General features: G+C 60.1%; 54 protein-coding genes (2 of these 54 cut by a window edge). 33 read left to right on the top strand and 21 right to left on the bottom strand.

Annotation, left to right across the window (positions count from 1 at the left end):
• The 7 genes from metX to IF654_RS01820 form a co-directional block, all read left to right on the top strand.
• Positions 1-442: the end of a homoserine O-succinyltransferase MetX gene (metX, locus tag IF654_RS01850; protein WP_047278370.1), read on the top strand. The gene continues 698 nt to the left of window position 1, outside the view; the window shows 442 of its 1,140 coding nt (coding positions 699-1,140); its start codon lies off the left edge, out of view; its stop codon occupies positions 440-442.
• Between the two features lie 7 nt (positions 443-449).
• The gene (metW, locus tag IF654_RS01845) at positions 450-1,070 is read left to right on the top strand and encodes a methionine biosynthesis protein MetW (RefSeq protein ID WP_047279459.1); all 621 of its coding nucleotides are present in this window, start codon (positions 450-452) and stop codon (positions 1,068-1,070) included.
• 25 nt (positions 1,071-1,095) lie between these two features.
• The gene (locus IF654_RS01840; RefSeq protein WP_169880112.1) at positions 1,096-1,533 is read left to right on the top strand and encodes a DUF4426 domain-containing protein; all 438 of its coding nucleotides are present in this window, start codon (positions 1,096-1,098) and stop codon (positions 1,531-1,533) included.
• A complete protein-coding gene (gene rdgB, locus IF654_RS01835; protein WP_047278379.1) occupies positions 1,530-2,126 on the top strand; it encodes an RdgB/HAM1 family non-canonical purine NTP pyrophosphatase in 597 nt (198 codons plus the stop codon). Before IF654_RS01840 ends, rdgB begins: the two co-directional genes overlap by 4 nt.
• Positions 2,123-3,337, top strand: coding sequence for a radical SAM family heme chaperone HemW (gene hemW, locus IF654_RS01830; protein WP_194862810.1), 1,215 nt, complete (start codon positions 2,123-2,125; stop codon positions 3,335-3,337). The genes rdgB and hemW overlap by 4 nt, the downstream gene beginning before the upstream one ends.
• 9 nt (positions 3,338-3,346) lie before the next feature.
• Positions 3,347-3,670 (top strand): DUF3392 domain-containing protein, encoded by a 324-nt coding sequence (locus IF654_RS01825; protein ID WP_047278383.1) that lies wholly within the window; start codon positions 3,347-3,349, stop codon positions 3,668-3,670.
• 98 nt (positions 3,671-3,768) lie between these two features.
• On the top strand, positions 3,769-4,740 hold the full coding sequence (locus IF654_RS01820) for an acyltransferase family protein (protein ID WP_047278384.1): 972 nt from the start codon (positions 3,769-3,771) through the stop codon (positions 4,738-4,740).
• A 66-nt stretch (positions 4,741-4,806) separates the two neighbouring features.
• Here IF654_RS01820 and trmB read toward each other — a convergent pair whose 3' ends face one another.
• From trmB to IF654_RS01800, 4 genes are all read right to left on the bottom strand, one after another.
• The gene (gene trmB / locus IF654_RS01815; RefSeq protein WP_047279463.1) at positions 4,807-5,529 is read right to left on the bottom strand and encodes a tRNA (guanosine(46)-N7)-methyltransferase TrmB; all 723 of its coding nucleotides are present in this window, start codon (positions 5,527-5,529) and stop codon (positions 4,807-4,809) included.
• Between the two features lie 9 nt (positions 5,530-5,538).
• On the bottom strand, positions 5,539-6,333 hold the full coding sequence (locus IF654_RS01810; protein WP_047278387.1) for a thiazole synthase: 795 nt from the start codon (positions 6,331-6,333) through the stop codon (positions 5,539-5,541).
• A 62-nt stretch (positions 6,334-6,395) separates the two neighbouring features.
• A complete protein-coding gene (gene thiS, locus IF654_RS01805) occupies positions 6,396-6,596 on the bottom strand; it encodes a sulfur carrier protein ThiS (RefSeq protein WP_047278389.1) in 201 nt (66 codons plus the stop codon).
• A gap of 81 nt (positions 6,597-6,677) precedes the next feature.
• Positions 6,678-7,049: a DUF423 domain-containing protein gene (locus IF654_RS01800; protein ID WP_047278391.1), complete on the bottom strand. Its 372-nt coding sequence runs from the start codon at positions 7,047-7,049 to the stop codon at positions 6,678-6,680.
• Between the two features lie 44 nt (positions 7,050-7,093).
• Between IF654_RS01800 and mtgA the strand changes: the two genes are divergently transcribed.
• The gene (gene mtgA / locus IF654_RS01795) at positions 7,094-7,849 is read left to right on the top strand and encodes a monofunctional biosynthetic peptidoglycan transglycosylase (RefSeq protein ID WP_094987271.1); all 756 of its coding nucleotides are present in this window, start codon (positions 7,094-7,096) and stop codon (positions 7,847-7,849) included.
• Between the two features lie 78 nt (positions 7,850-7,927).
• Here mtgA and rpoH read toward each other — a convergent pair whose 3' ends face one another.
• From rpoH to ftsY, 4 genes are all read right to left on the bottom strand, one after another.
• The gene (gene rpoH, locus IF654_RS01790; RefSeq protein WP_047279197.1) at positions 7,928-8,782 is read right to left on the bottom strand and encodes an RNA polymerase sigma factor RpoH; all 855 of its coding nucleotides are present in this window, start codon (positions 8,780-8,782) and stop codon (positions 7,928-7,930) included.
• Positions 8,783-8,894: 112 nt separating this feature from the next.
• Complete coding sequence (ftsX, locus tag IF654_RS01785) at positions 8,895-9,917, bottom strand: permease-like cell division protein FtsX (protein ID WP_047278399.1); 1,023 nt, start codon at positions 9,915-9,917, stop codon at positions 8,895-8,897.
• On the bottom strand, positions 9,914-10,585 hold the full coding sequence (ftsE, locus tag IF654_RS01780; protein WP_047278401.1) for a cell division ATP-binding protein FtsE: 672 nt from the start codon (positions 10,583-10,585) through the stop codon (positions 9,914-9,916). The genes ftsX and ftsE overlap by 4 nt, the downstream gene beginning before the upstream one ends.
• Positions 10,582-12,051: a signal recognition particle-docking protein FtsY gene (gene ftsY / locus IF654_RS01775; RefSeq protein WP_094987273.1), complete on the bottom strand. Its 1,470-nt coding sequence runs from the start codon at positions 12,049-12,051 to the stop codon at positions 10,582-10,584. The genes ftsE and ftsY overlap by 4 nt, the downstream gene beginning before the upstream one ends.
• Positions 12,052-12,406: 355 nt before the next feature.
• Between ftsY and IF654_RS01770 the strand changes: the two genes are divergently transcribed.
• The 10 genes from IF654_RS01770 (at position 12,407) to IF654_RS01725 (ending at position 25,012) form a co-directional block, all read left to right on the top strand.
• Entirely contained in the window at positions 12,407-13,762 is a 1,356-nt protein-coding gene (locus tag IF654_RS01770; RefSeq protein WP_047278405.1) for a M16 family metallopeptidase, read from the top strand.
• Positions 13,755-15,245: a M16 family metallopeptidase gene (locus IF654_RS01765; RefSeq protein ID WP_047279468.1), complete on the top strand. Its 1,491-nt coding sequence runs from the start codon at positions 13,755-13,757 to the stop codon at positions 15,243-15,245. The genes IF654_RS01770 and IF654_RS01765 overlap by 8 nt, the downstream gene beginning before the upstream one ends.
• Positions 15,245-15,853 (top strand): 16S rRNA (guanine(966)-N(2))-methyltransferase RsmD, encoded by a 609-nt coding sequence (gene rsmD, locus IF654_RS01760; RefSeq protein ID WP_047278409.1) that lies wholly within the window; start codon positions 15,245-15,247, stop codon positions 15,851-15,853. The genes IF654_RS01765 and rsmD overlap by 1 nt, the downstream gene beginning before the upstream one ends.
• Before the next feature lie 186 nt (positions 15,854-16,039).
• Positions 16,040-17,293: a M16 family metallopeptidase gene (locus IF654_RS01755; RefSeq protein ID WP_047283240.1), complete on the top strand. Its 1,254-nt coding sequence runs from the start codon at positions 16,040-16,042 to the stop codon at positions 17,291-17,293.
• 101 nt (positions 17,294-17,394) lie between these two features.
• Positions 17,395-18,741 carry a M16 family metallopeptidase gene (locus IF654_RS01750; protein WP_047283241.1) on the top strand — a complete coding sequence of 449 codons (1,347 nt, stop codon included), beginning with the start codon at positions 17,395-17,397 and terminating at the stop codon, positions 18,739-18,741.
• Positions 18,734-20,167 carry a M16 family metallopeptidase gene (locus IF654_RS01745; protein WP_047283242.1) on the top strand — a complete coding sequence of 478 codons (1,434 nt, stop codon included), beginning with the start codon at positions 18,734-18,736 and terminating at the stop codon, positions 20,165-20,167. The genes IF654_RS01750 and IF654_RS01745 overlap by 8 nt, the downstream gene beginning before the upstream one ends.
• A 94-nt stretch (positions 20,168-20,261) precedes the next feature.
• A complete protein-coding gene (locus IF654_RS01740; protein WP_194862811.1) occupies positions 20,262-21,608 on the top strand; it encodes a M16 family metallopeptidase in 1,347 nt (448 codons plus the stop codon).
• Positions 21,601-23,145 carry a M16 family metallopeptidase gene (locus IF654_RS01735; RefSeq protein ID WP_047278421.1) on the top strand — a complete coding sequence of 515 codons (1,545 nt, stop codon included), beginning with the start codon at positions 21,601-21,603 and terminating at the stop codon, positions 23,143-23,145. Before IF654_RS01740 ends, IF654_RS01735 begins: the two co-directional genes overlap by 8 nt.
• Before the next feature lie 8 nt (positions 23,146-23,153).
• The gene (locus IF654_RS01730; RefSeq protein ID WP_047278423.1) at positions 23,154-24,185 is read left to right on the top strand and encodes a hydrolase; all 1,032 of its coding nucleotides are present in this window, start codon (positions 23,154-23,156) and stop codon (positions 24,183-24,185) included.
• Positions 24,185-25,012 carry an AraC family transcriptional regulator gene (locus IF654_RS01725; protein WP_047281485.1) on the top strand — a complete coding sequence of 276 codons (828 nt, stop codon included), beginning with the start codon at positions 24,185-24,187 and terminating at the stop codon, positions 25,010-25,012. Before IF654_RS01730 ends, IF654_RS01725 begins: the two co-directional genes overlap by 1 nt.
• 48 nt (positions 25,013-25,060) lie before the next feature.
• Here IF654_RS01725 and IF654_RS01720 read toward each other — a convergent pair whose 3' ends face one another.
• Both IF654_RS01720 and IF654_RS01715 read right to left on the bottom strand, forming a co-directional pair.
• Positions 25,061-25,915 (bottom strand): sulfurtransferase, encoded by an 855-nt coding sequence (locus IF654_RS01720; protein ID WP_083333076.1) that lies wholly within the window; start codon positions 25,913-25,915, stop codon positions 25,061-25,063.
• Between the two features lie 29 nt (positions 25,916-25,944).
• Positions 25,945-26,613 carry a TetR/AcrR family transcriptional regulator gene (locus IF654_RS01715; RefSeq protein ID WP_047279477.1) on the bottom strand — a complete coding sequence of 223 codons (669 nt, stop codon included), beginning with the start codon at positions 26,611-26,613 and terminating at the stop codon, positions 25,945-25,947.
• 162 nt (positions 26,614-26,775) lie between these two features.
• Between IF654_RS01715 and IF654_RS01710 the strand changes: the two genes are divergently transcribed.
• The 5 genes from IF654_RS01710 to IF654_RS01690 all read left to right on the top strand — a co-directional run bounded on the left by IF654_RS01710 (position 26,776) and on the right by IF654_RS01690 (position 31,368).
• The gene (locus IF654_RS01710; protein WP_095009424.1) at positions 26,776-28,206 is read left to right on the top strand and encodes a coniferyl aldehyde dehydrogenase; all 1,431 of its coding nucleotides are present in this window, start codon (positions 26,776-26,778) and stop codon (positions 28,204-28,206) included.
• 16 nt (positions 28,207-28,222) lie between these two features.
• Positions 28,223-28,768 (top strand): twin-arginine translocation pathway signal protein, encoded by a 546-nt coding sequence (locus IF654_RS01705; protein ID WP_194862812.1) that lies wholly within the window; start codon positions 28,223-28,225, stop codon positions 28,766-28,768.
• Between the two features lie 42 nt (positions 28,769-28,810).
• Positions 28,811-30,409 (top strand): GMC family oxidoreductase, encoded by a 1,599-nt coding sequence (locus IF654_RS01700; RefSeq protein WP_194862813.1) that lies wholly within the window; start codon positions 28,811-28,813, stop codon positions 30,407-30,409.
• Between the two features lie 124 nt (positions 30,410-30,533).
• Positions 30,534-31,016 carry a pantetheine-phosphate adenylyltransferase gene (coaD, locus tag IF654_RS01695; RefSeq protein WP_047278434.1) on the top strand — a complete coding sequence of 161 codons (483 nt, stop codon included), beginning with the start codon at positions 30,534-30,536 and terminating at the stop codon, positions 31,014-31,016.
• 100 nt (positions 31,017-31,116) lie between these two features.
• Positions 31,117-31,368, top strand: a complete 252-nt coding sequence (locus IF654_RS01690) for a YfhL family 4Fe-4S dicluster ferredoxin (RefSeq protein ID WP_047278436.1) — start codon at positions 31,117-31,119, stop codon at positions 31,366-31,368.
• A 33-nt stretch (positions 31,369-31,401) separates the two neighbouring features.
• Here the strand turns inward: IF654_RS01690 and mutM are convergent, their stop codons facing one another.
• Both mutM and IF654_RS01680 read right to left on the bottom strand, forming a co-directional pair.
• Entirely contained in the window at positions 31,402-32,214 is an 813-nt protein-coding gene (gene mutM / locus IF654_RS01685) for a bifunctional DNA-formamidopyrimidine glycosylase/DNA-(apurinic or apyrimidinic site) lyase (protein ID WP_047278438.1), read from the bottom strand.
• A 23-nt stretch (positions 32,215-32,237) separates the two neighbouring features.
• Positions 32,238-33,050 (bottom strand): HDOD domain-containing protein, encoded by an 813-nt coding sequence (locus IF654_RS01680; RefSeq protein WP_169836151.1) that lies wholly within the window; start codon positions 33,048-33,050, stop codon positions 32,238-32,240.
• A 201-nt stretch (positions 33,051-33,251) separates the two neighbouring features.
• On the opposite strand from IF654_RS01680, the gene IF654_RS01675 reads away from it, so the two are divergent.
• A complete protein-coding gene (locus tag IF654_RS01675; RefSeq protein WP_047278442.1) occupies positions 33,252-34,448 on the top strand; it encodes a class I SAM-dependent rRNA methyltransferase in 1,197 nt (398 codons plus the stop codon).
• A gap of 50 nt (positions 34,449-34,498) precedes the next feature.
• Here IF654_RS01675 and IF654_RS01670 read toward each other — a convergent pair whose 3' ends face one another.
• Entirely contained in the window at positions 34,499-36,190 is a 1,692-nt protein-coding gene (locus IF654_RS01670) for a DUF4153 domain-containing protein (RefSeq protein ID WP_194862814.1), read from the bottom strand.
• 427 nt (positions 36,191-36,617) lie between these two features.
• Between IF654_RS01670 and IF654_RS01665 the strand changes: the two genes are divergently transcribed.
• From IF654_RS01665 to IF654_RS01640, 6 genes are all read left to right on the top strand, one after another.
• On the top strand, positions 36,618-37,703 hold the full coding sequence (locus IF654_RS01665) for a SagB/ThcOx family dehydrogenase (protein ID WP_194862815.1): 1,086 nt from the start codon (positions 36,618-36,620) through the stop codon (positions 37,701-37,703).
• Entirely contained in the window at positions 37,700-38,668 is a 969-nt protein-coding gene (locus IF654_RS01660; RefSeq protein ID WP_230683750.1) for a diiron oxygenase, read from the top strand. Before IF654_RS01665 ends, IF654_RS01660 begins: the two co-directional genes overlap by 4 nt.
• Positions 38,661-39,854, top strand: coding sequence for an MFS transporter (locus IF654_RS01655; RefSeq protein ID WP_194862817.1), 1,194 nt, complete (start codon positions 38,661-38,663; stop codon positions 39,852-39,854). Before IF654_RS01660 ends, IF654_RS01655 begins: the two co-directional genes overlap by 8 nt.
• Positions 39,855-40,088: 234 nt before the next feature.
• Positions 40,089-41,936 (top strand): dihydroxy-acid dehydratase, encoded by a 1,848-nt coding sequence (gene ilvD, locus IF654_RS01650; protein ID WP_047279486.1) that lies wholly within the window; start codon positions 40,089-40,091, stop codon positions 41,934-41,936.
• A 227-nt stretch (positions 41,937-42,163) separates the two neighbouring features.
• Complete coding sequence (locus IF654_RS01645) at positions 42,164-42,661, top strand: Hcp family type VI secretion system effector (RefSeq protein ID WP_047278453.1); 498 nt, start codon at positions 42,164-42,166, stop codon at positions 42,659-42,661.
• Positions 42,658-43,353: a DUF4225 domain-containing protein gene (locus IF654_RS01640; RefSeq protein ID WP_194862818.1), complete on the top strand. Its 696-nt coding sequence runs from the start codon at positions 42,658-42,660 to the stop codon at positions 43,351-43,353. Before IF654_RS01645 ends, IF654_RS01640 begins: the two co-directional genes overlap by 4 nt.
• Positions 43,354-43,365: 12 nt before the next feature.
• Here IF654_RS01640 and IF654_RS01635 read toward each other — a convergent pair whose 3' ends face one another.
• Positions 43,366-43,578: a hypothetical protein gene (locus tag IF654_RS01635; RefSeq protein WP_047281494.1), complete on the bottom strand. Its 213-nt coding sequence runs from the start codon at positions 43,576-43,578 to the stop codon at positions 43,366-43,368.
• Positions 43,579-44,036: 458 nt separating this feature from the next.
• On the opposite strand from IF654_RS01635, the gene IF654_RS01630 reads away from it, so the two are divergent.
• Entirely contained in the window at positions 44,037-45,428 is a 1,392-nt protein-coding gene (locus IF654_RS01630; protein WP_047278457.1) for an L-cystine transporter, read from the top strand.
• Positions 45,429-45,481: 53 nt separating this feature from the next.
• Here IF654_RS01630 and IF654_RS01625 read toward each other — a convergent pair whose 3' ends face one another.
• The gene (locus tag IF654_RS01625) at positions 45,482-45,994 is read right to left on the bottom strand and encodes a dihydrofolate reductase (RefSeq protein ID WP_047279489.1); all 513 of its coding nucleotides are present in this window, start codon (positions 45,992-45,994) and stop codon (positions 45,482-45,484) included.
• 91 nt (positions 45,995-46,085) lie between these two features.
• Between IF654_RS01625 and IF654_RS01620 the strand changes: the two genes are divergently transcribed.
• Positions 46,086-47,468 carry a DUF2868 domain-containing protein gene (locus IF654_RS01620; RefSeq protein WP_194862819.1) on the top strand — a complete coding sequence of 461 codons (1,383 nt, stop codon included), beginning with the start codon at positions 46,086-46,088 and terminating at the stop codon, positions 47,466-47,468.
• Complete coding sequence (locus tag IF654_RS01615) at positions 47,461-48,825, top strand: DUF3482 domain-containing protein (protein ID WP_194862820.1); 1,365 nt, start codon at positions 47,461-47,463, stop codon at positions 48,823-48,825. Before IF654_RS01620 ends, IF654_RS01615 begins: the two co-directional genes overlap by 8 nt.
• 26 nt (positions 48,826-48,851) lie before the next feature.
• Here IF654_RS01615 and IF654_RS01610 read toward each other — a convergent pair whose 3' ends face one another.
• The 6 genes from IF654_RS01610 to IF654_RS01585 all read right to left on the bottom strand — a co-directional run.
• Entirely contained in the window at positions 48,852-49,985 is a 1,134-nt protein-coding gene (locus IF654_RS01610; RefSeq protein WP_194862821.1) for a TIGR03364 family FAD-dependent oxidoreductase, read from the bottom strand.
• Between the two features lie 22 nt (positions 49,986-50,007).
• Entirely contained in the window at positions 50,008-51,030 is a 1,023-nt protein-coding gene (locus IF654_RS01605) for a putative 2-aminoethylphosphonate ABC transporter substrate-binding protein (RefSeq protein ID WP_047279493.1), read from the bottom strand.
• A 32-nt stretch (positions 51,031-51,062) separates the two neighbouring features.
• On the bottom strand, positions 51,063-52,787 hold the full coding sequence (locus tag IF654_RS01600; RefSeq protein WP_047281500.1) for a putative 2-aminoethylphosphonate ABC transporter permease subunit: 1,725 nt from the start codon (positions 52,785-52,787) through the stop codon (positions 51,063-51,065).
• 1 nt (position 52,788) lies between these two features.
• Positions 52,789-53,865, bottom strand: coding sequence for a putative 2-aminoethylphosphonate ABC transporter ATP-binding protein (locus IF654_RS01595; RefSeq protein WP_047278474.1), 1,077 nt, complete (start codon positions 53,863-53,865; stop codon positions 52,789-52,791).
• 114 nt (positions 53,866-53,979) lie between these two features.
• On the bottom strand, positions 53,980-54,843 hold the full coding sequence (locus IF654_RS01590; protein ID WP_095009412.1) for a LysR family transcriptional regulator: 864 nt from the start codon (positions 54,841-54,843) through the stop codon (positions 53,980-53,982).
• A gap of 16 nt (positions 54,844-54,859) precedes the next feature.
• Positions 54,860-56,723: the 3' portion of a heavy metal translocating P-type ATPase gene (locus tag IF654_RS01585; RefSeq protein WP_194862822.1), read on the bottom strand. The gene runs 422 nt beyond the window's last position; only the last 1,864 of its 2,286 coding nucleotides appear in the window; the start codon falls outside the window, past its right edge; it ends in the stop codon at positions 54,860-54,862.

The following is a 56,723-nucleotide window of genomic DNA, read 5'->3' as shown; positions in this document are numbered from 1 at the left end:
GTACCTGTCGGATGACTCGATGGGCGAAAAATTCGGCCGCGGGCTGAAGAACGAAAACCTTAACTACGACTTCCACAGCGTCGAGTTTCAGGTTGAGAGCTATTTGCGCTATCAGGGCGAAGAGTTCTCCGGGCGTTTCGATGCCAACACCTATTTGCTGATGACCAAGGCGCTGGACTACTTCGACCCGGCGGCGAACTTCGATGACGACCTGGCCAAGACCTTTGCGGGCGCCAAGGCACGCTTTTGCGTGATGTCGTTCACCACCGACTGGCGCTTCTCGCCCGCCCGCTCGCGGGAGCTGGTGGATGCGTTGATGGCCGCCAAAAAAGACGTGTGCTACCTGGAGATCGACGCGCCGCAGGGCCATGACGCCTTTCTGATTCCGATCCCGCGCTACCTGCAAGCCTTCAGCAACTACATGAACCGTATTGAACTGTGAGAACGCCATGAGAGCCGACCTGGAAATCATCCAAGACTGGATCCCCGCTGGCAGCCGCGTGCTCGACCTCGGTTGCGGTAATGGCGAACTGCTGAGCTGGCTGCGCGACAACAAGCAAGTCACCGGCTACGGGCTGGAAAACGACCCGGACAACATTGCCGAATGTGTTGCCAAAGGCATTAACGTCATTGAGCAGGATCTCGACAAAGGGCTGGGCAACTTTGCCAGCAACAGCTTCGACATCGTGGTCATGACCCAGGCATTGCAGGCCGTGCACTACCCCGACCGGATCCTCGACGAAATGCTGCGGGTCGGCCGTCAATGCATCATCACCTTCCCGAACTTCGGCCACTGGCGCTGCCGCTGGTACCTGGCCAGCAAAGGCCGCATGCCGGTGTCCGAGTTTTTGCCGTACACCTGGTACAACACGCCGAACATTCACTTCTGCACCTTTGAAGACTTCGAAGCGCTGTGCCGTGAGCGTGAAGCGCGTGTCATCAACCGCCTTGCCGTGGATCAACAACATCGACACGGGTGGGCCAGCAAGATATGGCCTAACCTGTTGGGCGAGATTGGCATTTACCGTGTCAGCAGTCCTGGCCTTCAGGACCATAACGTCGCGGTTTAACAGGTTCGCTCAAAGGAGAAAGACCATGGGTCGTATTGGGTTACTACTGCTTTCAATGTGTTTGGGCGCGCAGGCCATGGCGGCCGACGTGAATCCTGCCCAACGGCAGCAGACGTTTGGCGACATGACGGTGTATTACAACGCGTTCCCGTCTACTTTTCTGACGCCTAAGATTGCCCAACAGGTTGAGGTCTCGCGCAGCAAGAACAACGCCGTGCTGAACATCACCGTCAACAAGGCGGGCAAAAATATACCGGCCAATGTGCAGGGCACGGTTAAAACCGGGGATGAAAAGCCAAAGCGCCTGAGCTTCCGGCAAGTCGGCAAAGGTGGCGAGATCAATTACTTGGCCCAGTTCCCGGTCAAAGGCCCGCAAACCTTCACCTTCAAGGTGGATGTAAAAGCGGGCGGCGCTGGCGCTGAAACAATCGAATTTACTCAAATGGTCGCTCCAATCGAATGATGAACTTCACGCAACTGGTACTCGCCAGCCACAACGCGGGCAAACTCAAAGAACTTCAGGCCATGCTCGGCGAGTCGGTGCAGTTGCGCTCGATTGGAGAGTTCAGCAGCGTCGAGCCGGAAGAAACCGGCTTGTCGTTTGTCGAGAACGCCATTCTTAAGGCCCGCCATGCATCGCGCATTTGCGGGCTGCCCGCATTGGCGGACGACTCGGGGCTGGCGGTGGATGCTCTGGGCGGCGCGCCAGGCATTTACTCTGCCCGTTATGCCGATGGCCAGGGCGATGCGGCGAACAACGCCAAATTGCTCGATGCCCTCAAAGACGTGCCGCAAGCCGAACGCGGCGCGCAGTTTGTCTGCGTCCTGGCCTTGGTCCGCCACGCTGACGACCCGCTGCCGATTATCTGCGAAGGCTTGTGGCACGGGCGCATTCTGCCTGCCGCCAGCGGTGAGCATGGTTTTGGCTACGACCCGCTGTTTTGGGTGCCTGAACGCAATTGCTCCAGCGCCGAGCTCAGCCCGGCGGAAAAAAACCAGCTCAGCCACCGCGCTCGCGCCATGGCTTTGCTGCGTCAGCGTCTGGGCTTGAAATGACCCACGACACACCTCCCCAGCCGCTCTATCTCGGTGCGGCTGGCTTTTCTCAGCAGGCGCCCCGCGCCCCCCTGACACAACTGCCGCCGCTGTCGTTGTACATCCACATTCCGTGGTGCGTGCGCAAATGCCCGTATTGCGATTTCAATTCCCATACCGCCAGCCCGGAACTGCCCGAAGAAGCCTACGTGGACGCGCTGCTGGCCGATCTCGATCAGGACCTGCACGCGGCATATGGGCGCGAGCTGAGTTCTATTTTCTTTGGCGGTGGTACGCCGAGCCTGTTCAGCGCCGCGGCGCTGGGCCGTTTGCTCAAAGGCGTTGAAGCACGCATTGCGTTTGCCGTCGATATCGAAATCACGCTGGAAGCCAACCCCGGCACGTTCGAGCAGGAAAAGTTCGTCGCGTACCGTGCGCTGGGGATCAATCGGCTGTCCATTGGTATCCAGAGTTTTCAGCCAGAAAAGCTCAAGGCACTGGGGCGTATCCACAACGGCGACGAAGCCGTGCGTGCCGCTGGCATGGCGCGTCAGGCGGGGTTTGACAACTTCAACCTGGACTTGATGCACGGCTTGCCCGATCAGTCGCTGGACGACGCCCTGAGCGACCTGCGCCAGGCCATCGCCCTCAAGCCGACGCATCTGTCGTGGTATCAACTGACGCTGGAACCGAACACGGTGTTCTGGAACCAGCCTCCGACGCTGCCAGAAGACGACACCCTGTGGGACATTCAGGAAGCGGGGCAAGCCCTGCTCGCCGAACATGGCTACGCACAGTACGAAGTGTCGGCCTACGCCCTGCCCGGCCGACCGGCGCGGCATAACCTCAACTACTGGAGCTTTGGCGACTTCATCGGCATTGGCGCCGGTGCCCATGGCAAGTTGAGCCATCCCGATGGCCGCATCGTGCGCACCTGGAAAACCCGCCTACCGAAGGATTACCTAAATCCGGCGAAGAGCTTTCAGGCTGGCGAGAAAGTTCTGACTGCCGAAGAACTGCCGTTTGAGTTCCTAATGAACGCCTTGCGCCTGACTGACGGCGTGGATTCAGCCCTTTATCCACTGCGCACCGGCTTGCCCCTCGACAGTTTGTACGCCGGACGTGAAGCCGCCGAACAAAGTGGCTTATTGCAGGTCGAACCGACACGCCTGGCGGCGACTGCCCGAGGCCAGCTGTTTCTCAATGACCTGTTGCAGCACTTTTTGACGTAAGGAAATCGAATGGACTTGGTACTCGACCTGCTTGCCACGGTATCGCGCTGGAGCCGCAGCCACCTCTCGGAGATCTCCCTGGCATTGATTGGCTGTTTGCTGGTGCTGTTTGGCGCTGACTTCAAGGGCTGGGTCGAGCAACGTCTGGGCAGTATTGCAGGCGCCTTGCGCGTCCCGCTGATGGCGCTGTTGTGCCTGATCGGCAGCGGCGCAGCGCTGATCTACGCCACGCCGTGGGTCGAGCGCGGGCTGAGTCAGTTCAACAACTACAGCCTGGCGCCGGTGTTGCTGGTGGTGTTGGTGCTGATCGGCGTGGTGGCTGATCGCCGCTAACCTGTAGCTGCAAGTGCTGGCCGGGGGGATAAAGGCCACGCAGAAAGCAGCCGATTGTGGGCTACGCTTGGGTATCGCCTGATACGTGAGCACTGCCCATGCCGAAGCTTTTAAATGGCAATCTCGATGCACTGAAAGTGGCGCTGGCGATAGCCGTCGTCGCGCTGCACTGCAAGATTCTGGGCGGTAATGACACGGCCATCGGTTACATGCTGGGCAATGGGCTGTTTCGGGTCGCGGTCCCTGTCTTCTTTATCATCAACGGGTATTACCTGTTCCACACCCTCAGCGAAGGCCACTCGTTCGGCACGTGGTTCAAACGCGGTTTGTGGATGTACCTCTTCTGGATGCTGGTCTACAGCCCGTTTTACGTCGACCCTGCGACGCTGGGCTCTCTTAAAGGTGTGCTCGGGATCATCAAGTCTTTGCTGATCGGCTATTTCCACCTCTGGTATCTGGTGGGCATGCTCGGCGGTGGACTGATCCTGTATGCGCTGCGCAATTCGGCCACTCCAACGCTGATGACGCTGGCCCTGATCGCCTATGCGATCGGGCTGACATTGCAATATGCGCGTGTTTATTACGTTCTGCCCGACCCCCTGCTGCAGCACTTCAATCAAAACGACTACGCCGCCCGTAACTTCCTGTTCATGGGTTTCCCGTTCATGTGCATGGGGTTTGTGTTGGCCAGGCATCAGGTCCCGCAAAAGGTGACACGCCCATGGGTGTGGGGCTGGCTGGTGGCGGGCACAGCCCTGATGCTGGCCGAGTCGTACATCAATTACTCGCTGCGGGCCAAGCCGCAGGTGTATTTCGACTTTATGTTTTCGTTGCCCGTTCTCACGCCCGCGTTGTTTTTGCTGGCGTGCGTGTATTTTCGGGCGTCCACCCGCAACACGGCGGCCAAGGTGTCTTCGGCGGTGTATTACATCCATCCAATGTTTATTTTGGGGGCACTGGCGGCGGGGATGGCGTACGGCAACCTGCTGGCGCTGGTGGTCATCGCCCTGGCGCTGGCGGCCGCGCCGGTGCTGATCCTGCTGAGCAAACGCGTCAGGTTCGTGCTGTGATGCAACGCGACGGACGTCGCCTAAAGAAACCGGCCCCCGAACGGAGGCCAGTCATTGAAAAACGGCTCAGGCCAGTTTTTCGAACTTCAAGTCCCACACGCCATGCCCAAGACGTTCGCCGCGGCGTTCGAACTTGGTGACCGGGCGCTCAGCAGGGCGCGGCACGCAACGGCCGTCTTCGGCCAGATTGCGGTAACCCGGTGCCACGTTCATGACTTCAAGCATGTACTCGGCATAGGGTTCCCAGTCGGTGGCCATGTGCAAGACACCGCCGACCTTGAGCTTGGAGCGCACCAGTTCCGCGAAAGACGCCTGCACGATGCGGCGCTTGTGATGGCGGCTCTTGTGCCACGGGTCCGGGAAGAACAGCAGCAGACGGTCCAGGCTATTGTCCGCGACGCAGCGGGTCAGGACTTCGATGGCGTCGCAATCGTAGACACGCAGATTGGTCAGGCCCTGGGTCAGCACGCCATTGAGCAACGCGCCCACGCCCGGACGGTGAACTTCGACCCCGATGAAATCCTGCTCCGGCGACGCTGCTGCCATCTCCAGCAGGGAATGCCCCATGCCAAAGCCGATTTCCAGCGTGCGCGGTGCAGAGCGGCCAAAGACCTGATCGAAATCGACCGGCGCATCGGCCAGCGGCAAAACGTACAGCGGCGCACCTTGATCGAGGCCGCGTTGCTGGCCTTCGGTCATACGCCCGGCGCGCATGACAAAGCTCTTGATGCGACGGTGCTGGCGATCTTCGCCTTCTTCCGGGGTTGGGGTATCGAGTGGTTCAGTCATCAGGGGCTCTTACTTGATCAGACCATCCAGCGGCGAGGAGGCGCTGGCATAGAGTTTTTTCGGCATACGCCCGGCCAGATAGGCCAGACGACCTGCCTCAATGGCGTATTTCATGGCTTGGGCCATGAGGATCGGGTGCTGGGCATTGGCGATGGCCGAGTTCATCAGCACCGCTTCGCAGCCCATCTCCATGGCGATTGTCGCGTCGGAGGCCGTGCCCACGCCCGCGTCCACCAGCACCGGAATGTTGGCTTCTTCAAGGATGACCCGCAGGTTGTACGGGTTGCAGATGCCCAGACCGCTGCCGATCAGGCCAGCCAACGGCATCACGGCCACGCAGCCCATGGCTTCGAGCTCACGGGCGATGATCGGGTCATCACTGGTGTAAACCATCACGTCAAAACCTTCCTTGACCAGCACTTCGGCGGCCTTGAGGGTTTCGATCACGTTGGGGAACAGGGTTTTCTGGTCGGCCAGCACTTCAAGCTTGACCAGGTTATGGCCATCGAGCAGCTCACGGGCCAGACGGCAAGTGCGCACCGCTTCAATGGCGTCAAAGCAACCGGCCGTGTTCGGCAGGATGGTGTAACGGTCTGGCGGCAATACATCGAGCAGGTTCGGCTCGCCGGGGTTCTGACCGATGTTGGTGCGACGCACGGCGACTGTGACGATTTCAGCACCCGAGGCCTCAATGGCCAGACGGGTTTCTTCGAGGTCGCGGTATTTGCCCGTGCCCACCAGCAAACGGGATTGGTACGTACGGCCGGCCAGGATAAACGGCTTGTCGCTGCGAACATTGCTCATCGGTAAACCTCTTGAATATGAATTCTCAGTGGCGCTGCGGGGGTAAACGTTCGGTCCGAAACCTAGCCGCCACCGATGGCGTGAACCACTTCGACCTGATCGCCCTCTTTGAGCACCGTGTCTGCGTGCTGGCTGCGCGGGACGATGTCCAGATTCAGCTCAACCGCCACCCGACGGCCCGCCAACTCCCGAAGCGCCAAAAGGCCTGCGACGGTCTCGCCGTCCGGCAGTTCACAAGGTTCACCGTTCAACTGAATGCGCATGCTCGACGCTGCCTTCATTTTTAGGGGGCCAGCATTCTAGCCCGATCCGTCAGGTCGACCCAAGCCATTCATCTTGCGCCCTCAGCTCAGGCGCCAGGCGGCCAGTCCCAAGCACAACCAGCCCGCCAAAAAAGCCACGCCGCCAATCGGGGTGATCATCCCCAGCTTGGCAATACCGCTCATCGTCAGCAGGTACAAGCTGCCGGAGAACAGCACGATCCCCACGGCGAAACACACGCCTGCCCACGTCACCAAGCGGCTTTGCAGCTGGGTGGCAAGCAGCGCCACGCCCAGCAGAGCCAAGGTGTGAACCAGTTGATAGGTGACGCCTGTATGAAAAACAGCCAGATACTGTTCGCTCAAACGGCTTTTCAAGCCGTGGGCTGCAAAGGCGCCAAGCGCCACACCGGTAAAGCCAAAAAACGCAGCCAGCATCAGAAAAACGCGCAGCATGGGGGCACTCCCGTAAGGTCATCGAATGGCGCAGGGTCTGTATAATGGCCCGCTCAACGGGTTCGGCCAAGCCATCTATGCTGCGTTTACTGGTTCATCGATTGTTCAAAGCCCTGCTGTGGTTCGCTGCCGGCAGTGCAGTGCTGGTGCTGATTTTCCGCTGGGTGCCACCGCCAGGCACCGCGCTGATGGTGGAGCGCAAGGTTGAATCGTGGTTCGACGGCCAGCCCATCGACCTGCAACGCAGCTGGCGGCCATGGGACGAGATCTCCAATGATTTGAAAGTCGCCGTCATTGCCGGCGAGGATCAGAAATTTGCCGAGCATTGGGGCTTTGACCTGATTGCCATTCGCGCCGCGTTCGTGCACAACGAGCGGGGCGGCACATTGCGCGGGGCCAGCACCCTCAGTCAGCAAGTCGCTAAAAACCTGTTTTTGTGGTCGGGCCGCAGTTGGCTGCGCAAAGGGCTGGAAGCCTGGTTCACGGGGCTGATTGAAGTGTTGTGGCCCAAGCAACGCATTCTGGAGGTCTACCTCAATAGCGCCGAGTGGGATGACGGCGTGTTTGGCGCCGAAGCGGCCGCGCAACATCATTTTGGCGTGAGTGCTGCCCGGTTGAGCCGTCAGCAGGCCAGCCAATTGGCCGCGGTATTGCCGAACCCGCGCAACTGGAGCGCCGGTCGCCCGTCTGCGTATGTGAGCACGCGTGCGGCCTGGATACGCCAGCAAATGCGTCAATTGGGCGGGGACAGTTATCTGGACACCCTGAACAACTCACGCCAGGCGCCGTGGGCCTTGTAGGCACTGACTCTCGGCACTTCAGCGTGATGCACATACAAAAACGCCCCGACTCAGCGGGGCGTTTTTTTGTCGACCGATTTAGGCGGCAATCGACAGTTTGAGCTTGTTCATCGCGCTTTTTTCCAGCTGACGAATACGCTCGGCAGACACGTTGTACTTCTGTGCCAGGTCATGCAGCGTGGCTTTCTCTTCAGCCAACCAGCGCTGATAGAGAATGTCGCGGCTGCGTTCGTCCAGCACTTCCAGCGCTTCATGCAGGTTGCTGGTGGAGTTATCGGTCCAGTCAGCATCTTCCAGTTGACGCGCAGGGTCGTAGCGGTGGTCTTCCAGATAGTTGGCTGGCGACTGGAACGCACTGTCATCGTCCGCTTCAGCAGCCGGGTCGAACGCCATGTCATGGCCGGTCAACCGGCTTTCCATCTCACGTACTTCGCGCGGTTCAACGCCAAGGCTCTCAGCCACGCGATGTACTTCGTCGTTGTTCAGCCAGGCCAGCCGTTTTTTCTGGCTGCGCAGGTTGAAGAACAGTTTGCGCTGCGCCTTGGTGGTCGCCACTTTCACGATCCGCCAGTTGCGCAGGATGAACTCGTGAATTTCAGCCTTGATCCAGTGCACAGCGAACGACACCAGACGCACACCCATTTCAGGGTTGAAGCGTTTGACCGCTTTCATCAGGCCAACATTGCCTTCCTGGATCAGGTCGGCCTGTGCCAGGCCATAGCCCGAATAACTACGAGCGATGTGTACGACAAAACGCAGGTGGGCGAGCACCATCTGCCGAGCCGCCTCAAGATCCTGCTCATAATAGAGACTCTCGGCCAGTTCACGCTCCTGCTCCGGCGTCAGCAGAGGAATGCTGTTCACGGTGTTTACGTAGGCCTCAAGGTTCGCACCAGGGACCAACGCATACGCAGGTTGCAAAGAAGTGGTCATACGAAAAACCTCCGACTCACATAACTCGTGCAGTTCAGCACTGCGAAAATTGACCGGGAACCACAAAAAAAGTTCCCACATAAGCTGAAAAGGTCAACAGGTAAAAATGAAACTACTTGGGTGAAAGCTCACGTAAATGCCGTGCTACCGCAATCCATGCACCGATATACCCTAACAGTACCGCGCCAAGCAAGAGCGACAGACCGTCGGCAACAGGCACGCCCGCGAGGGCAAAATCGCTGCCATAAAGACCGGCCAGCCCGACAACCGCGTCATTGAGCCAGTTCAGACCGAACGCCAGAACGCCCCACGAAAGTACACCGGCACCAAAGCCATAAAGCGCGCCCATGTATAGAAACGGCCTACGCACATAGCTATCAGTACCGCCGACCAGCTTGGTGACCTCAATCTCGACTCTGCGGTTCTCGATATGCAGCCGAATCGTATTACCGATCACCAGCAACAGGGCCGAGACCAGCAGCACCGTCAAACCGAACACAAAACGGTCACCCAATTTGAGGATGGCCGCCAGACGCTCAACCCAGACTAGATCAAGTTGCGCCTGTTGCACTTTCGGCAACTCGGAAAGTCGCTCGCGAAGGGCCTCAAGGGTGGCTTTATCTACCTCATTCGGCGTCACCAGGACCACGCCCGGCAACGGGTTGTCCGGCAGCTCCTTGAGCGCTTCGCCCAGCCCTGACTGCTGCTGGAACTCTTCAAGGGCTTGTTCGCGGCTGATGAACTCAGCCTGCGCGACACCGGCCATACCTTTTATCTGATTGCTCAGTTGCTCGCCCTGATCGCCCGTGGCGTCCATCTGCAAGTACACCGAAATCTGTGCTGCGCGCTGCCACGAGCCTCCCAGGCGTTCCACGTTGTTAAGCAACAACGACAAGCCCATGGGCAAGCTCAGCGCCACGGCCATCACCAGGCAGGTAAAAAAGCTGCCAATCGGCTGCTTGCCCAAACGCCGCAGGCTGTCGAGCAAACTGGCGCGGTGCGCGTCGATCCAGGCGTGAAACAACATGCCAAACGTCGGGCCGTCGTCTTCATCGTGCTTTTTCTTCGGTGGCTGCGGTTCAGCGGCCTTGGGCGCAACGCGCTCCGATACCTTGGGGCTGCGTGTTGCACTCATTGTCCGGCCTCCCCGTCGCCGATCAATCGCCCGCGCTGCAAGGTCAACATGCGATGACGCATGCGGGCGATCAGTGCCAGGTCGTGGCTGGCAATCAGTACGCTGGTGCCCAACCGGTTGATGTCTTCAAATACGCCCATGATTTCCGCCGCCAGACGCGGGTCGAGGTTGCCGGTGGGTTCATCGGCCAGGAGCAATGCTGGGCGATGCACGATGGCGCGGGCAATACCCACGCGTTGTTGCTGGCCCGTGGACAAGTCGCCGGGGTACAGGTCGGTTTTATCCGAGAGCGATACCCGCTCCAGCGCCGAATCAACACGCTTGACGATTTCGGCCTTGGACAGCCCTTGAATCTGCAACGGCAAGGCGACGTTATTGAACACGGTGCGATCAAACAGTAACTGGTGGTTCTGGAACACCACGCCGATCTGACGCCGCAAAAACGGGATTTGCGCGTTGCTGATCTGGCTCAGGTCTTGCCCGGCCAGCAGCAACTTGCCGCTGGTGGGGCGTTCCATGGCCAGCAACAGGCGCAACAACGTACTTTTGCCCGCGCCAGAATGGCCCGTGACAAAAAGGAATTCGCCACGGCGGACCCGAAAGCTCAGCTCGTGCAGGCCCACATGTCCATTTGGATAGCGTTTACCGACCTGCTCGAAACGAATCATGGACGCTCCCGCTCCGCAAACAGAGCCTGAACAAAGGGTTCGGATTCAAACGTGCGCAAATCATCAATGCCTTCACCGACACCAATAAAGCGGATCGGGATGCCGAATTGCTTGGCCAGGGCGAAGATCACGCCACCTTTGGCCGTACCGTCCAGCTTAGTCAGCACCAAGCCGGTCAGCGCGACCGTCTGATTGAATTGTTTGGCCTGACTGATGGCGTTTTGGCCAGTACCGGCGTCGAGCACCAGCAGCACTTCGTGCGGCGCGTCTTCGTCGAGCTTGCCTATCACGCGGCGAACCTTTTTCAGTTCTTCCATCAAGTTGTCTTTGGTGTGCAGACGCCCGGCCGTGTCCGCGATCAGCACGTCAATCCCGCGGGCCTTGGCCGCTTGTACGGCGTCGAAGATCACCGAGGCGGAGTCGGCACCGGTGTGCTGCGCAATCACGGGGATGTGGTTGCGCTCGCCCCACACTTGCAATTGCTCCACGGCCGCAGCGCGGAAAGTATCGCCCGCAGCGAGCATGACTTTCTTGCCTTCAAGTTGCAGTTTTTTCGCCAGTTTGCCGATGGTGGTGGTTTTACCCGCCCCATTCACGCCGACCACCAGAATCACGAACGGCTTGTTTTGCGATTCGATTTTCAGCGGCTGTTCAACCGGCTTGAGCATCGCCGCCAGCTCGTCCTGCAAGGATTTGTACAACGCGTCGGCATCCGTCAATTGCTTGCGCGCCACTTTTTGCGTCAGGTTCTTGATGATCACCGACGTGGCTTCGACACCCACATCTGCCGTCAGCAAGCGGGTTTCGATTTCTTCGAGCAGGTCGTCATCGATGGCCTTTTTGCCAAGGAACAGGCTGGCCATGCCCTCGCCGATGCTGGCACTGGTTTTCGACAGACCTTGCTTGAGACGGGCAAAGAAACCGGTTTTGGCTTCGGGAGCAGGTTCGGCCTTGGGAGCCGGAGCCTCAATCACCGCAGGCGGCGTTTCAACGACCGGGGCAGGCACCGGTTGAGGCGCAACCACCACGGGCTCGGCCACCGGTTCAATGACCGGGGCAGGGGCTGGTTCAATCACAGGCTCGATGTGCTCAAGCACTTCGACCACAGGTGGCGTGGCGATCACAGGTTCTGCGACCACCTCGATTTCCGGCGCCGGAATCGGCGGCACGATATGCGGCGCTTGCACGTCCTCGACCAACGCCACCGGCTCTTCCGGGACGGGCAAAGACGGCCATGGCTCAGCGGCGGTCTGCGGCTCGACAGCAGGCTCGATCACCACCACTTCTTCAGGGGTGGGCGCCACGATCACGGGCGCGGCGTCGATCAAGGTCTCGGGCGCTGGCTCGGGGGTCGCAGCCGGCTGTTCAACGACGGCTTCCTGCGGCTTTCTGCGCAGCCATCCGAACAGGCCTTTTTTCTCGCCAGCCTTGGCTGGGTTCTTCTTGTCGTCGTTGGAACCAAACATGGAGGACGGCTATCTCATCGTAGCGAAGCGCCACTGTGGCGCCCCGGCAAATAATATTCGGTGTGAAAAAGACTGTATTTTTGTCAGCTCGTTCGCACACAACTTAGTCGCAGGGTAAAAAACACCTGCGAAACTTCGTCTTTACTCGGAGCTGGATCGGGAAAATCGGCAAAAAAGCGAAATTTACCGGGATACATCCACACTTCCAAGCGGGCTCCTATACTGCCCGATCAAACGTCGTCTGATCGTCAAAGGCCTGATAGGCGTGGCCGCCAGTAAAACGGATCAGTATCCTAGCACCTCCTCACCCGCAGACGCTAAGGCCAAGCGGGCAGCCCTACAGGTTTAAAAACGAATGAATGCTCTAGCCCGCCGCGCTGCTGGCCTGTTGCTCAGCACAGTTTGCCTTCCACTTTCGGCCTTGGCAGCCGAGCCGCAACCCACCCATGAGTTCCGTCTGGACAATGGCCTTAAAGTCATCGTCCGCGAAGACCACCGCGCGCCGGTCGTGGTGTCGCAGGTCTGGTACAAGGTGGGCTCCAGTTACGAGACACCCGGCAAGACCGGCCTGTCCCATGCCCTTGAACACATGATGTTCAAAGGCAGCAACAAGGTGGGTCCCGGCGAAGCCTCGTTGATCCTGCGCGACCTCGGCGCACAGGAAAACGCCTTCACCAGCGACGACTACACCGCGTATTACCAGGTTCTGGCCCGCGACCGTCTGGGTGTGGCCTTTGAGCTGGAAGCCGACCGCATGGCCAGCCTGCGTCTGCCGCCCGAAGAGTTCAAACGCGAGATCGAAGTCATCAAGGAAGAGCGCCGTCTGCGCACCGATGACCAACCGATGAGCAAAGCCTACGAACTGTTCAGCGCCATGGCCTACCCGTCCAGCGGCTACCATACCCCGACCATCGGCTGGATGGTCGACCTGGAGCGCATGAGCGTTGCCGAGCTGCGCGCGTGGTACGAAGAGTGGTATGCACCGAACAACGCCACGCTGGTGGTGGTCGGGGACGTCACCCCGGACGAAGTCAAAGCGTTGGCCCAGCGTTATTTCGGCCCGGTGGTCAAGCGTGAAGTACCGATCGCCAAGGCCCCGCTTGAACTGCCGACCCCCGGCGAACGCCTGCTCAAGGTTCATGTTCAGACCCAACTCCCGAGCCTGATGATGGGCTTTAACGTGCCGAGCGTGTCCACCGCCAAAGACCCGGTCACGGCCAACGCCCTGCGCCTGATCTCGGCCCTGCTGGACGGCGGCTACAGCGCGCGCATGCCCACTCAACTGGAGCGCGGTGAAGAACTGGTCTCCGGCGCATCGTCAAGCTATGACGCGTTCACCCGGGGCGACAGCCTGTTCCTGCTCAGCGCCATGCCCAACAGCCAGAAGAAGGTCACGATGGCTCAAGCCGAAGCGGGCCTGTGGCGTTTGCTCGACGACCTGAAAAAGACGCCGCCCACGCCTGAAGAACTGGAACGCGTTCGCGCTCAAGTGATCGCCGGTCTGGTCTACGAACGTGACTCGATCACCTCGCAAGCCACGTCCATCGGTCAGCTTGAAACAGTCGGTTTGTCCTGGAAGCTGATGGACACCGAGCTGCAAGACCTGCAAAAAGTCACCCCGGCCGACATCCAGCAAGCCGCCCGCACCTATTTCACTCGCGACCGTCTGAGCGTTGCGCACGTACTGCCCGAGGAGAAAACCCATGAGTGAGCGTAAAGGTCCCCGCTACGCCCTGCTCGGCCTGACCGCCGCTGTTCTGGTCGGCGCACTCGGCTACTATTTCGCCAGCCCGGCTGAGTCCGTAGCCAGCCCGGCACTGGAAAACGCCAAGACCGAGCACACGCTGGAGTCGCTGGCAGAACTGGACGGCAAGGCCCCCAGCCACCGCGCCATGAATGTTCAAACCTGGAAAACCGCCGAAGGTTCCAAAGTCCTGTTTGTTGAAGCCCGCCAGTTGCCGATGTTCGACCTGCGCGTGACCTTCGCCGCCGGCAGCAGTCAGGACGACAACACCCCAGGACTGGCCTTGCTGACCAATGCCATGCTCAATGAAGGCGTTGCCGGTAAAGATGTCGGCGCCATCGCCCAGGGTTTTGAGGGCCTGGGAGCCGAGTTCGGCAATGGTGCCTATCGCGACATGGCCGTGGCCTCCCTGCGCAGCCTGAGCGACCCGGCCAAACGCGCGCCTGCGTTAAACCTGTTTGCTGAAGTGATTGGCCAACCGACCTTCCCGGCCGACTCGTTGGCCCGCATCAAAAACCAACTGCTGGCCAGCTTTGAATTCCAGAAGCAAAACCCCGGCAAACTGGCCAGCGATGAGCTGTTCAAGCGCCTGTACGGCAATCACCCGTATGCTCACGCCAGCGACGGCAATGCTCAAACCGTGACGTCAATTACCGTCGACCAGCTCAAAGCCTTCCACAACAAGGCTTATACGGCGGGCAACGCCGTGATCGCGATCGTCGGCGACCTGTCGCGCGAAGAGGCTCAAGCCATGGCCGCCCAAGTATCGGCCGCACTGCCCAAAGGCCCTGCGCTGCCAAAAACCGTGCAGCCGACCGAGCCCAAGCCGGGTGCAACCCACATCGAGTTCCCGTCCAAGCAAACTCACTTGCTGCTGTCGCAATTGGGCATTGACCGCGACGACCCGGACTACGCCGCGTTGTCGCTGGGCAATCAGGTACTCGGCGGTGGCGGTTTCGGTACGCGCCTGATGACGCAAGTGCGCGAGAAACGCGGCCTGACCTACGGCGTGTATTCCAACTTCAGCCCGATGCAGGCTCGCGGTCCGTTCATGATCAACCTGCAAACCCGCGCAGAGCTGAGCGAAGGCACGCTCAAGCTGGTGCAGGACATCCTCGCTGACTACCTCAAAGAAGGTCCGACGCAAAAAGAACTCGACGATGCCAAACGTGAACTGGCCGGCAGCTTCCCGCTGTCCACTGCCAGCAACGCGGCCATCGTCGGCCAACTGGGCGCGATGGGCTTCTACGATTTGCCTTTGGACTATCTCGAAACCTTCATGCAGCAGTCCCAGAACCTGACCACCGAGCAGGTCAAGGCCGCCATGAACAAGCACCTGAGCGCCGACAAAATGGTCGTGGTGACCGCCGGCCCAACCGTGCCGCAAAAACCACTGCCGCCTCCAACCGATAAACCTTCAGAGCAACCTCTTGGGGTTCCGGAGCATTAATGGCAAAGCCCAAAAACACATCGCACTCGGGTGCGGGTCAGTTACGCATCATTGGCGGGGAATGGCGCAGCCGCAAGCTCGACTTCCCCCACGTAGAAGGCCTGCGGCCTACACCCGACCGTGTACGTGAAACCCTGTTCAACTGGCTCGCGCCCTACATCGGCGGCGCCAAGGTCCTGGACGTGTTTGCCGGCAGCGGCGCACTGTTCCTCGAAGCCATGTCCCGTGGCGCCGCCAAGGGCGTGGCACTGGACAGCAATCGCGATGCGATTTCCAACATCCGCGAGAACATGGGCATCCTGCGGTGCACCGTAGGCCAGGTGCAGCAAACTGACGCCCTGCGTTATCTGGATGCCGCCCCCGGCGACACGTTTGACGTGGTCTTCCTCGACCCGCCGTTCCACAAGGACCTGCTCAAGCCTGCCTGCGACCTGCTGGAACAGCGCGGCTGGCTGGCAGACGAGGCCTGGGTCTACACCGAGAGCGAAGTCCGCCCTTCGGAACTGGGCTTACCTGCCAACTGGCGCTTGCACCGCGAACAAAAAGCCGGGGGCGTGAACTACGCCCTGTGGCAGCGTGAAGCGCCTCAGGTGCCTGCTGAACAGTAAGCGCCGCTGACCTCTGTGCAGTCGCTGCCGTCCATGGCGGCAACGACTGCATGTCACCTGCAACTGCCCTATCTATGTACCGCCCCGCCTGCCCGGCAACCACGCATTCTGTTTGCTCGACCCGATCGCTCTCCTTACGTGCGCATCTGCACCGATCGGCGTTATCCAAACAACGGAATGTGAACCATGACCCCGACCACTGAAAAACCGACTTACGCCTACACACTGGACAACGGCCTGCACGTCGTTGTGCGCCAGGATCACCGCACCGAGGCGATCTGCGCCTCGTTGTTCCACAAAGTCGGCACCGACCATGAACGCCCGGACCAGCGCGGTCTGGCCTATCTGGCGGGTGGCGCCACCTTCAAAGACAAAGCGCTGGAGAAGACAATCGGCGCCGTTGCCAACGGCTGGCTCGATTACCACCTCAGCACATACAGCCTCGAAGCGCCGCGAACCGGACTGCAAACGGTTCTGCAATTGCTGGCGGGCAGGATGGCAACCCCCGTACTGACCCAGGAGCGCCTCAACAAAGGCCTCCTGCGCACCCGAGAACTGGAACTGAGCGAGCCGTACTTCACCTCGGATCACTGGATCAGCCCTGAATTCGAACAGCTGATTTTCCCCGCGGCCGGCAAGGTCTACAAATTCGCAAACATCGACCACCTTGAGCGCATGACGGTCGCGGATGTACTGCGCTGGCATGAAGAAGGCTACGCGCCCAACAATTCGATTCTGGTCGTGGCAGGCGATACCACTCTTGAAGAGATTCAACCTTTGGTCCAACGCATGTTTGGCGGTGTTCCGCGTTTCAATGGCTTTACTCCGATAGAACAGCCTGCCAGCCAGCCCCTTGGCGATGAACGCAGGCTCACTCAATACCTCGATACCCCGAGGCCGCGCCTGCAACTGGCCTTCAATACCCCTGGGCTGGCCACCGTTGAAGACACACGCGACCTGCGCGCGTTGCAAGTCATCAGCGCCTTGCTGACCAGAGGCCCGCAGGCCTGGCTCCCGGGCAAGTTGTCCGGTGGCGCGCAAACCCTGAGCAGCGCGATCAGCCGCTTTCCGGGCTATCGCCTGAAAGATGATCTGTTCCTGATCAGCGCCACCCTCGGCGAACACACCTCGGCGTCTATCGATCACGTTGAGCTGGAAATAAAGCAACTGCTGGAAACACTCAAAAATCACGCGCTGGATACAGACACGCTGTGCTACGGCCGACATCAGGCCCTGGCCTACCTTAACGATCTGGACACCCTGGAAATGCAGGCTTCGGTGATCGGCAACCTGCTTGCCATCGGTCAACCCTGGACGCTGATCGATGACGAAGCCCAACAGATCCGCAGCATCACGGCCGAGGACATCCTGCGTGTGGCCAACACGTACTTCACACCGGAACGCTTGAGTGTGGCGCATATCCTGCCGCGCACCCCTTGACCCCCCTTGAGTAAGGCGCGCTACCTATATACCGCCTTGCTGCCTTCGGGTTGATCCACCCTGTTCTGACCTACAAACAGAACACTCAAGGATCCTCCCGGATGAAACTCCCGCTCTTGGGTCGCTGGCTAATCGCCTTGTGGTTGCCAGCGACCGTTCATGCCCACTCACACCCCGTTACTCACGTTTTCACACTCGACAACGGCCTGAAGGTCGTCGTTCGTGAAGACCACCGCGCCCCCGTGGTGGCGTCCCAGCTTTGGTACAAGGTCGGCGCCAGCTATGAGCAGGAAGGGCAAACAGGTGTGTCCCACGCGCTGGAACATATGGTGTTCAAAGGCAGCAGCAAGTTGCCTGAAGGCCAGGCGGTGAAGGTGTTTGATTCGCTGGGCGTCAGCCACCAGGCCACCACCCGTCCCGATGCCACGTTCTACACGCAGCTACAGTCGAAAAACCGGCTGGCGGTGTCGTTGGAAGTACTTGCCGATCAGATGCGCAGCGCACGCTGGAGTGAAGCCCAGTTACAGACCGAATTACAGGTCATCCAAAAGGAACGCCTGACCACCGTCGACCACAACCTGTGGAGCCTGATCAACGAGCGGCTTAAAACCACGGCCCATGTGGCCAGCACCTATAAAAACCCGATTCTGGGCTGGATGCATGACATCCAGCGCATGCCCGACCCGCCACTCACCCAGTGGTATCGACAGTGGTACGCGCCAAACAATGCCGTTCTGGTCATCGCCGGCGACGTTACCCTGGCGCAGGTCAAAGCCATGGTCACCGAGCATTTCGCCGCGCTGGTCGCACGCCCGCTGCCCACGGCACGGCCACCGGTCGAACTGCATCGTCTCGGGCGCCGCGAGTTGCACCTTGGCCTCCCCAGCCCCAATGGCAAGCTGGCCCTGGCGTTTAACGTGCCCAGTTTAAAAACCGCAAAAGACCCTCAAACCGCGTTTGGCCTGCTGGTGCTCAACGAGTTGCTGGCCAGCAGCAACAGCTCACCCCTCAAGGTCAGTCTGCTCCATGAACAAGGGTTGCTGGCAGGCGCTTATTCCCATTACGACCTGTTTAACCGCGGCGATGGCCTGCTCAGGTTGTGGGCTGAAATCAGCCCTTCGAGTACGCAGACGCCCCACGACATCGAGCGCCTGATCTGGGCGCACCTTGATGGGCTAAAAACCACGCCCGTCAGCGCTGAAATCCTGGACCGCGCCAAACGCAGAATCATCACCAAGCGCATCTATGCCCACGATCAAGTCGAGAAACAAGCCAGCGAACTGGGCGAACTGGAAAGCATCGGCCTGCCCTGGTCCACCCTCGACACTCAGGCCCGGAGCGTGCTGGCACTGACCGCATCTGACATTCAGCAACTGGCCCGCACCTACCTCACTGAAAACCGCTACAGCGCCGCTTACCTGCCGGGGCCGGAGAAAAAACATGACTGACCTGTGCCCGACGCCAAAGCGTTCCTCCTTCCTGCGCGCAGCACGTTCAGTGCTGGTCATCAGCCTGAGCCTGAACGCCGCGGCGCACGCCGTAGAGCCCGTGTCGGCGGGGTTGAAGACCCTGGAGACCCTTGATGACAGCGACATTGCCAACCGGCCCCTGAAGATTCATGCCTGGTCAACCCACGAAGGCACCGGCGTGCTCTTTATCGAAACCCGCGAGATTCCTGTGGTGGACCTAAGCGTGCGCTTCTCGGCAGGCAGCAGCCGGGACGATGACATGCCGGGGCGAGCCGCCCTGACCTTGAAACTGTTGCATCAAGGCATTGAGGGCAAGGACGCGCAGACCATTGCCGACACCTTCGATCAACTGGGCGCGCAACTGACGTCTTCCGTGGACAAGGACGAAGTGCGCGTGAACCTGCGCACCCTGAGCGAACCAAAGACCCGCAGCGCGGCCGTTGAGCTGTTCACGCAACTGGTCAGCGCCCCCGCGTTTTCCCCGACGGCCACCGAGCGCATCAAGGCAACCGCACTCAACGAACTCACGCTGGCCCGGCAAAACCCCGCTTTGCTCACCCAACAGGCCCTGCATGCACAGCTATACGCCGGTCATCCTTACGCCAGTGCGCAGGCAGGCAACGAGCAGAGCATCGCAAAGCTCGGGGCTGAACACCTGCGGGCCTTCCATCAACAGGCCTACAGCGCCTCCAATGCCTTGCTGGTGATGGTCGGTGACCTCTCGCTGGACGACGCCACAACGCTCAGCATCGCCTTGAGCCAGGCATTGCCTCAAGGGCCGAAACTGGCGCCCATTGCGCTGAGCATGGGCATGGCAACCCGGCCCGGCCATGCGCACGTTGAAGCGCTCTCCGGCCAGACCCACATCATGCTGGCGCAGCCCGGCATACCGGCCAATCACCCCGATTACGTCGCGCTGCAAGTGGCCAGCCTGCTGTTCGGTGGCTCCGGTCATAACCGCCTGATCAATGAGCTACGCCATAAGCGCGGGTTGACCTACAGCGCAGCGTCCTTCATGCCGCTGTGGGAGGCGGGAGGCCCCTGGACCATCAGCGTGCAAACCGATCCCGACCACCAAGAGGCCACGATCAGGCTTGTCAAAACGCTGTTTGAGCAGTGGTTGGACGAAGGGCCGACCGAGCAAGAGCTGGTCGACGTCAAGCGACGGCTCGCGGGGAACCTGCCGCTGACCAGCGCCAGCAACGCGCAAATGCTGCAACAGTTGCTGCTCATCGGCGCACACGGGTTACCCCGCAACTTCGACGCGTTGGTCATGCAAGCGCAACAGCTGACGCCTGCGCACATCAAAGCGGTCATAAACCGGTATCTCAAGGCCGATCAATGGGTGATAACCAGCCATGGCCCCACGACAACCCAGCGTCCTTTACCTGTCCCGGCGCCCTGAATGCCCGGCGCCGATCATTGCCTACTTATGTAACGCACGTGCGACAGGCGTGTGACGCAACCTGTCCTGACGAACAATCGTCAGGACACCCACCATGAGACCACTCCTCGCCGCACTGGTATTCGGCGTCATGTTGCAACCGCTGTTGGCATTCGCCAGCCGCCCACCATCGATTCATGAGTTCATGCTCGACAACGGCCTGAAGCTCATTGTTTATGAAGACCACCACGCCCCTCTGGTTCACTCCCACCTGTGGTATCGCATTGGTTCGAATCAGGAAGGCCCCGGCCAGACAGGCCTGTCACACGCCTTGGAACACATGCTGTTCAATGGCAGCAGCAAGCTGTGCTCGGGCGAGTCTGACCAGATCCTGCAACACCTGGGCGGCAGCGAAAATGCCACGACCCTGAATGACGCAACCCTCTACTTTCACACCCTGCCTGCGCACGCCCTGGGCGTGAGTTTTGAAATTCTGGCCGACCAGATGAGCACCGCGCACCTGTCCGCCACCCAGTGGGGCGGCGAGCGAGAAGTGATCAAAAACGAACGCAGTGAGTCCTTTGAAAACCATCCCCTGAGACGCGCACTGGAGTTGCCACGACGCCTGGCGCTGCCTGCAAGCGCTGCGGGCAACCCGGTCATCGGGTGGCGGCATGACCTGGATCGTCTGCAAATAGAAGACTTGAAGCACTGGTACGGCCACTGGTACGCGCCCAATAACGCGGTACTGGTGGTCACCGGCGATGTGGATGCGCAGCAGGTCAAACAGCTGGCCGAGCGTTACTTCGGGCCCATCGCGCGACGACCATTGCCTTACAGCCCTGCCCCCCTCGAACTGCCGACACCGGGTGAACGTCGCATCACCCAATACATCCCTCACCAGATTCCTGTGCTCTACATGGCCTTCAACGTACCCAGCCTGAAGACGCAAGCAGACCCCACGATCGCCCCGGCACTGGAACTGCTCAGCGAGTTGCTGGCAGGCGCAAACAGCTCGCTGTTCAAGACCCGGCTAGCCCATCAGGAAGGCTTGGTGAGCGGCATAACCGTTCACTACACAGCCGTCAGTCAGGGTGATGAGTTGTTCAGCATCCGGGCCTTGCCTGACCTTGAGAAAGCCGGGTCCATGGAGGCAGTCAAAACCCGGATCCTGGCCCTTATCGACACGCTGAAAACGGCCCCTCCCCGTCAGCAGGACCTGGACCGCGCACGCGTTCAGATCACTGCCCGACGCGTGTTCGATCAGGACGAACTGTCGAACCGGGCGTTGCAGTTGGGCAAGCAGGAGATGGCCGGGCTGGACTGGCGTTCGGAACAGGCAAGGCTCGACACCCTGAAGGCCATCACCCCACTAGACGTTCAACGCGTGGTGCGCACCTTCCTCGCAACCGATCGCCTGACCACCAGCTACGCACTGCCTGAGGAGATGCCTCATGAATAATCCCGAGACCTTTACTCGCTGCGCACTCACCTGCCTGATTGCACTGCTGGGGATTGCCCTGTGCATGGGTCGTTACCTTCACGCTGCCGAACACCCGGCACCCTCGCTGCCTTTGCAATCGCTGCGCGAACTGACAGAACCCGAAGCCGTCACCACCGCCCCGCTCATCCAGTCCTGGAGGCTTAAACAAGGCACCCGCGTGCTGTTTGTCGAAAGTCACCGCTTGCCCATGATCGACCTGAAACTCAGCTTTGCCGCCGGCAGTTATCACGACGGCGATAGCCCAGGGCTGGCCGCCATGACCCAATCGCTGTTCAGCGGGGACTCGGCGCTCAAGCAAGCGAATGACATTGCCCGCGGGTTTGACCGTTACGGCGTGAAAATCACCCACGGTATCGACACCGAACACAGCTATTACACGCTCAGAAGCCTGAGCGACAAAGCCATCCTTGATCCGGTGATGGCCCTGTTTACCGAGACCCTCACCCGCCCCACCTTCAGCGAGGCAAACCTGCAGCGGATCCGGCGGTCGCTGCAGACGGATCTCAAACTCGAACAATCGCTCCCCGAGTCACGGGCGCTGGCCTTGATACGAGCCACCCTGTACAAGGACCACCCGCTGTCGCGCCCGGTCAATGGCACGACGCAAAGCCTTGAACACATCGATGCCCGGCAGGTGCGTGATTTTTATCGTCGCGCTTATACCGCCGCCAACGCGCACATCGTGATAGTGGGCGACCTTACGCCGGAACAGGCGCGGGCGTTCAGCCAGCACCTGGCCGATGCGCTGCCACAAGGTCCGGCGCTGGCGGCTGCGCCCACCTTCACCGCGGCGCCAAGCACTGGCCAGCACGTGCATCTGGAGGAAGATGCCAACCGGACGCTGCTGTTGATGATGCAAAACGCCTTGCCCAATCAGCACCCGGACGCCATCGCGATTCGTATCGCCAATGTCGTTTTTTCTCACGTACTCAATGCTCAGTTACGTGAAAAATACAGCGTGACCTACGGGGTGTTTTCCGACATCGAGCATGCCCGAGGTGCCACAGGCTGGATGATCCAGTTCAGCACCCCGCCCTCTTACAGTCGCGAAGCCCTGAACCTGGCCAAAACGCTGTTTGCGCAATTTCTCAAGGAAGGCCCGAGCGAAGAACAACTGGACACCATCAAACAATATCTGCGCCAGGCCCTGCCCCAATTGATGGCGACCAACAAGAACCTGCTCAATGAACTGGGGATCATCAACCGCTTCGACCAAGCGTTGGATTTCACGCTCAAAACCGCCGAAATCCAAAAAATGACCCCGCAACAGATCACGGCGGCCATGAAACGGCACCTTGACGCTGATAGCTGGGTCAGCCTGACACTGGGTCCCAGCGTCGAACAACGGCCCCTGCCCGACATCGTCACCGGGACGCCCGACACCGGGCAGACCTGCACATCGACCAATTGGGCCAGCCCCGGCCAGCACACACTGCTTGGGCACCGCTCCGTGTTGTGGCAACTTAAGCACACCCCAACCCCTGTCACCGATTGAGAACTTAAGTGCGCGCTCCAGTTTCCCCTGCGTTACCTGTTGAATCGTTTAACCCAGCTTCAGGCCTTGGCAACCCACATCTGCAAACGTTATGGGGGCCGTTGTGGCGTACCAAACCTGTGGTTGAACACCAGCGAGAACGGCTGTGGCTCGACGATGGCGACTTTCTGGACCTGGATTGGCATGGCGCGCCATCGGCCTATCAACCGTTGGTGTTACTCCTGCATGGCTTGACCGGCTCTTCGGGGTCGCATTACATCGTGGGCCAACAATGCGCGCTGGCGGCTCAGGGCTGGGCCAGCGTGGCGTTGAACTGGCGTGGGTGCTCCGGGGAACCCAACCTGCTGGCGCGCAGTTACCATTCCGGGGCCAGTGAAGACTTGGCCGCCGCTGTCGCCCACCTGCGTGCACGCTTCCCGCTGGCGCCGCTGTATGCCGTGGGCTACTCGCTGGGCGGCAACGTCTTGCTCAAATACTTGGGCGAATCGGGCAGCGCCAGTGGTCTGCAGGGCGCAGTCGCGGTGTCGGTGCCGTTCCGACTGGACCAATGCGCAGACCGCATCGGACTAGGGTTTTCCAAGGTGTATCAAGCGCATTTCATGCGCGAGATGGTGGCGTACGTGAAAAACAAACAGCGTCAGTTCACCCACGACGCCAAGCAGGAAGGCCTGGCCACGCTGGCCAAACTGGGCACGCTTAAATCCTTGAGCAAAATGCGTACGTTTTGGGAGTTCGATGACCGGGTCACGGCCCCGCTCAACGGCTATCTGAATGTGGACGACTATTACCGCCGTGCGTCCAGCCGTTACTACCTGGGCGCTATCGAGACACCGACGTTGATTATCCAGTCCGAAGATGACCCGTTCGTGTTCAAGCACAGCATCCCCGAAGCCAGCGAGCTGTCACCCTGCACCGAGCTGGAGCTGCACGCCAGGGGCGGCCATGTGGGCTTCGTGGAAGGTTCCTTGAGAACACCGCGTTACTACCTTGAACGCCGCATTCCGCAGTGGCTGGCCAGCCTGAAACATGAGTCGGCGTGATGAACGGCGAGCAAGGTGAGTCGATCCGTTTCTGGCAAACAGCCCCGCTGACAGGGGTCGAGTTACTCACCGCGCGCTACATCGAACACCGTTTCGTGCCCCATGTGCACGATGGCTTTGTGATCGGCATGATCATGGCCGGTGCCCAGCGTTATCGGTATCGCGGGGCTGAACACCTGGCGCCCACCGGGACGCTGGTACTCATCAACCCCGACGAAGTGCATAACGGGCACAAAGGCCACGACGCCGGCTGGCGCTACCGCGCCTTCTACCCTGACAACGCGCAGATGCACAGCTTGCTGGAGGAACTGAACCTGCCCGGCACGCACTTGCCCACGTTCAACGACACGCTGCTGCAAGACCCCGAACTGTTCAGCGGGCTGTGCCACTTGCACCAACTGCTCGAAGGCCCGGAATCGGCGCTGCAACAACAAACCGTCTGGCGGCAGATGATGCTTGCGCTGCTCAGCCGCCATGCCCGTTTGCCGCAACCGGCCCCACCGGGGGTGGAACACCGGGCGGTGAGGCAGGCCAAGGAACTGTTGCAGACACGCCTGGCGCATCCGCCATCGCTGGAAGAACTGGCGGCAGCCGTCAATTTGTCGCCGTTTCACTTTGCGCGGGTCTTTCAGCGCGCCACGGGCATGCCGCCGCACGCCTGGTTGATGCAGCAACGCGTCGCTCACGCCCGGGCTTTATTGCAACAAGGTTGCTTGCCGGTACACGTCGCGACCCAACTGGGATTCGCGGACCAAAGCCACCTGAGCCGACAATTCAAAAAGGTTTACGGTGTGGGGCCTGCGGCCTACCGGGCCGCGTGTACCTGACACCGATCAAGCCGCAGTTGCCCACTTACCCGGCGGCTACCGCGCCTTTTACTCGCCCGTCGCAACGCCGCGCTGCGGGTCATTGATCCATTCGCTCCATGACCCGGCGTAAAGTTTGCCCAGCGGATAACCGGCCAATGCCAGCGCGAACAAGTTATGACACGCCGTCACGCCAGAACCGCAGTACGCCACCAGTTCATCCGGCGAGCGATCACCGAGTTTTTCGGCAAAACGCTGCTTGAGTTGCTCAACCGGGAGAAACCGCCCGCTGCTGTCGAGGTTTTCGCCAAAAGCCGCACATTGCGCACCCGGGATATGCCCGGCCACCGGGTCGATCGGTTCAACCTCGCCCCGAAAGCGCGGCAATGCGCGAGCATCGATCAAGGTCAGGGCAGGGTCGTTGAGGCGCTTTTGCAGCGCTTGGGCCTTGATCAGCAACTGATTGTCCGGCGCTCCGTCAAAATGCCCCCGGGGAACCTTGACCGAATCAAGGTTCAGCGGAAAACCCGCGGCGTGCCAGGCTTTAAGGCCGCCGTCGAGCACAAACACCCCGTCCCGCTTGCCCAGCCACGCCAACAACCACCACGCCCGCGCGGCAAATGCCCCCGGACCGTCGTCATACAGCACCACATCGCTGTCGTTGTTGATGCCCCACCCGCGCAAACGCTCTATCAGCTCATCGGGATCAGGCAACGGATGACGCCCCGTGACGCCTTTGGTCACCGGGCCACTCAAGTCGCGTTCCAGGTCTGCAAACTGCGCGCCCTCGATGTGGCCTTCGGCATAGCTGCGCAGCCCGTAGTCCGGGTCTTCAAGCGCAAAGCGGCAATCCAGAATGACCAGACCGGGTTGGGACTGGCGTTCGTTCAGGGCTTGAGGGCTGATCAATTGCGCAACGGGCATCGTGAACTCCTGTGACGGATCAAAAGCAGTTAGTGAGAATCCAGGGCGTTTTCCAGCGGAACGTAATATTCCTTGATGAGTTCATCAACCGCCTCCCGGGCCTGATCGGTGACGAACCCGGCTTCCAGTACCAGCAGTTGATAAACACCACGTTTGATCGCCTGCTCGCTGAGCTGGTCGCTGTTCTCACGCGTGGTACACAGAAACCCGACCCATGACGTCAGGATGATCCACGCATTGAGGGTCAACGACTCGATTTGCAGCGGGGTCATGTTGAGAATCCCCGCCTCGACGAAGCTCGCATAAATCAACTGGGCCTGCTTCAGGCAGTTTTGCGAGAAAAGCCGGTAACGGGAGGCCAGCTCGCTGTCGCTGTGCAGCAAATGCTCAATGTCACGGTACAAGAACCGGTAGCGCCACATCGCATCGAGCAGTTGCTGCAAGTAGAAATGTTTATCGGCAACCGTCGCCAGACGCCCTTCTGGCGCGCGCAAAAAGCTTAGGACAAGCGTTTCGTATTCGCCAAACAAAACGGCGATGATCGCCTGCTTATTGGGGAAGTGGTAATACAGATTGCCCGGAGAAATCTCCATGTGCGCCGCAATGTGGTTGGTGCTCACACTGCGCTCGCCCAACTGGTTAAACAGCTCCAGGCTGGTGTTGACAATACGCTGGCTGGTTTTTATTCGTGCGGCCATGGTCTTGAGCTTTACTTGAGAACGAATGGCATCTTACGGCCTAACCCCGAATCGATAAACAACGCGACAGGCAGGCCCCCTGATTGACAACTTAGAGCATACGCTCTAGAAACGACCTGGCTCTTGTAAACATTACCTATAAAAAACGACCCGGAGCGGATCATGTCTGTAGACAGTGCCTACCATCAAGACACCACAGTCCTACCGACTGATCTTCTCTCCCTGCTCGACAAACAGCGTCAGGCCTACGCTGCACATCCTTATCCTCCGCTTGCACAACGCCAGCAGTGGCTCAAAAGCCTACGGCGGTTGCTCAGCGATGAACGCGAGGTGTTAATCGACGCCATCAGCCAGGACTTTAGCCACCGTAGCCCTGACGAAACGCTGTTTGCCGAACTGATGCCCAGCCTGCACAACATCGATTACGCCCTTAAACACCTTAAACGCTGGATGAAACCCTCTTCTCGCAGCGTAGGCGTAATGTTCCAACCCGCCAGCGCCCGCGTCCTGTATCAGCCTCTGGGCGTGATCGGGATCATAGTTCCGTGGAATTACCCGCTGTTTTTGGCGATGGGCCCCTTGATCGGTGCGTTGGCGGCGGGCAACCGGGTGATGCTCAAACTCAGTGAATTCACCCCGGCCACCGGGCGCTTGCTCAAAGACCTGCTGGGGCGGATTTTCCCCGATGACATGGTCACCGTGGTGCTGGGCGATGCCGAGGTCGCAGTGGCTTTTTCTTCTTTGCCAGTGGACCACTTGCTGTTCACCGGCTCGACCCATGTGGGCAAGTTGGTGATGCGTGCGGCGGCCGAACACCTGACGCCGGTCACGCTGGAACTGGGGGGCAAATCCCCGGCCATTGTCTCGGCCGACGTACCGCTCAAGGACGCCGCCCAGCGCATCGCCTGGGGCAAAAGCCTGAATGCGGGACAAACCTGTATCGCCCCTGATTACGTGTTGGTGCCTGAAGACCGGGTCGGCGCTTTTATTGATGCGTATCGTCAGGTGATGCACAGCTTTTATCCGACGCTGAGCGATAACCCGGACTACACAGCCATCATCAACGAGCGGCAACTGGCGCGCTTGGAGCATTTGAAAACCGATGCCAGTGCCAAAGGCGCACGCCTGATCCCGCTGTACGAGCAGGGCCAGGGCCGACGCATGCCCCATTGCCTGCTGCTGGAGGTCAACGACGAGATGCAGGTGATGCAGGAGGAAATCTTCGGTCCGCTCCTGCCGATCGTGCCGTATCGCCACCTGGAACAGGCATTGGCCTACATCAACGACAGACCCCGCCCGCTCGCGCTCTATTATTTCGGCTACAACAAGGCCGAACAGCAACGGGTGCTTGAAAACACCCACTCAGGCGGCGTGTGCGTGAATGAAACCTTGCTGCACGTGGCCATCGACGACCTGCCTTTTGGCGGCGTGGGGCCTTCCGGGATGGGCTGCTATCACGGTCACGAAGGGTTTTTGACCTTCAGCCATGCCAAAGCCGTCCTGACCAAGCAACGTGTGAACAGCTCGCTGGCCATCTACCCGCCCTACGGACGCACACTCGGGCGCTGGGTGCAGAAACTCTTTATTCGCTGATCGACGAGGAGTGGGCATGCCTGACGCCCGTATGGAAAACGCACTGTTGTCGCGCCGAGGCGTCATGAAAGTCGGCCTGGTGGCCAGTACCCTATTGGCCACCGCTGGCTTAACCGCCAGCCTCAGTGGTTGCTCGTCCAACGACCGCGCCTGTGGCTTTGCGGTCCTGCGCAACCGTGACCTGCCCTTTTTGCAGGCATTGATCCCCGTCATGCTGGTCGGCAGCGTCACGCCATCACTGATGCCCGGTGCAAACGATGCCACCCTGCATAAGCTGGACAGCAACCTCAATCGCTTGTCACCCGCGCTATTAACGCTCACTCAGCAACTGTTTGATGTGCTGGCCATGCCCGTCACACGCGGCCCGCTCACCGGTGTCTGGGGCGGTTGGGAAAACGCCAGCCCGGAACGTATTCGGCATTTTCTCGAACGCTGGCAGAACAGCAGTCTGAGCCTGCTGCGCATGGGGCATGCCTCCCTGCTGCAACTGGTGATGATGAGTTGGTACGAACGACCGGAATCCTGGGCACAGTGCGGGTATCCCGGGCCGCCGGCTGTCTGATCCGCGCCATCCAAAACAATAAAAACCAATGGATACCTCCTTATGCCTGTCCCCGACCTCTTTCGCGACGGCATGGCCCGTGGCTGGAAAACCCTCAACGGTGCGCAGCTCGACCATGACCTGATCCTGGACGCCGACGTTGCCATCATCGGCAGCGGCGCAGGGGGCGGCACCACGGCCGAGATCCTCAGTGCAGCGGGCTTGAAAGTGCTGTTGATCGAAGAAGGCCCGCTCAAAACCAGCAGTGATTTCAAGATGCTCGAAGACGAGGCCTATGCCAGCCTCTATCAGGAGGGTATCGGCCGCATGAGCAAAGACGGCGCCGTGAGCATTTTGCAAGGCCGGGCAGTGGGCGGGACCACGCTGGTGAATTGGACGTCCAGCTTTCGCACGCCCGCGCCCACCCTTGAACAGTGGGCCCGTGAGCATGCGGTAGTCGGTCATGGCAGCGAACAGATGGCGCCCTGGTTCGAGCGCATGGAGCAACGCCTGGGCGTGGCACCCTGGCGGGTCCCGCCCAATGCCAATAATCAGGTGCTGCAAACCGGCTGCGAGCAGTTGGGTTACAGCTGGCACGTCATCCCGCGCAACGTGCGCGGGTGCTGGAACCTCGGTTATTGCGGCATGGGCTGCCCGACCAACGCCAAGCAGTCGATGCTGGTAACGACCATCCCCGCCACCCTCGAAAACGGGGGGCAATTGCTGTATCTGGCACGCGCCCACCGCCTGTTGATTAAGGGCGATCAGGTCACAGGGCTGGAATGCCAAGCCATGGACCCGCGCTGCGTCGCCCCCACCGGCCGGCTGATCACGGTCAGGGCGCGGCATTACGTGCTCTCGGGCGGTGGGATCAATACCCCCGGCCTGTTGCTGAGGTCGGACGCACCCGATCCCCATAAAACGCTGGGCAAACGGACATTTCTGCACGTGGTCAACTTTTCTGCCGCACAGTTTCCTACCGCCATTAACGGGTTTTACGGTGCCCCGCAGTCGATTTACTCAGACCATTTTCAGTGGAAAGACGGCGTGACCGGGCCGATGGGCTACAAACTCGAAGTACCGCCCTTGCACCCGGCGCTGGCCGCCACCCTGTTTGCCCGCTATGGCGAAACCGGTGCGCAACACATGGCGCAGTTGCCCAACACCCAGATGATGCTGGCCCTGATGCGCGACGGTTTTCACCCCGACAGCCCCGGCGGCAGCGTTGAATTGCGCAGCGACGGCTCTGCGGTGCTGGATTACCGCCTCACGGCGTATGGCTGGGAAGGGTTGAGGCGGGCCTTTCACAGCATGGCCGAGATTCAATTTGCCGCAGGCGCCAGCGCCGTGATGCCACTGCACAGCGATGCGCGTATGTGCACAAACCTGCGAGAAACCCGTGAACTGATCGACAGTTTGAGCCTTGAGCTGTATCGGACACGTCTGGCCAGCGCCCACGTCATGGGCGGCTGCGCGATGGGTGAGAATCCGCACTTCGCCGTCACTGACAGCCTTGGGCGACATCATCAACTGAGCAATGTGTCGGTACATGACGGCTCATTATTCCCCACCAGCATTGGCGCCAACCCGCAACTGTCGGTGTATGGACTCACGGCAAAACTGGCGACTCTGCTGGCCGAACGCCTGGTAAAAGCCGGATGAAAACTGAAAATAATCGGCAAATCAGCGGCGTCTATAGTGCTTTCTACTGCGAATGGCGACTTGGCCGACCGGGATTGCTGCGATACCATCCGACTCCCCAACGGATTCCCGCCAGGACGACGCGATGAACCGAGTGTTGTACCCAGGTACATTCGACCCTATTACCAAGGGCCATGGCGACCTGGTTGAACGCGCTTCGCGCCTGTTCGACCACGTCATCATTGCTGTCGCTGCCAGCCCCAAGAAAAACCCGCTGTTCCCCCTGGAACAACGCGTTGAGCTGGCGCGCGAAGTCACCAAACACCTGCCCAATGTCGAAGTGGTCGGTTTCTCGACCCTGCTTGCGCATTTCGCCAAAGAGCAGAACGCCAATGTATTTTTGCGCGGCCTGCGAGCGGTGTCGGACTTCGAATATGAGTTTCAGCTGGCGAACATGAATCGCCAACTGGCACCGGATGTTGAGAGTCTGTTCCTGACGCCGTCAGAGCGTTATTCGTTCATATCGTCGACGTTAGTGCGAGAAATCGCAGCGTTGGGCGGTGATATCAGCAAGTTCGTGCACCCGGCCGTGGCCGATGCCCTGACTGAGCGCTTTCGCAAGAAGTGACCGCTGAAGCGGCGCCCGCGTGCACTGCGGGCGCCAATGCGGCACAATTGCCCGCATTCGATTTCAGTTGCCCGGGCCGACCGCCCCGGCAGGAGTACCCATGTCCCTGATCATCACCGACGATTGCATCAATTGCGACGTCTGCGAACCCGAGTGTCCGAACGCCGCGATCTCCCAAGGCGAAGAGATCTACGTCATTGACCCGAACCTGTGCACCCAGTGCGTCGGTCACTACGACGAGCCGCAGTGCCAGCAGGTCTGCCCGGTCGACTGCATTCCGCTGGATGAAGCCCACCCGGAAACCGAAGAACAGCTGATGGAAAAATACCGTCAGATCACTGGCAAAGCGTAAAACAACACGGTGCCGTCAGCCGCGCGACCCGACTCAGGTCTGGCAGCGCGGGCAGAACACGCTTGAGCGCTGGCCCAGCTTGACCTCGCGCAATTCGCTGCCGCACACCTTGCACTGCTCGTAGGCGCGCCCGTACACAAACAGTTCTTGCTGGAAGTAGCCGGGCTGGCCATCGCCACCAATGAAGTCCCGCAGGGTGGTGCCCCCGCGCTCAATGGCTGCCGCCAATATGCGTTTGATCTCGATCGCCAGCTTCAGATAGCGAGCCCGCGAAATGCTTTTGGCTTCGCGGCGCGGGTCAATCCCAGCCGCAAACAGCGCTTCAGTCGCATAGATATTGCCCACGCCCACCACGACGGCGTTGTCCATGATGAACGGCTTGACCGCCATGGCGCGTTTGCGCGACAGCTGGAACAGGCGCTCGCCGTCAAACAGGTCGGTCAGTGGCTCAGGCCCCAGACGCAACAGCAGTGCGTGGTTGAGCGGGTCGTGGGTCCAGAGCATCGCGCCAAAGCGGCGCGGGTCGGTGTAGCGCAGGGCAAGCCCGGACTCCAGCTCGATGTCCACGTGCTCATGCTTGGCCGCCAGTGACCCCGCCTCAACCAGACGCAAATTACCCGACATGCCCAAATGGCTGATCAATGTCCCGACTTCGGCGTTAATCAGCAGGTACTTGGCGCGACGTTCGACCCCGACGATTTTCTGCCCGGACAAACGCACATCCAGGTCTTCGGGAATCGGCCAACGCAGGCGCCGCTCACGCACGATCACCCGGCTGACCCGCTGCCCTTCGAGGTGCGGGGCAATGCCGCGGCGAGTGGTTTCGACTTCAGGTAATTCAGGCATTCGACACTCCGGCGGGGGACAACCTAGTGGGCACCCAACTCGCGGATGCTTTCCTTGAGGTTCTCAAAGTCATATTCGGACAGACCGATGTAATCCAGCACCAGATGGCTGATGCTGTTCCATTCGTGGTCTTCGCGCTGATTGCCCAAGACCTTGTGCGAGGCACAAATATGCTCGGCCATCTTGAGGATCGCCAGCAGGTTTTTCAGTTGGCTGTGGCGCGACGAGTCGTCGCTGAAGATCGCCAGCGCGTTGTGGTGATTGGCAATGGCGTGGGTCAGGTGTTCCGGCAAGCGCCAGGACTTGGCCGTGTAGTAGCCGACCACCGCATGGTTGGTGTTGAAGTGGGTGTTTTCGGTGTCGACCACGCGACTGTTCGGACCGGCATTGGCGTAGGCCTGTTCCAGCACTGACATGTAGTTGGGGAAGCGCTTGAGCATCAACGGGATGCCGCAATCGTGAAACAGCCCTAACGCGTAGGCTTCATCGACCGCCTGCGAGCCGGTGCGCTTGGCCAGTGTCATGCTGGTCATGGCCACGTCCTGGGCGCTGTCCCAGAACCGGTTGAGGGTTACGATGGTTTCGTCGCACATCTCGCCTTTGATCGACTGCGCATTGATCAAATTGATCACCGTCCGGCAGCCCAGCAACGTCACGGCCCGCTTGATGGACGCAATCTTGTTGGTCAGGCCGTAATGCGGCGAGTTGACGATTTTCAGCAAGGCGCCCGACAAACCGGGGTCTTGGGCGATCAGGCGGGAAATGGCCTCCAGGTCCGGATCGGGCATGTACTGCTCCATCTGCAAATCCACCATGATTTGCGGTTGAGGCGGCACGCTAATGCCTTGCAGCGTTTGGCTGATCTGTTCGGATGAAAGCTCTGGGGGCATGACGACACACTCTGGAATAGCCCGCGATTCTAACGGAATTTACCGCAGCTTTGCGCAGGCAATCCGACACAATGCGGTGAATCAGCCAAGCCCCGCGTGCGCGTCTAGGGCTATAATCGCGCCCTTTTCAATACCCGGAGCGACGTCATGTCCCTGCCAAGCCTGCGCCTTAAAGCCAATGCCGATCGACGCCTGCGCGCCGGCCACTTGTGGGTCTACAGCAACGAAATCGATGTAGCCACCACGCCGTTGCACGGTTTCAAGGCTGGCGACCAAGCGGTGCTGGAGACTGCTGGCGGCAAACCGCTGGGCATCGTTGCCATGAGCCCGAACAACCTGATCTGCGCGCGTTTGCTGTCGCGCGACGTCAAAGTGCCACTGGACAAGTCGTTCTTGGTTCACCGCCTCAACGTGGCGCTTTCGCTGCGTGATCGCCTGTTCGACAAACCGTTTTACCGCCTGGTGTACGGCGATTCGGATTTACTGCCGGGCCTGGTGGTTGATCGTTTCGGCGACATCCTGGTGGTACAACTGGCTTCCGCGACCATGGAGCAGCACAAGGCCGACGTGATCGCCGCGCTGGTTCAGGTGGTCAAGCCGAGCGGCATCCTGTTCAAGAACGACTCGGCCGCGCGTGATGCCGAAGGCCTTGAGCGTTACGTCGAAACCGTGTTTGGCCTGGTGCCGGAGTGGGTTGCGCTGGAAGAAAACGGCGTGAAGTTTGAAGCCCCGGTCATCGCCGGACAAAAAACCGGCTGGTTCTACGACCACCGCATGAACCGTGCCCGTCTGGCGCCGTATGCCAAGGGCAAGCGCGTTCTGGACCTGTACAGCTACATCGGCGGCTGGGGCATCCAGGCTGCTGCCTTTGGCGCCAGCGAAGTCATGTGCGTGGATGCATCGTCGTTCGCACTGGACGGCGTCGAGCGCAACGCGGCACTCAACGGTTTCGCGGACCGCGTGACCTGCCTGGAAGGCGACGTGTTTGAAGCGCTTAAAGAGCTGAAAGCCAACGAAGAGCGTTTCGACGTGATCGTGGCCGACCCGCCGGCGTTCATCAAACGTAAAAAAGACCTGAAAAACGGCGAAGGCGCCTACCGCCGCCTGAACGAGCAAGCCATGCGCCTGCTCACCAAAGACGGCATTCTGGTCAGCGCATCGTGCTCGATGCACTTGCCCGAAGACGACCTGCAAAACATCCTGCTGACCAGCGCCCGTCACCTGGACCGCAATATCCAGTTGCTGGAACGCGGCAGCCAGGGCCCGGATCACCCGGTACACCCGGCGATCCAGGAAACGCGCTACATCAAGAGCATCACCTGCCGTTTGCTGCCAAACAGCTAAACGGGCACGTTCCACAGCCGCTACCGACGGTAGCGGCTGTGGCTTCAGGCTTATGGCTGCGGTTCTCGATCCAGCTTGGGGCTCAGTTCTGTGGTGCCAATCTGTAAAGACTGATAGCGCGGCTTGACCACCTTCACCTTCCCCTGACGAATCGCCTCAATCAACTCGGGAGAGTTGTCGCTTTCCTCGTAGGTGCCCGCCCGTTTCCATTGGCCTTGGGCGTCGCGCGTAAAAAAGTACACAGGGCCCGACCACTTCTGCTTCGGCAACTGCAGCACTTCCATCTGCCCGTCGTTATTCAGATCCACCGCCCACAACGCGCACCCCGGTGCCCAGCAGGGCTGGCCGCCGATGCCCCTATCAGCGAACTGCTCACTGCCTTCGACTTTAGGGCCGATCCATTCCAGCATCCGCTCACTTGGCCCGCTAACCCGGTCCCCCATGTCCGCCTCTTTGAGACGCTTCAACAGCACGTCACGCTGTGGCGCCGACAACACCTGCCCCTGCTCCACCTGCGCCAACAAGGCCTCAAAAGCCTGTTTGCCGGGAGGTCCCAAACGGTAACGCAAGGTGTCTGCATCAAAGGTGTCGACCGACGCTTTGCCGCTCAAAACCCGGTTGACCTGATTCTGGGCACTGAACTGCAGCGGGCTGAACCACGGGGTATGAATCGCCAATAACAGCAACACGCTCAACAACGCGATCAACGGGTTGCTGACTCGCAAACGCGCCAACCACTGATGCTGTGGCAGCACCACGGCCCAGGCAGCCGCCAGGCTGTGCAACACCATCACGGCCACCAGCAGCATCGCCAACAGACGGGTCGGCGTCAGGCCATACTGTTCAATTCTTAACCAGGTCGAATACCCGGCCAGCACCACCAGAACCGGCAGGCACAACAAACACAGGTCGACCATGCGCAGTAGCCACTTGGGGTAGCCAATCTCGTGTTCGCCGTCCTGTACCACGCCGTTGAGCAGGAACAGGATGACGGCCACCAGACACACCATGATTGGCGTCGAATAACCCGTGTCCCAAATCGGCCCCAGTCCGGTGAAGGGCAAGGCGAAGGTAAACACCAGGCCAATCAGCACGCCAAGCGGCAGCAAGAACCGGCACAACGTGAGCAGAATGCCGCGCAGCAAGCCGATTACACGATCATTGTCCCGGCCCATCTTCAGGCCCAGAGCAAACACCATGGCCGAACTGATGTAGATAAATCCGTCGGTGGAAAACAGTGTGTTCAGCGCCACAATGCCGAGCATTTTGAACAGGCCGCCCCACAACAGGATCAACGCCCAGAACACTGCGTTAAGCAGCAGCCCCAGTAGCACGATGAACACCGTGTCCCACGCATGGCGGAACAAGTCTTCGTAGCGTGGGAAACGCCCTTCGCGGGTCGGCCAGCTGAGGATGAAGGCCGTGCAGATGTACGCAATCACCACCCCGAAACAGGTCCAGCTGCCCGTCAGCCAACTGCTTGAACGCCACTGCTCACCCCCTTCCCAGAACACCCAGGCGCTGATGGCGCTCATCACGCCCGTCAGGCCCAGGACCAGCCAGCCGGTGCCGCGCTGACGCACGTTATCGCCTAACAGCAGCACGTTGATGCCCCCCACCAACACCGCCGTCACCAGTGCGAACTTGAGGCCGTTTTCGGTGATGGAGCGGGCCAGCCAGAGCAACACCCCCTGCACGAGGCCAATGGCCAGGCAGGTCTTGATGGAGCGTGTAATGACCATCGTTCAAAATCCCTGTCAGAAAAGCACCTCGACACTTTAAGCCTTAATAGCAAAATCGCCTACATAGGACGTTTTACCGAACTGCCTGAAGATAAAACACGCATTTAACTCTTACTTAAGAGTATTCCCACATGAAAGCGGGCAATAACTCACTTTATATAACATTGTTGTTTTTCCGTAAGCAGCTAGTTTTAACCAAGTCACTTTGAGAACGAAGCAGTACGAAGTGACTGCACTTACTCCCTGAAGTCACCCACTTTTATGTAAGGAGCACAATGATGAAAGCCGTTTCTCTAGAAGCAAGCAAAATCGCCAACCTGGCCTGTCTGGCCGTCCCTCCTCAGCGCTAACGCAACGTCGCTGACAATGAAGCCGGGGCCTGCCGACACCCCGGCTTCATTACCTTCCCCTTCAGAGCTGTTGATCCATGCATATAAATCCTTACTTGTTTATATTGGCCCGGTCACCGCATCACATCGTCTGGAATTATTCCAATCACACGCAATTTGAACTCGACTTCCACTACAGCAAGCGATTAACCCAACTTATTACCTGCCCTGAACTTTTCGACCCCAACAGCACTGTCGACCAGGACTTTCTGGCGGCCTCGATTATTACGGACGAAGAAATCCCCACACCGGAATGGGGCTGGGATGACCTCTCCCGAATCTTCCATATCGGCACCAAGAACCTGCCGCAGGAGCACATTCCACAAGACGTCCATGAATGGGCCGTGCAGTACCTGGCACATTGCAACGAAGTCTTGAGCACCCCGGCCCCCGAGCCCAATCGTATCGACCCTCATAACGCCAATCTGGTGGCCCTGCCCGTGTGCAAGCCTGCCGAAGCCTTGAAAGGTTCGCTGGCCACTGCATTGATCAACCGCAAAACGTCCCGTTCTTTTACCGGGCAAAGCCTTTCCTTGCGCCAACTCAGCACCTTGCTCTACCTGTCACTCGGCTATCTGAACGAACGTCGGGGCGAGATCAATCTGTCCATTCCACTGGGCATGGAAGCGCGTCGCAGCAGTCCTTCCGGCGGCGGACTCAACGCCTGCGAGGGTTATGTGTATGTGCAGCATGTGACCGGTCTCAAGGCTGGCGTGTATGCCTATTCAAGTGACCTGCATGCCCTGAGCCTCATCAGCCCGCTCCCGGACGAGCCTTTGGGCAAGCTGCTGTGCGGCCAGCATTTCATCAATACCCTGCCCGTCGGGCTGTTCATCACCTCGCGCTTCGACAAATTGTGGTGGAAGTACGAACACTCGCGGGCCTATCGCATGGCCTACGTTGAGGCCGGGCATATCGCTCAAACGTTCCAGCTTGTGGCCACACAGTTGGGGCTGGATACCTGGCTGACCGGCGCCCTGACCGATGACCGTGTAGAAGCGCTGCTGGGCCTGGACGACAGCCCCGAACAGCCCTTGTTTTTTGTGGGCTGCGGCAAAGGCGACGGCCAAGTGCAATGCCAGGAGCTGATGGCGCTCATCCAGCGCAAGGACCCCGCACCGTGAACAGACCCTGCCCCCAAAAAACGTGTGCCTCCCCTGCGCCCTACACGTTGGCTGGCTGGGACACCAACGCCAGCGTGCGACTGGATCGCACCCCTTACGCCTTGCCTGCCGACCTGGAGTCCCAACTGGGCGATCGCCACTGGTTTGTGCCCGCATTCATGCCTTACCTCGATCACCCGGACATCGTGCTGGCAGGCACGTCCGTGGTGCGGCGCCTGGAGGCCAATCAACTGGTGTACTTCCTCGACTACACCACGGTGCTGGAACACAAACTGGTTAACCGCGCGGTCGAGACCCTGATCCACAACGAACTCGGCCTTCACGTGCCGCTCGCGATGAAAAACGCCGCCTTGCAGCTGTACACCGACGAGGGCTATCACGCGCTGTTCTCCAACCAGATCGCCGAACAGGTGGCTGAGCTGTACGGCATCAACAACCGCTCCCGCCCCGCCCACCGCATCCAGCGCCTGCAGCATCAAATAGACATCTGCCGACCGGCTGACAGGGCTCTGCACTGGTTTTTGATCGGCTTTGTGTCCGAGACGATCATTGCCAAAGAGCTGCTCGGCGCCATCCATGTCCCGCTGGTGTCCACCGTGCTGGACATGTTCAAAAGCCATCTGGGGGACGAAGCCCGTCACAGCCGGTACTTTAGTGAAGTGTTCGCCCATGTGTGGTCGTTGCTCGATGACGTCCAGCGCGCCAAAGCGGCCACCCAGTTACTCACCCTCCTCGGCATCTTTTTCGAAAGCGACACCCGTTGGCTGAAAGAAAGCCTCACCAGTGTCGACCTCAACCCGACCACTATCGAACAGATCTGCATCCAGTTGCAGCAGCCCGCCGTTCACCAACAACGCGTGCGTGCCGGGGCCAGAGCCACCGTGCTGGCGTTGGCCAATGCCGGTTTTTTCACCCTTGAGCACAACCGGCGACTGTTCTTGAGCGCGGGGTTTATGGATGCCTGAAACGCCAGCGACCAGACCGGGTCTGGCGATTTTCCTGTTGCTTAGCATGGTGGTGCTCGGGGTGTTCCCGCTGGACGTCGTATTGCCCTCATTTCCGGCCCTGGCTGACTACTTTCAACGAACACCGGGCGATATCGCACTGTCCATCAGCCTGTTCGCTATTGGCATTTCGCTTTCACAACTGCTCATAGGTCCGCTTTCTGACCGCATAGGGCGCAAATCCTTGCTGCTTGCCGGTATGGCCCTGTCGATTGTCGGCGCGGCGGGTTGCGTGCTGTCCACGGATTACGGCGGATTTCTGCTATTCCGGTGCCTGCAGGCCGTCGGGTGCGGGTGTTTCGTTTTGTCTCAAGCCTTGATCCAAGACCTGTTCATCGGCAAGCAACGGGACCAGCTGCGCATCCTGATGGTCACCGCCAGCGGGCTGGCGATCTCGCTCTCACCCTTGGCGGGCACCGTGTTGCAGGACGCCTTCGATTGGCCCGGCAGCTTCTGGGTATTCATTGCGCTGGGGTTGACCGTCTGGGTCATTGCCTGGAAGCACTTAAGGGACAACCCCGCGCGCAATCCGTCCTCCCACAGCCTGCTGAGGGCCTACGCCCTTGTGTGCCGCAATCCCACGTTCATCAGCTACTGGTTGATATCGGCCATCGCTTTCGCCTGCCATTTTTCATTCATCGTCATGTCGCCCTTGTTGTTTCTGGAGCAACTGCACCTGTCCAGCTACACCTTCTCGCTGATATTGCTGGTGTACGGCGCAGCCTATGTGGGCGGCGGCGTGTTGGCTCATGGACTCAGCAAACGCATTAGCGCGAACCGACAGATCATTGCCGGGCTCTTATTGATCGTTTTGGCGGGGGGCTTGATGGGGCTGCTGCACCGCCACGCAGGCTTGACGGTCTTTAACGTGCTGCTGCCCATGATGGTCTGCACCATGGGCATCACCCTCGCCCGGCCAATTGCCACCTCACGGGCGATGGACGTCTTTCCTGATCTGGCAGGCACGGCGTCGTCAGCCGGCAGCGCGCTGATCTTCATCTGCGGCGGGGTTGTCAGTGCCTGGGTCAACCTCAGCCCGGCCAGCCTGCCAGTGACGCTGGCGACCACCTTCATGGCGCTGGGCCTGATTGCGCTGGGCTTGATCCTGGCCACCTGCCGACGCCTGCGCGAACAGCGCCCGGCATAGCCCTTGCTCTGTGGGCCGTGCGTCAGGCCCATTCCCTCCGCACGCCAGCCGTGTAGAATCGACGCATTCATCGCCAATCATCCCCGGCGGGTTTATGAGCTCAGGCCCAGACGCGCGGCGATCCCGCAGCGTTAACGGCAGCTTGCTGACACGTAGTCATTTTCTGTGTTGTCAGTCAGCGATTAGAAGCTCACTTCCCTGTTTGTTACCTGATTAGCCGCCCGGAGTTGCTCCATGCCTGACTATCGTTCGAAAACCTCCACCCATGGCCGCAACATGGCCGGTGCGCGCGCGTTGTGGCGCGCCACGGGGATGAAAGATGCCGACTTCAAGAAGCCGATCATCGCCATTGCCAACTCCTTTACCCAATTCGTGCCGGGCCACGTCCACCTCAAGGACATGGGCCAACTGGTCGCCCGCGAGATTGAGCGCGCAGGCGGCGTTGCCAAAGAATTCAACACCATCGCCGTGGACGACGGCATCGCCATGGGCCATGACGGCATGCTCTATTCGCTGCCGAGCCGCGAGATCATTGCCGACTCCGTGGAGTACATGGTCAACGCCCACTGCGCCGACGCCATCGTGTGCATTTCCAACTGCGACAAAATCACCCCCGGCATGCTGATGGCCTCGTTGCGCCTCAACATCCCGGTGATTTTCGTCTCCGGCGGGCCGATGGAAGCGGGCAAAACCAAGCTCGCCAGCCACGGCCTCGATCTGGTGGATGCCATGGTGATTGCAGCCGACTCCAGCGCTTCTGACGAGAAGGTTGCCGAGTACGAGCGCAGCGCCTGCCCGACCTGCGGTTCATGTTCCGGCATGTTCACCGCCAACTCGATGAACTGCCTGACTGAAGCCCTCGGCCTGGCGCTGCCGGGCAACGGCTCGACACTGGCCACCCACAGCGACCGCGAGCAACTGTTCCTGCAAGCAGGCCGCACCATCGTCGACCTGTGCCGCCAGTACTACGTCGAAAACGACGAATCGGTGCTGCCGCGCAACATCGCCAACTTCAAGGCATTCGAAAATGCCATGACGCTGGACATCGCCATGGGCGGCTCGACCAACACCATCCTGCATTTGTTGGCCGCCGCCCAGGAGGCCGAGATCGACTTCGACCTGAAGGACATCGACCGCCTGTCGCGCCACGTCCCGCAACTGTGCAAAGTGGCGCCGAACATCCAGAAGTACCACATGGAAGACGTGCACCGCGCTGGCGGCATTTTCTCCATCCTCGGCTCGCTGGCCCGTGGCGGCTTGCTGCACACCGACCTGCCGACGGTCCACAGCAAGACCATGGCCGACGCCATCGCCCAGTGGGACATCACCCAGACTGACAACGAAGCCGTGCACACCTTCTTCCGCGCGGGCCCGGCCGGCATCCCGACGCAAACCGCGTTCAGCCAGTCGACCCGCTGGGACACGCTGGACGACGACCGCGAAAACGGCTGCATTCGCAGCGTCGAACACGCTTACTCGCAGGAAGGCGGGTTGGCCGTGCTGTACGGCAACATCGCGCTGGATGGTTGCGTGGTGAAAACCGCCGGGGTCGATGAGTCGATTCACGTGTTCGAAGGCAACGCCAAAATCTTCGAAAGCCAGGACAGCGCCGTGCGCGGCATCCTCGCGGATGAAGTGCAGGCGGGCGACATCGTGATCATTCGCTACGAAGGCCCGAAAGGCGGGCCGGGCATGCAAGAGATGCTCTACCCCACCTCGTACCTCAAGTCCAAAGGGCTGGGCAAAGCCTGCGCCTTGCTCACCGACGGACGCTTCTCGGGCGGTACGTCGGGCCTGTCCATCGGCCACGCCTCACCGGAAGCTGCGGCGGGCGGCGCGATTGGCCTGGTACAGGACGGCGACAAAGTCCTGATCGACATCCCGAACCGCTCTATCAACTTGTTGGTCAGCGACGAAGAACTGGCGGCGCGCCGGGTCGAGCAGGACAAAAAAGGCTGGAAACCGGTCGAAGTGCGTCCACGCAAAGTCACCACGGCATTGAAGGCATACGCCTTGCTCGCCACCAGCGCCGACAAGGGCGCGGTACGTGACAAAGCCTTGCTGGACAAACTGGTGCCGTAACCCACCTCGCACCCCCAAAAATCCCGGCCATGTGCCGGGATTTTTAATGAGCGGGCAAAAGATATTCACCCTTGAAACCAAAAGCATCCGGAAAAGATGTGTCCTGGCTGGCATGCTCTGGATTCAAAGCTCATTTGCAATGCTTTATTTGAATTTCAGGAATCCCCCTACAGCCCATTAGCCACTACTGCAATACAGTCAGTGCTCAATTAAACGGGGATGCTGAAATGGCTAATCATGGCTACATGTCAATTACAGGAAGAAAACAAGGCCTAATATCTTCCGGCTGTTCGACCCAAGACTCTATAGGCAATAAATGTCAAATGGGCCACGCTGACGAAATCATGGTGTTAGCGTATTCACATGACATGGTGGCAGGCAGTGACGGGACAATTACTGGCGGTCGCGGACAACACAAACCTGTCGTTATTACAAAGAATATAGATAAGTCTTCGCCACTGATCGCTGCAGCACTTCACGATGGGGAGGAAGTCGAATGCATCATTGATTTTTATAGAACGTCTACAGTGGGCAGCCAAGAAAAATACTTCAACGTTCGCCTGTCTGGTGCACGCATTGCTTACATGAACATTCAAGTACCCCATGCTATTCATATGACAGATGGCCAGCCGCAAGAAATCGTTGCCATTCGTTATCGGGATATTACATGGACACACATCCCGGCTGGAACGAGTGCACATAGCTCATGGATAAACGAGATATGAACGACCAACAGTGTGACATCCACGATGTCACAAAAGCGGCCTCAGACCTGATGTCATTGGGTTGTTCAGCGACAGGAACTTTTCTCCCTGACGGTGTCATGCAGCTCACCTTCAGCTCGGCAATTGCAAATTACCTAAACAACGTCATTCGCGATGTCAATGACAGTGTTATCAGCGCCTGGGAAAGCATGCAGAAACTCAAAAGTGAATACGATGAATTAGCCAACAAAATAATATTCTATGCAAAAAACGGAATAGGCATTGCAGGGGGTGCTATGCAAGTAAAAACAGGCGCCCAATCAATAGTAAGCACTCGGGGATTGGGTTTTGCATATGGAGGTCCGATGATCATGCACGGCCTTAATAACATATATGAAGGCGCGACCAATATTTACAATGGAAATAATGAAGCCGTAGGCTTTATCAGACAGGGCTACAGACAATTCTACAAAGATGCCTACCAAGGTGACATGGCGTACTACTCTGCCGATTTATTGTTATCAGCAACAGGACTCGCTAGACGTGTAGAAAAAGAAGACACATTCAAATTATTCAGACACATCCCCACCGACAGTGAGCATGCTTATAAACAAACAGGCAAAATTTCGTTAATGTTGGAAGCGCTTGTTGACGCATTTTCGTTGAACTCATTACTCAATTTGGAACATGACACGCACACGACCCAGCAATAAATCAAGGACCCACTACCCGAAAAACTTCCTAAGCCTTGGAATACCCCATGCCACCCCGACAACCACCAAGAATATATACATCGCTGCAGATATTACTTCAAAGTTCTCTTCAATCGATGGAAAGACTTCACGCAACCCCAGCATTATAAACACTGTATAAAATGCCGCATTGGCGAGAGCCATCAGGGTGACCAAGGAGTAATACCTAATATCTTTGAGCCTCATCCATTCATTCCTTATTGATTTCCAGCATTTTTTGAAGCAGGGATCATGCTTTGAGTTCTGCCTCAAGCGCTCCACTCGCACGGCTGGAGGTTGTCGCAGGGCAGGCGCTGGGCAGTTGGATATTTTGACCTCGCAGCCAAGCCTGCAAAGCCTGGGTGAATGGGTATTCATACATATGATGCCAACACCGATTCTGCTACTCCCCCCGGAGCGCTTGCGACCCGACTGATGGCACGTCAACGCAGCGCCGAATGCTGATTCGTCTGACGCATAGCCGCTATGCTTCTCTATAAGCGACACGAGAGGCACAAACAACCTTCGGCCTGTCGACAGGCTTATTCCCAAATCAAAGGTAGTCATTCCAGAACGGTATATTTCTAGCTATATCAACCTGTTAGCATTTCCGGTTCGAAATTGTTACATCCCAAGACTGGTACAAGTCGCCCCTCGGAGCTTTCATGAATTACCCGCTGATCCTCAATCTGCTGGTGTTCCTCGCGTTGCTGTTCGGCTTGTCGCTGACCCGCCACACCGCGTGGAGCCTTGCTAAAAAAGTCCTGCTGGCGCTGGTTGTCGGTGTGATTTTCGGTCTTGGTTTGCACCTTATCTATGGTGCTGAAAACCCTACCCTGAAAACGTCCATCGGCTGGTTCGATCTGGTTGGCAGCGGCTATGTGCAGTTGCTGCAAATGATCGTGATTCCGCTGGTATTTGCGTCGATCCTGAGCGCCGTGGCGCGGCTGCATAACGCGTCGTCGTTGGGCAAGATCAGCTTTTTGACCATCGGCACGCTGCTGTTTACCACCATGATCGCAGCGCTGGTGGGCATCGGCCTGACCAACCTGTTCGGCCTCACGGCTGAAGGTCTGGTGGCGGGCGCTGCGGAGATGAGCCGCCTGCAGATCATTCAAAGCGATTACGCAGGGAAAGTGGCCGACCTGAATGTGCCGCAGTTGCTGCTGTCGTTTATCCCGCAAAACCCGTTTGCCGACCTGGCCCGCGCCAAGCCGACGTCGATTATCAGCGTGGTGATCTTTGCTGCATTCCTGGGCGTTGCCGCGCTGCAACTGTTCAAGGATGAGCCGGAGAAAGGCAGCAAAGTGCTCAATGCCATTGACACCCTGCAAGCCTGGGTGATGCGTCTGGTACGTCTGGTCATGAAACTGACCCCGTACGGCGTGCTGGCCCTGATGACCAAAGTGGTGGCGACGTCCAACCTGCAAGACATCATCAAACTCGGCAGTTTCGTGGTGGTGTCTTACATCGGCCTGGCGCTGATGTTCGTGATTCACGGGCTGATTGTGTCGCTGTCCGGGGTCAACCCGCTGCGCTTCTTCCGCAAGGTCTGGCCGGTGCTGACGTTCGCGTTCACCAGCCGTTCAAGCGCAGCCAGCATTCCGTTGAGCATTGAGGCGCAAACCCGTCGCTTGGGGATTCCGTCATCCATTGCCAGCTTTGCGGCCTCGTTTGGCGCGACCATCGGTCAAAACGGCTGTGCCGGTCTGTACCCGGCCATGCTGGCCGTGATGGTTGCCCCGACAGTGGGCATCAACCCGCTGGACCCGTTGTGGATTGCAACGCTGGTGGCGATCGTGACGCTGAGCTCAGCCGGTGTGGCTGGCGTAGGCGGTGGCGCAACCTTCGCTGCGCTGATCGTACTGCCCGCGATGGGCCTGCCAGTGTCGCTGGTGGCGCTGTTGATCTCGGTTGAGCCGCTGATCGACATGGGCCGCACGGCCTTGAACGTGAGCGGCGCCATGGTGGCCGGTACGGTGACCAGCCAGATCATGAATGAGACGGATAAAGCCATTCTGGCTGAAGACGATCATGGCGAGCTGGCACACGCGTAACGCTTGACCCTCACTGACCCCTCTCCCCATGGGAGAGGGGCTTCAATGCTTGCTTAAGCCCTTTCCCACACTTCAAAACTGAACGCCGGTTTTCCGTCTTCAGCCGCATGCGGCTCGTTGGACACCAATGTCCACTGCGCTTGATCAAACTCAGGAAACCACGCGTCGCCTTCCGGGCTCAGGCCCACACGCGTCAGGTACAACCGGTCGGCATCCGCCAGACCCTGGGTGTACAACTGCGCGCCCCCAATCAACATCACTTCGCTGACACCCTGTTCCACCGCCCAGGCCTGGGCGCGCGCGACGGCGGCATCGAGGGAGGCGAACACCTCGGCACCTTCGAGTTGCAAGCCGGTCTGACGACTGACGACAAGGTTCAACCGGCCCGGCAAGGGGCGGCCCAGCGAGTCCCAGGTTTTACGCCCCATGATGATGGGCTTGCCCAGGGTGGTGGCCTTGAAATATTTGAAATCCGCCGGCAAATGCCACGGCATGCTGTTGTCGACGCCGATCACGCGGTTTTCACCGAGGGCTGCGATCAGGCTGAGGGGGAGTGTTTTTTTCATGGGGGCGAGGATACCAGAGCGACCCGCGCCCGCAGTACCCCGTCCGGCGCCGCAGCGGTTATGCTCTTGGCTCACTTGAATGGATCGGCCTGTGACTCAACTCTCTCCTTTGCAACGCCTTTGGCTGACTGAAACCGTGCGTCTGCGCGAAGCACATGCAGGCCCGCTGGATGATCTGGAAGCCAACCGCCGCGCCCGCACTACTGGCGGCGACTTGCCCGCACGCATTGAAAACCGGGCCCTGTGGCTGGCCGAGCGCGACGGTTTGCTCAGCGCCATGCTGCATTGGCTGCAAGGCGCGCGGCTGGCCTTGTTGGTGCTCGCGGTGATGGCTGTCGTCAGCGGTGCCGGGCTGGCCTTTGCGGCGCTGGGCAATGGCCAGACCCCGGTCAACGTGTTTTGGGCGCTGGGCAGTTTGCTCGGGCTCAACCTGATCCTGCTACTGAGCTGGGTGGTCGGCCTGGTGTGTGCCGGTGAGCACGGCGCGGGTCTGGGCCGATTGTGGCTATGGCTCAGTGAAAAACTCGCCCGCGATGCCAAGGCTGCACAGCTTGGCCCCGCGTTAGTGCTGTTGCTGCAACGGCGCAAGCTCAATCGCTGGGCCGTTGGCGCGCTGGTCAATGGCCTGTGGCTGCTGGCCATGCTCAGCGCGCTGGTGATGATGTTGTTGCTCATGGCCACGCGCCGCTACGGGTTTATCTGGGAGACCACGATCCTCGGCGCCGATGTGTTCGTCGCCGCCACACGGGGGTTGGGCGCACTGCCGAACTGGCTGGGTTTCAGCGTGCCCACCGTGGAGATGATCCTCGTCAGCACGGACAGCAGTCTCTACAACAACGAGTTGGTTCGTCAGTCCTGGGCGATCTGGCTGGTCGGCGTTGTTCTGATCTATGGCGTGATCCCGCGCCTGCTGCTCTACGTTTTCTGCCGCTGGCGCTGGAAAACCGGACGCGACACCTTGCAGCTGGACCTCACCTTGCCCGGCTACAGCCAACTGCGCGAACCCTTGATGCCCAGCAGCGAGCGCCTGGGTGTCAACGACAGCGCGCCCGAACAGTTGCATCACGTGCAGGCCGGGCAGTCGGCACTGCAAACCGATGGCGCACTGATCGTGGGCCTCGAACTCGACGACCAACAGCCGTGGCCGCCCGCCTTGCCTGCCTCGGTCAAAGACGCTGGCATCCTCGACAGCCGCGAGTCACGGCAAACCCTGCTGGAGCAAATGACTCGCTTCCCGCCCGCGCGCCTGGCAATTGCCTGTGATCCGCGGCGCTCACCGGACCGCGGCAGCCTGGCGTTGATCGGTGAACTGGCGCGCAGTGCCGCCGCCACGCGGGTCTGGTTGCTGCAAGCTCCGCCCGGTCAGGCGCTGGACGCTGACCGTCTGAGTGACTGGCATGCCGCGCTGGAGCAACTGGGCCTGCCCTTTGCCGCCAGCGCGCCCTTGAACTGGCTGGAGACGGGCCATGACTAAGCCTCTGACGCTGGCCGTGGTCGGCCACACCAATGTCGGCAAGACCTCGCTTTTGCGCACCCTCACCCGGGATGTCGGCTTTGGCGAAGTCTCCCATCGCCCCAGCACCACCCGGCACGTTGAAGGGGCGCGCCTGTCAGTGGACGGCGAAGCCTTACTGGAGTTGTACGACACGCCGGGGCTGGAAGATGCCATCGCCCTGCTCGACTACCTGGAGCGCCTCGACCACCCCGGTGAACGCCTGGACGGCCCGGCCCGAGTGGCGCGCTTCCTGGAAGGCAGCGAGGCCAGACAGCGTTTCGAGCAAGAGGCCAAAGTCCTGCGCCAACTGCTGGCTTCGGACGCCGGGCTCTACGTGATCGATGCCCGCGAACCGGTGTTGGCCAAATACCGTGACGAACTCAGCGTGCTGGCCAGTTGCGGCAAACCGCTGCTGCCGGTGCTCAATTTCGTCAGCAGTCCACAACAGCGCGAACCCGAGTGGCGCGACGCCCTGGCGCGCCTCGGTTTGCATGCACTGGTGCGTTTCGACAGCGTCGCCCCGCCCGAGGATGGCGAACGGCGCCTGTATGAAAGCCTTGCGCTGCTGCTGGAGCACTCACGGGACGCGCTGCAGCGCCTGGTCACCGATCTGCAAGCCCAGCGCGAGGCCCGCAAGCACAGCGCGCTGCGCCTGATTGCCGAATTGCTGATCGACTGCGCGGCCTGTCGACGCAGCGTGGTCAGCGACAAAACGGCTGAACAGGAGGCCATTCATCAACTGCGTCAGGCCGTTCGCCAGCGCGAGCAACGTTGCGTGGAAGCCCTGCTCAAGCTCTACGGTTTTCGCGCCAGCGACGCTGCGGCCAGTGATTTGCCACTGCTGGACGGGCGCTGGGGCGATGACTTGTTCAACCCCGAAACCCTCAAACAACTGGGCGTGCGCGTGGGCGGCGGTATTGCCGCAGGCGCCGCGGCAGGTGCGGGCGTGGACTTGATGGTGGGTGGCCTGACGCTGGGCGCGGCAGCGTTGGCCGGGGCCATTGCCGGTGGCGCCCTGCAAACCGCGCGCAGTTATGGCAGCCGCTTGCTGGGCAAAATCAAAGGCCAGCGCGAACTGACCGTGGACGACAGCGTGCTGCGCCTGCTGGCCTTGCGCCAACGCCAATTGCTGCATGCGCTGAACGCCCGAGGGCATGCCGCCGTCGACAGCATCAAGGTCGCCACGCCGCAAGAGACCACCTGGCGCGAAGGCAAGCTGCCAGAAGCGCTGAACAAGGCGCGGGCGCACCCGCAGTGGTCGTCACTCAACCCGCACCCGAAGCTGAGCCAGGCTGAGCGTCAGGAGCAGATTGAAGCGTTGGCCGAACAGATCTGAGCCCAAGCGCCCGCACGTCAGCCGCGTCACGCCTCCTGCAGCATGCGGGCGATATTGCCCTCGGCCATGGCGGGCCCGATGCTCATGCCCACCCCGGTGTGCATGAGCGCGGCATGCAGGCCCGGTGCCACGTCCAGCCATGAGAAAGGTCTGGCCCCTTTGGCGCCGTACACCCCTTGCCAGCGTTCTACGACCTGCACGCGACAGCCGAGGGTGTCTTCACACAGTTGCAGCATCCAGTCATCAACCTGTTCGCCGTTGAAAGGCGATGGATCGTCGCCGTATTCGTGAGAATCCCCGACGATCAAATCGCCATAAGGGGTCGGGCTGATCAGCAGGTGAATACCGTGATCGTCCAGATGAGGGCTGTTGCGCAGAATCTCCTCCTGCACTGCGGCGGCCTCTGGCAAATCTGCAAATGCCCCGTAATGCACGCAGCTCAGGCCCGTGAGCAAAGCATGTTGCAGGTTCAACGCCACCTGCGGGCGCACACGCAACATTTGTAGGCGACAGACTTTAGGCGCGAGTTGCGCCATGGGCGCTGCCAGCAGGGTTTGGTAATCGTGGCCCGAACAGACAATCACCTGCGCGCCTTTGAAGCTGCCTGCGGTGGTGTGCACCACGCCCGGTTCGACGTCGCGCACCAGGGTTGAGAAATGAAACATGACGCCCAGCGCGTTGCGCAGGTACTCGATCAACGCCGGAATGGCTTCGCGGGAATAGACTTGTTGGTCGTCCAGGCCATGCAACGCGGCGCGGTGATGCTTGAACTGGCCGCCATACAGGGTGCCGAGATCACGGGCGCCGAGCCATTCGGCACGGTAGCCATGTTCCTGCGCGCGGCCCTGACAGAACGCATCGAGCAGTTGTTCTTCGGCTTCGGTGCGGGCGAACAGATACGAGCCGTTGCGCTTGAGGTCGAAGCCCGCCTGCCGGGACCAGTCTGCCCACATGCTGCGGCTGGCGCGGGCCAGGTCCAGCATTTCGCCGGGTGGCTGACCCGTGACCAGCGCTTGACCGAAGTTGCGCACCGACGCGCCCAGTGGCGTGGCCGTGCGCTCGAACACCCGCACCTTGAGGCCGCGCCGGGCTGCCGCGTAGGCGTGGGACAGGCCAAGAATCCCGGCACCGACGATCAGAATCGAGTTGGAATCGGACATAGCGAACTCCTCGGATGGCCCTTTACTGCGCGGCTTTTTCAGTCTTGCCGTCGTAACGCTTACGCCACTCGGTCAAAATCTGGTCGCGGTTTTTCGAGGCCCAGGCGAAGTCGTTTTTGATCAAACGCTGCTCATAGTCGGCAGGCAGTTCGGTCTGCGGCTTGGCGATCCCCGGCTGGGCCAATACCGCAAAGTTCTCTTTGTACAGCTCCATGGCTTCAGGGCTGGCAGAGAAGTCTGCCAGCTTTTTCGCCGCCTCTTCGTGGGGCGTGCCTTTGATCACCGCCGTGGCCTCGATCTCCCAACCCAGGCCTTCTTTGGGCAAAACGATGTCCAGCGGCGCGCCCTGGCGCTTGAGCTGCACGGCCGGGTATTCAAACGAAATACCGATCGGGAATTCACCCGCAGCCGCCAACTTGCAGGGCTTGGAGCCAGAGTGAACGTATTGCCCGATGTTCTGGTGCAGATCGTCCATGTACTGCCAGCCCTGCTTTTCACCGAAGGTTTGCAGCCATGCGCTCACGTCCAGAAACCCCGTCCCGGATGACGCCGGGTTAGGCATCACGATTTTGCCCTTGTATTCGGGCCGGGTCAGGTCTTGCCAGCTCACGGGCTTGGTCAGGCCCTGTTTTTCAGCCTCGATGGTGTTGAAGCAAATCGTCGCGGCCCACACGTCCATCCCCACCCAGGCCGGCGGGTTGGCCGCGTCGCGGTAGTTCGGGCCGATCTTGCCCAGGTCGTGGGGCGCGTAGTGTTGCAACATCCCTTGCTGGTCGAGGATCGCCAGACTGGATGCCGCCAGCCCCCACACCGCATCCGCCTGTGGACGCGCTTTCTCGGCCAGCAGTTTGGCAGTGATGATGCCGGTGGAGTCACGCACCCACTTGATTTCCACGTCCGGGTTGGCCTTTTCGAAGGCTTTTTTGTAAGTGTTGAGCTGTTCGGCTTCGAGGGCCGTGTACACGGTCAACTGGGTGTTGGCAGCAAACGCGTTGACGCTAAAAGCCGTGAGGACAGCAGCGACAAGGGCAAGAGGCTTGAACATGGTGCGGTTCCTTTGAGTGAGTGAAGGACGGATCATTGCGCCGGGGCGCCTTGGCGCCAGGCTTGCGAACGGCGCAGCAAGCCGCGTGAGGCAGCGGCCAGCAGCAGGGAGACACCCGCCGAGGTCAACAGAATCAGGGTCGACATGGCGGCGGCGCCGCCCACGTTGCCCGCGTCATCCATGTTCAGCACGGCCACCGCCGCGAGGAGGGTGTCGGGGCTGTAGAGGAAAATCGCGGCCGACACGGTGGTCATGGCCGATACAAACAGATAACGCACGATGTCCAGCAGCGCCGGCAGGCAGATCGGCACCGTGACCCGCAGGTAATGGCGATACAGCGGGGCCTTGAGCGATAACGCGGCGGCTTCGAACTCGGCATCCAGTTGGCGCAGGGCCGTGGTGGCGGTCATTTGCGCAGTGGTCAAATAGTGAGCAATGGTGCACACCACCAACAGCGTCATGGTTCCGTACAGCACATGCAGCGGGTTGCCGGTCAGGTTGAAAAAGAACACGTAGCCCAACCCCAACACGAGGCCCGGCACGGCCATGGGCACAAAGCTGAGCATGCGCAGGGCCAGGTTAAGCCCCTTCTGGCTCTTGGTTTTCTCCATCAGGTACGCGCCGGTGAAGATCACTGCGCTGCCGATCAACGCCGTCCACAGTGCCATGGTCAGGCTGTTGCGATAGGCCAGCCAGCCGCCCCCGGCCGTGTCGTTGAATTGATAGTGGTTGAGCGAGAGCGACAGGTTGTAGGGCCAGAACGTGACCAGCGACGAATACACCGCCATGCCGAACACCGTCAGCAAGACCGCGCACATCAGCAGCACGATGGCCAGATAACAACCGTCGCGCACCTTGCCCGGCGCCGGTGTGAAGACGTGAGCGCGGCCGCTCATGGCATCGCCGTGTTGCCGGCGCAGCCACGCATCGACGCCAAAACTGAACAGCGCAGGCAGCAGCAAGACCATGCCGATCAAGGCACCCCGGCCGAATTGTTGCTGCCCGACCACGGCTTTGTAGGCTTCCAGCGCCAGCACCTGATAGTCGCCCCCCACCACCACGGGCACGCCAAAATCGGTGATGGTCAGGGTGAACACCAGACAGAACGCGGCAAACACGGCTTGGCGTGTGCCGGGCCAGGTGATGCTGCGAAACGCTTTGAATGGTCCGGCGCCCATGCTGGACGCGGCATCGAACAGGCGAGCATCGGCCAGCGACAGGGCCGACAGCAAAATCATCAGGGCATGCGGAAAGGTGTAAATCGCCTCCCCCAGCACAATCCCCCAAAAGCCATAAATGTTGTCCGGCATCAGACCGCGCAACAGGCCCTGATTGCCGAACAGGTAGACCAGCGCAATACCCGGCAGCATGGACGGGGCCATCAACGGCAACAGCGATAGCCCGCGCCAGACACGTTTGCCGGGGATCAGAGTGCGTTGCAACGCGTAGGCAAACAGGTAGGCCAGCGGTACGACAATCACCGCCACGCTCAGCGAAACCTTCAGGCTGTTGCCGAGCAACCAATGAAAGTTGTCACTGACCAACAGCGCCCGTGCCGCCGCCCAGCCGCCGCCCTGCCCGTCTTCTGCGCTGAAGCCGCGCCAGAAGATCGCCAGCAACGGCATCAACACCGCGACGACCAACAGCAGCAATAACAGCCATTTGCCGCCGACCACGAAAATCCGGTCGCCGAGTTCGGCACGCGACAAGCGGTGAGTCAATTTGCCGGGCAGTGGCAACGCCATGTCCGCGGCCATCTCAGGCAAACACCTGCAAACTGGCGGGCGGCAAGGCGACCACAATGTCCTGATTACCGAGGCGCGGCAGGTCATGGCTGCTCACTTCGGCCATCAGCGCATGACCCGGCAAATGGTTGAGCTCAAAGCGCATGCGGCAGCGGTTGCCGAGGAAGGTGATCTCCCGCACACGGGCGGGAAACAGGTTTTCCTGATGCAGCACCGGATTAACAGTGATTGCTTCGGGCCGGCAGAACAACCGCCCTGAGGCGGCATGGCCGGTATCATCCGCCAGCCGCACGTTCAGGCCGCCGACCTGTGCATGGCTGTCGCTGCTGCGCTGGAACGGCAGCCAATTGCCCTGCCCGACAAACTCGGCCACAAACGGCGTGGCGGGCCGGTTGTAAATCGCCTGGGGCGTGTCGTATTGCTCGACCTTGCCATGGTTCATCACCGCAATACGGTCGGCCATCAGCATGGCTTCGTCCTGATTGTGGGTGACCATCAGCGTGGTGATGCCGAGCTGGCGCTGCAATTGACGCAGCTCGGTACACAAATGCTCGCGCACTCTGGCATCCAGGGCCGACATGGGTTCATCGAGCAACAGCAGCGAAGGCGACGGCGCCAGTGCCCGGGCCAGTGCGACACGTTGTTGCTGACCGCCCGAGAGCTGGCCGGGGAATTTCTTCTCGCTGCCGGTCAGGCCCACCAGTGCCAGCATTTCGCAGACCCGTTTGCGCACTACGTCGCGATTGCTGCCCGCCAGCCCGTAGGCGATGTTGGCTTCGACGCTGAGATTGGGAAACAAGGCGTAGGACTGAAACAGAATCCCGTAATCCCGTGCTTGAGGGGCGAGGTCGGAGACATCGCGGCTGCCTAGGTACAACACGCCGCTGTCCTGGCGTTCGAGCCCGGCAATGCAACGCAGCAGCGTGGTCTTGCCGCAGCCGGACGGCCCGAGCAGACACACCAGCTCGCCTGCGGCCACATCCAGCGACACATCATCCAGCGCGGTGAACGCGCCGAAGCGTTTGCTCACATTGCGCACCTGCATCGGCACGCCGGGTTGGGACAAAACGGTTGCGTTGGAGCGGTTCATGGATGCACCTCATCAAGCAGATGAGCGTCATCCTAGAGAGGCAATGCGTACAAGATGTGGCAGCAAGGCAAAAGCTGCCGATAGTGGTATTGGTGGATTTGGGTGAGGGACTTTTCAGCAGCCCGACATTTCCTGCGCCAACCCCAGGAAGGCCGCTGGCAAACGCGCCGCCTTTCGCTCTTTGAGGCAGTACAGGTATTCGTGAATCACGGGCGCGTTTTCCAGCGTCAGCACCCGCAACTGGGGATCGTGCGGCACTTCCTGACGGGCGATGATGCTGATGCCTATGTTGCGCAAAACGGCTTCACGAATGGACTCGCGACTGCCGATCTCCAGCAGCGGGCCAAAGCCCATACCGGCGGTGGCTAGCAGGTCTTCAGTCAGACGACGGGTGGTCGAACCCTGTTCGCGCATCAACAGGCAATGCCCGGCCAATGCACTGAGCGGCACATGATCCAGCGCGGCCAGCGGGTGATTGCGATGTACCGCCAGTACCAGCGGGTCCGAGCCCAGTACGCGGCGTATCAGACGCGGGTCTTCCAGCAGTTGCGAGGACACCGCAATGTCGACGCGATACTCCTCCAGCGCCTCCAGGACTTGCTGCGAATTGCCGATGTCCACCGACACGTCGATCTGCGGCAAACGCTCGCGAAAGGCTTTGACCAGATCGAGGATGTAATACGGCGCGGTCGCGGCGATACGCAATGCGCCCGTGCCCTGGCCGCTGTTGCGCAGGAAGAATTCGATGTCCGCTTCTTGCTGGAGTAACGCCTTGACCATCGGCATCAAGCGCACGCCGTCTTCGGTCAAGGTCAGACGGCGTCCTCCACGGTAGAACAGCTCCACGGCGTACTGGCTTTCAAGCTGGCGAATCTGCGTGGTCACCGTCGGCTGGCTGAGCCCGAGCTTTTTCGCAGCCTGCGTCATGCTGCCCAATTGGGCCACCCGGTAAAACGCTTTCAGCTCGGCACTCAGCACTGCGGCCTCTCTTGATCTATTTGCGCAACAGGCGCAACCCGTTGAACACCACCAACAGGCTTACGCCCATGTCGGCAAACACGGCCATCCACATGGTGGCCAGACCGAGGAAGGTTACCGCAAGAAAGATCGCTTTGATGACCAGCGCCAACGCGATGTTCTGCTTAAGGATGCTGGACGTTTGACGTGACAGGCGAATGAATGCCGGGATTTTGCGCAGATCGTCGTCCATCAGGGCGACATCGGCCGTTTCTATCGCCGTATCGGTGCCTGCCGCCGCCATGGCGAAACCGATTTCGGCCCGTGCCAGGGCCGGGGCGTCGTTGATCCCGTCACCGACCATGCCTACGTGATGGCCTTTGGCATACAGCGCTTCAATGGCCTTCAGTTTGTCCTCCGGCAGCAGGTTGCCTTGCGCTTCGTCGATGCCCACTTGCGCGGCAATGGCCTTGGCCGTGTGCGGGTTGTCACCGGTCAGCATGAGGGTTTTGATGCCCAGCGCGTGCAACTCGGCAATCGCTTCGCGGCTGGAGGCCTTGACCGTGTCGGCAACGGCAAACAGCGCCATGGGGCCTGCGCTGTCGCACAACAGGATCACCGTCTTGCCCTGCTGCTCCAGGGCGAACAGTTTTTCTTCCAGCTCAGGGGAGCACAGGCCCAGTTCTTCCACCAGACGATGGTTGCCCAAGTGATAAAGCGTGCCGTCGATTTCGCCCCGCACGCCACGCCCGGCCAGTGCGGTGAAGTTATCCACAGCGCGCCACGCCTGTTTTTTATCCACAGCGGCATTGGCCACTGCCAGCGACACCGGGTGATCGGAACGCGAGGCCAGGCTGGCGGCCAGCAATACGGCACTGTCAGCCACCAGCGGGTCCAGCGGCAGGTAATCGGTTTGCACCGGCTTGCCGTGGGTGATGGTGCCGGTTTTATCCAGCGCCAGGTAGTCGAGTGTGTGACCGCTTTCGAGGTAAACCCCCCCTTTGACCAGGATGCCTTTGCGCGCCGCAGCCGCCAGCCCGCTGACGATGGTCACGGGGGTCGAAATCACCAGCGCGCACGGGCACGCCACCACCAACAGCACCAGCGCGCGGTAAACCCAGTCAAACCACAAGCCGCCCATGAGTAACGGCGGAACTACGGCCACGGCCAGCGCCAACAGAAACACCACAGGCGTGTAGATTTTGGCGAAGCTGTCGACGAAACGCTGGGTCGGGGCCCGGGCACCTTGGGCTTGTTCCACGGCATGGATGATGCGCGCCAGCGTGGAGTGGTTGGCCGCCGCTGTGACGCGGTACTCCAATGATCCCGCCTGATTGATGGTGCCGGCGAAGACTTTATCGCCCACGGTCTTCTCAATCGGCAGGCTTTCGCCGGTGATGGGCGCCTGATCGATGGTTGAACGGCCTGACACCACTTCGCCATCCAAGCCAATGCGCTCACCAGGGCGCACGCGCACGATGGCCTCCAGGGCGATGTCTTTGACGTCCAGCTCAAGCCAGCCGCCGTCTGCCTGCTGCACCGTGGCTTTGTCAGGCGCCATTTGCATCAGGCCACCGATGGCATTGCGGGCGCGGTCGAGGGATTTGGCTTCGATCAGCTCGGCCACGGTAAACAGGAACATCACCATCGCCGCTTCAGGCCATTGGCCAATCAAGATGGCACCGGTCACAGCGATGCTCATGAGCGCGTTGATGTTCAGGTTGAGGTTTTTCAGGGCGATCCAGCCCTTCTTGTAGGTGGTCAGACCGCCGCTGAAGATCGACACCAGCGCCACCAGCGCAATCACCCAAGTCGGCGCGGCATTCGTGAAGTGCAGCACTTCCGCAGCCAGTGCTCCCACGCCGGACACTGCAAGCGGCCACGCGTGTTTTTTCTCGACC

The sequence above is a fragment of the Pseudomonas lundensis genome, from assembly GCF_015377145.2.
GTDB classification, from domain to species: domain Bacteria; phylum Pseudomonadota; class Gammaproteobacteria; order Pseudomonadales; family Pseudomonadaceae; genus Aquipseudomonas; species Aquipseudomonas lundensis.
This window is presented reverse-complemented; position numbering and strand designations above follow the sequence as displayed.

Excerpts from the sequence above, each read along its gene's own strand:
- IF654_RS01745 (WP_047283242.1), top strand. The coding sequence starts at position 18,734 with ATGACTGACCTGTGCCCGACGCCAAAGCGTTCCTCCTTCCTGCGCGCA.
- IF654_RS01705 (WP_194862812.1), top strand. The coding sequence starts at position 28,223 with ATGCCTGACGCCCGTATGGAAAACGCACTGTTGTCGCGCCGAGGCGTC.
- IF654_RS01600 (WP_047281500.1), bottom strand. The coding sequence starts at position 52,787 with ATGGCCGCGGACATGGCGTTGCCACTGCCCGGCAAATTGACTCACCGC.
- coaD (WP_047278434.1), top strand. The coding sequence starts at position 30,534 with ATGAACCGAGTGTTGTACCCAGGTACATTCGACCCTATTACCAAGGGC.
- rsmD (WP_047278409.1), top strand. The coding sequence starts at position 15,245 with ATGGCAAAGCCCAAAAACACATCGCACTCGGGTGCGGGTCAGTTACGC.
- IF654_RS01640 (WP_194862818.1), top strand. The coding sequence starts at position 42,658 with ATGAACGACCAACAGTGTGACATCCACGATGTCACAAAAGCGGCCTCA.
- rpoH (WP_047279197.1), bottom strand. The coding sequence starts at position 8,782 with ATGACCACTTCTTTGCAACCTGCGTATGCGTTGGTCCCTGGTGCGAAC.
- IF654_RS01595 (WP_047278474.1), bottom strand. The coding sequence starts at position 53,865 with ATGAACCGCTCCAACGCAACCGTTTTGTCCCAACCCGGCGTGCCGATG.
- IF654_RS01825 (WP_047278383.1), top strand. The coding sequence starts at position 3,347 with ATGGACTTGGTACTCGACCTGCTTGCCACGGTATCGCGCTGGAGCCGC.
- IF654_RS01655 (WP_194862817.1), top strand. The coding sequence starts at position 38,661 with ATGCCTGAAACGCCAGCGACCAGACCGGGTCTGGCGATTTTCCTGTTG.
- IF654_RS01605 (WP_047279493.1), bottom strand. The coding sequence starts at position 51,030 with ATGTTCAAGCCTCTTGCCCTTGTCGCTGCTGTCCTCACGGCTTTTAGC.
- IF654_RS01670 (WP_194862814.1), bottom strand. The coding sequence starts at position 36,190 with ATGGTCATTACACGCTCCATCAAGACCTGCCTGGCCATTGGCCTCGTG.
- thiS (WP_047278389.1), bottom strand. The coding sequence starts at position 6,596 with ATGCGCATTCAGTTGAACGGTGAACCTTGTGAACTGCCGGACGGCGAG.
- trmB (WP_047279463.1), bottom strand. The coding sequence starts at position 5,529 with ATGACTGAACCACTCGATACCCCAACCCCGGAAGAAGGCGAAGATCGC.
- ilvD (WP_047279486.1), top strand. The coding sequence starts at position 40,089 with ATGCCTGACTATCGTTCGAAAACCTCCACCCATGGCCGCAACATGGCC.
- IF654_RS01690 (WP_047278436.1), top strand. The coding sequence starts at position 31,117 with ATGTCCCTGATCATCACCGACGATTGCATCAATTGCGACGTCTGCGAA.
- IF654_RS01710 (WP_095009424.1), top strand. The coding sequence starts at position 26,776 with ATGTCTGTAGACAGTGCCTACCATCAAGACACCACAGTCCTACCGACT.
- mtgA (WP_094987271.1), top strand. The coding sequence starts at position 7,094 with ATGGCCCGCTCAACGGGTTCGGCCAAGCCATCTATGCTGCGTTTACTG.
- IF654_RS01635 (WP_047281494.1), bottom strand. The coding sequence starts at position 43,578 with ATGAGGCTCAAAGATATTAGGTATTACTCCTTGGTCACCCTGATGGCT.
- IF654_RS01675 (WP_047278442.1), top strand. The coding sequence starts at position 33,252 with ATGTCCCTGCCAAGCCTGCGCCTTAAAGCCAATGCCGATCGACGCCTG.
- IF654_RS01665 (WP_194862815.1), top strand. The coding sequence starts at position 36,618 with ATGCATATAAATCCTTACTTGTTTATATTGGCCCGGTCACCGCATCAC.
- IF654_RS01700 (WP_194862813.1), top strand. The coding sequence starts at position 28,811 with ATGCCTGTCCCCGACCTCTTTCGCGACGGCATGGCCCGTGGCTGGAAA.
- ftsY (WP_094987273.1), bottom strand. The coding sequence starts at position 12,051 with ATGTTTGGTTCCAACGACGACAAGAAGAACCCAGCCAAGGCTGGCGAG.
- IF654_RS01810 (WP_047278387.1), bottom strand. The coding sequence starts at position 6,333 with ATGAGCAATGTTCGCAGCGACAAGCCGTTTATCCTGGCCGGCCGTACG.
- IF654_RS01645 (WP_047278453.1), top strand. The coding sequence starts at position 42,164 with ATGGCTAATCATGGCTACATGTCAATTACAGGAAGAAAACAAGGCCTA.
- rdgB (WP_047278379.1), top strand. The coding sequence starts at position 1,530 with ATGATGAACTTCACGCAACTGGTACTCGCCAGCCACAACGCGGGCAAA.
- IF654_RS01720 (WP_083333076.1), bottom strand. The coding sequence starts at position 25,915 with ATGCCCGTTGCGCAATTGATCAGCCCTCAAGCCCTGAACGAACGCCAG.
- IF654_RS01735 (WP_047278421.1), top strand. The coding sequence starts at position 21,601 with ATGAATAATCCCGAGACCTTTACTCGCTGCGCACTCACCTGCCTGATT.
- IF654_RS01725 (WP_047281485.1), top strand. The coding sequence starts at position 24,185 with ATGAACGGCGAGCAAGGTGAGTCGATCCGTTTCTGGCAAACAGCCCCG.
- IF654_RS01750 (WP_047283241.1), top strand. The coding sequence starts at position 17,395 with ATGAAACTCCCGCTCTTGGGTCGCTGGCTAATCGCCTTGTGGTTGCCA.
- IF654_RS01715 (WP_047279477.1), bottom strand. The coding sequence starts at position 26,613 with ATGGCCGCACGAATAAAAACCAGCCAGCGTATTGTCAACACCAGCCTG.
- metW (WP_047279459.1), top strand. The coding sequence starts at position 450 with ATGAGAGCCGACCTGGAAATCATCCAAGACTGGATCCCCGCTGGCAGC.
- IF654_RS01630 (WP_047278457.1), top strand. The coding sequence starts at position 44,037 with ATGAATTACCCGCTGATCCTCAATCTGCTGGTGTTCCTCGCGTTGCTG.
- hemW (WP_194862810.1), top strand. The coding sequence starts at position 2,123 with ATGACCCACGACACACCTCCCCAGCCGCTCTATCTCGGTGCGGCTGGC.
- IF654_RS01740 (WP_194862811.1), top strand. The coding sequence starts at position 20,262 with ATGAGACCACTCCTCGCCGCACTGGTATTCGGCGTCATGTTGCAACCG.
- IF654_RS01820 (WP_047278384.1), top strand. The coding sequence starts at position 3,769 with ATGCCGAAGCTTTTAAATGGCAATCTCGATGCACTGAAAGTGGCGCTG.
- IF654_RS01625 (WP_047279489.1), bottom strand. The coding sequence starts at position 45,994 with ATGAAAAAAACACTCCCCCTCAGCCTGATCGCAGCCCTCGGTGAAAAC.
- IF654_RS01755 (WP_047283240.1), top strand. The coding sequence starts at position 16,040 with ATGACCCCGACCACTGAAAAACCGACTTACGCCTACACACTGGACAAC.
- IF654_RS01800 (WP_047278391.1), bottom strand. The coding sequence starts at position 7,049 with ATGCTGCGCGTTTTTCTGATGCTGGCTGCGTTTTTTGGCTTTACCGGT.
- ftsX (WP_047278399.1), bottom strand. The coding sequence starts at position 9,917 with ATGAGTGCAACACGCAGCCCCAAGGTATCGGAGCGCGTTGCGCCCAAG.
- IF654_RS01610 (WP_194862821.1), bottom strand. The coding sequence starts at position 49,985 with ATGTCCGATTCCAACTCGATTCTGATCGTCGGTGCCGGGATTCTTGGC.
- mutM (WP_047278438.1), bottom strand. The coding sequence starts at position 32,214 with ATGCCTGAATTACCTGAAGTCGAAACCACTCGCCGCGGCATTGCCCCG.
- IF654_RS01765 (WP_047279468.1), top strand. The coding sequence starts at position 13,755 with ATGAGTGAGCGTAAAGGTCCCCGCTACGCCCTGCTCGGCCTGACCGCC.
- IF654_RS01770 (WP_047278405.1), top strand. The coding sequence starts at position 12,407 with ATGAATGCTCTAGCCCGCCGCGCTGCTGGCCTGTTGCTCAGCACAGTT.
- IF654_RS01615 (WP_194862820.1), top strand. The coding sequence starts at position 47,461 with ATGACTAAGCCTCTGACGCTGGCCGTGGTCGGCCACACCAATGTCGGC.
- ftsE (WP_047278401.1), bottom strand. The coding sequence starts at position 10,585 with ATGATTCGTTTCGAGCAGGTCGGTAAACGCTATCCAAATGGACATGTG.
- IF654_RS01840 (WP_169880112.1), top strand. The coding sequence starts at position 1,096 with ATGGGTCGTATTGGGTTACTACTGCTTTCAATGTGTTTGGGCGCGCAG.